General features: G+C 70.9%; 49 protein-coding genes and 1 pseudogene (2 of these 50 only partly in view). 28 read left to right on the forward strand and 22 right to left on the reverse strand.

The genetic code is table 11. The features are described 5' to 3' along the window. Positions 1 to 42, forward strand: the 3' end of a protein-coding gene (locus tag OG975_RS36655) for a hypothetical protein (protein ID WP_406333695.1). 498 nt of this gene lie to the left of the window's left edge; only the last 42 of its 540 coding nucleotides appear in the window; its start codon lies beyond the left edge, outside the window; its stop codon occupies positions 40 to 42. Positions 43 to 92: 50 nt separating this feature from the next. Here the strand turns inward: OG975_RS36655 and OG975_RS36660 are convergent, their stop codons facing one another. Together OG975_RS36660 and OG975_RS36665 are read right to left on the reverse strand one after the other, a co-directional pair. Continuing rightward, positions 93 to 497 carry a DUF6114 domain-containing protein gene (locus tag OG975_RS36660; RefSeq protein ID WP_327432585.1) on the reverse strand — a complete coding sequence of 135 codons (405 nt, stop codon included), beginning with the start codon at positions 495 to 497 and terminating at the stop codon, positions 93 to 95. Next, on the reverse strand, positions 497 to 1180 hold the full coding sequence (locus OG975_RS36665; RefSeq protein ID WP_406333696.1) for a DUF6230 family protein: 684 nt from the start codon (positions 1178 to 1180) through the stop codon (positions 497 to 499). Before OG975_RS36665 ends, OG975_RS36660 begins: the two co-directional genes overlap by 1 nt. A 622-nt stretch (positions 1181 to 1802) precedes the next feature. Between OG975_RS36665 and OG975_RS36670 the strand changes: the two genes are divergently transcribed. After that, positions 1803 to 2468, forward strand: a complete 666-nt coding sequence (locus tag OG975_RS36670; protein ID WP_406333698.1) for a Tat pathway signal sequence domain protein — start codon at positions 1803 to 1805, stop codon at positions 2466 to 2468. A gap of 45 nt (positions 2469 to 2513) precedes the next feature. On the opposite strand, the gene OG975_RS36675 is transcribed toward OG975_RS36670, so the two are convergent. Then, a complete protein-coding gene (locus tag OG975_RS36675; RefSeq protein ID WP_406333699.1) occupies positions 2514 to 3452 on the reverse strand; it encodes a lytic polysaccharide monooxygenase in 939 nt (312 codons plus the stop codon). Between the two features lie 457 nt (positions 3453 to 3909). Between OG975_RS36675 and OG975_RS36680 the strand changes: the two genes are divergently transcribed. Further along, positions 3910 to 5739, forward strand: a complete 1830-nt coding sequence (locus tag OG975_RS36680) for a S8 family peptidase (RefSeq protein WP_406333701.1) — start codon at positions 3910 to 3912, stop codon at positions 5737 to 5739. Positions 5740 to 5833: 94 nt separating this feature from the next. Then, positions 5834 to 7012 (forward strand): damage-control phosphatase ARMT1 family protein, encoded by a 1179-nt coding sequence (locus tag OG975_RS36685; protein ID WP_406333703.1) that lies wholly within the window; start codon positions 5834 to 5836, stop codon positions 7010 to 7012. A 13-nt stretch (positions 7013 to 7025) separates the two neighbouring features. Here the strand turns inward: OG975_RS36685 and OG975_RS36690 are convergent, their stop codons facing one another. Then, positions 7026 to 8294: a cytochrome P450 gene (locus OG975_RS36690; RefSeq protein WP_406333705.1), complete on the reverse strand. Its 1269-nt coding sequence runs from the start codon at positions 8292 to 8294 to the stop codon at positions 7026 to 7028. Continuing rightward, positions 8291 to 9082 carry an alpha/beta fold hydrolase gene (locus tag OG975_RS36695; protein WP_406333707.1) on the reverse strand — a complete coding sequence of 264 codons (792 nt, stop codon included), beginning with the start codon at positions 9080 to 9082 and terminating at the stop codon, positions 8291 to 8293. Before OG975_RS36695 ends, OG975_RS36690 begins: the two co-directional genes overlap by 4 nt. A gap of 397 nt (positions 9083 to 9479) precedes the next feature. Between OG975_RS36695 and cyc2 the strand changes: the two genes are divergently transcribed. Further along, complete coding sequence (gene cyc2 / locus OG975_RS36700) at positions 9480 to 11663, forward strand: germacradienol/geosmin synthase Cyc2 (protein WP_406333708.1); 2184 nt, start codon at positions 9480 to 9482, stop codon at positions 11661 to 11663. On the opposite strand, the gene OG975_RS36705 is transcribed toward cyc2, so the two are convergent. Then, on the reverse strand, positions 11626 to 13134 hold the full coding sequence (locus OG975_RS36705; protein ID WP_406333710.1) for a hypothetical protein: 1509 nt from the start codon (positions 13132 to 13134) through the stop codon (positions 11626 to 11628). The genes cyc2 and OG975_RS36705 overlap by 38 nt on opposite strands. 66 nt (positions 13135 to 13200) lie before the next feature. Further along, positions 13201 to 13974: a glutamine amidotransferase-related protein gene (locus OG975_RS36710; RefSeq protein ID WP_406333711.1), complete on the reverse strand. Its 774-nt coding sequence runs from the start codon at positions 13972 to 13974 to the stop codon at positions 13201 to 13203. 95 nt (positions 13975 to 14069) lie between these two features. On the opposite strand from OG975_RS36710, the gene OG975_RS36715 reads away from it, so the two are divergent. After that, a complete protein-coding gene (locus OG975_RS36715; protein ID WP_406336626.1) occupies positions 14070 to 14936 on the forward strand; it encodes a LysR family transcriptional regulator in 867 nt (288 codons plus the stop codon). A gap of 92 nt (positions 14937 to 15028) precedes the next feature. Further along, positions 15029 to 15643, forward strand: coding sequence for a PDZ domain-containing protein (locus tag OG975_RS36720; protein WP_406333713.1), 615 nt, complete (start codon positions 15029 to 15031; stop codon positions 15641 to 15643). Positions 15644 to 15717: 74 nt separating this feature from the next. Here the strand turns inward: OG975_RS36720 and OG975_RS36725 are convergent, their stop codons facing one another. Then, positions 15718 to 16470, reverse strand: a complete 753-nt coding sequence (locus OG975_RS36725; protein ID WP_406333714.1) for a metallophosphoesterase — start codon at positions 16468 to 16470, stop codon at positions 15718 to 15720. 126 nt (positions 16471 to 16596) lie between these two features. Between OG975_RS36725 and OG975_RS36730 the strand changes: the two genes are divergently transcribed. The 3 genes from OG975_RS36730 (at position 16597) to OG975_RS36740 (ending at position 19443) form a co-directional block, all read left to right on the forward strand. Further along, complete coding sequence (locus OG975_RS36730; protein WP_406333715.1) at positions 16597 to 17220, forward strand: LysE family translocator; 624 nt, start codon at positions 16597 to 16599, stop codon at positions 17218 to 17220. Positions 17221 to 17313: 93 nt separating this feature from the next. Next, a complete protein-coding gene (locus OG975_RS36735; RefSeq protein WP_406333717.1) occupies positions 17314 to 18435 on the forward strand; it encodes an aminopeptidase P family protein in 1122 nt (373 codons plus the stop codon). Between the two features lie 63 nt (positions 18436 to 18498). After that, a complete protein-coding gene (locus OG975_RS36740) occupies positions 18499 to 19443 on the forward strand; it encodes an aminoglycoside phosphotransferase family protein (protein ID WP_406333718.1) in 945 nt (314 codons plus the stop codon). Between the two features lie 28 nt (positions 19444 to 19471). On the opposite strand, the gene treZ is transcribed toward OG975_RS36740, so the two are convergent. Further along, entirely contained in the window at positions 19472 to 21217 is a 1746-nt protein-coding gene (treZ, locus tag OG975_RS36745; protein WP_406333720.1) for a malto-oligosyltrehalose trehalohydrolase, read from the reverse strand. Positions 21218 to 21410: 193 nt separating this feature from the next. Here treZ and OG975_RS36750 point away from each other — a divergent pair, with 193 nt between their 5' ends. The 3 genes from OG975_RS36750 (at position 21411) to OG975_RS36760 (ending at position 23916) form a co-directional block, all read left to right on the forward strand. Further along, on the forward strand, positions 21411 to 21962 hold the full coding sequence (locus tag OG975_RS36750; RefSeq protein ID WP_406333721.1) for an FHA domain-containing protein: 552 nt from the start codon (positions 21411 to 21413) through the stop codon (positions 21960 to 21962). Positions 21963 to 22147: 185 nt separating this feature from the next. Then, positions 22148 to 23473, forward strand: a complete 1326-nt coding sequence (locus OG975_RS36755) for a M14 family zinc carboxypeptidase (protein ID WP_406333722.1) — start codon at positions 22148 to 22150, stop codon at positions 23471 to 23473. A gap of 32 nt (positions 23474 to 23505) precedes the next feature. Next, positions 23506 to 23916 (forward strand): subtilase-type protease inhibitor, encoded by a 411-nt coding sequence (locus tag OG975_RS36760; protein ID WP_406333723.1) that lies wholly within the window; start codon positions 23506 to 23508, stop codon positions 23914 to 23916. Positions 23917 to 23937: 21 nt separating this feature from the next. On the opposite strand, the gene OG975_RS36765 is transcribed toward OG975_RS36760, so the two are convergent. Further along, on the reverse strand, positions 23938 to 25188 hold the full coding sequence (locus tag OG975_RS36765) for a M14 family zinc carboxypeptidase (RefSeq protein WP_406336628.1): 1251 nt from the start codon (positions 25186 to 25188) through the stop codon (positions 23938 to 23940). 622 nt (positions 25189 to 25810) lie between these two features. Between OG975_RS36765 and OG975_RS36770 the strand changes: the two genes are divergently transcribed. Then, positions 25811 to 26908 carry a cytochrome P450 gene (locus OG975_RS36770; protein ID WP_406333724.1) on the forward strand — a complete coding sequence of 366 codons (1098 nt, stop codon included), beginning with the start codon at positions 25811 to 25813 and terminating at the stop codon, positions 26906 to 26908. Here the strand turns inward: OG975_RS36770 and treY are convergent. Further along, the gene (treY, locus tag OG975_RS36775; protein ID WP_406333726.1) at positions 26868 to 29330 is read right to left on the reverse strand and encodes a malto-oligosyltrehalose synthase; all 2463 of its coding nucleotides are present in this window, start codon (positions 29328 to 29330) and stop codon (positions 26868 to 26870) included. The two genes, OG975_RS36770 and treY, sit on opposite strands and share 41 nt — an antisense overlap. An 81-nt stretch (positions 29331 to 29411) precedes the next feature. Between treY and OG975_RS36780 the strand changes: the two genes are divergently transcribed. Then, positions 29412 to 31004, forward strand: coding sequence for an MFS transporter (locus tag OG975_RS36780; RefSeq protein WP_406333727.1), 1593 nt, complete (start codon positions 29412 to 29414; stop codon positions 31002 to 31004). On the opposite strand, the gene glgX is transcribed toward OG975_RS36780, so the two are convergent. Further along, on the reverse strand, positions 31001 to 33109 hold the full coding sequence (glgX, locus tag OG975_RS36785) for a glycogen debranching protein GlgX (protein ID WP_406333728.1): 2109 nt from the start codon (positions 33107 to 33109) through the stop codon (positions 31001 to 31003). The two genes, OG975_RS36780 and glgX, sit on opposite strands and share 4 nt — an antisense overlap. Before the next feature lie 178 nt (positions 33110 to 33287). Here glgX and OG975_RS36790 point away from each other — a divergent pair, with 178 nt between their 5' ends. The 4 genes from OG975_RS36790 to OG975_RS36805 all read left to right on the forward strand — a co-directional run bounded on the left by OG975_RS36790 (position 33288) and on the right by OG975_RS36805 (position 37654). Continuing rightward, on the forward strand, positions 33288 to 34097 hold the full coding sequence (locus OG975_RS36790; protein WP_406333730.1) for a Tat pathway signal sequence domain protein: 810 nt from the start codon (positions 33288 to 33290) through the stop codon (positions 34095 to 34097). A 68-nt stretch (positions 34098 to 34165) separates the two neighbouring features. Continuing rightward, complete coding sequence (locus tag OG975_RS36795; protein WP_406333731.1) at positions 34166 to 35485, forward strand: copper amine oxidase; 1320 nt, start codon at positions 34166 to 34168, stop codon at positions 35483 to 35485. A gap of 102 nt (positions 35486 to 35587) precedes the next feature. Then, complete coding sequence (locus tag OG975_RS36800; protein WP_330310327.1) at positions 35588 to 36826, forward strand: SAV2148 family HEPN domain-containing protein; 1239 nt, start codon at positions 35588 to 35590, stop codon at positions 36824 to 36826. A gap of 105 nt (positions 36827 to 36931) precedes the next feature. Continuing rightward, positions 36932 to 37654, forward strand: a complete 723-nt coding sequence (locus OG975_RS36805; RefSeq protein WP_406333732.1) for a 3'-5' exonuclease — start codon at positions 36932 to 36934, stop codon at positions 37652 to 37654. Positions 37655 to 37765: 111 nt separating this feature from the next. On the opposite strand, the gene OG975_RS36810 is transcribed toward OG975_RS36805, so the two are convergent. Beyond that, positions 37766 to 38629: a phosphotransferase enzyme family protein gene (locus OG975_RS36810; RefSeq protein WP_406333734.1), complete on the reverse strand. Its 864-nt coding sequence runs from the start codon at positions 38627 to 38629 to the stop codon at positions 37766 to 37768. A 303-nt stretch (positions 38630 to 38932) separates the two neighbouring features. Between OG975_RS36810 and OG975_RS36815 the strand changes: the two are divergent. Further along, positions 38933 to 39175 (forward strand): annotated as a pseudogene (locus OG975_RS36815) (ABC transporter permease subunit); the annotation flags it as partial. Positions 39176 to 39564: 389 nt separating this feature from the next. Next, positions 39565 to 40521 carry a CDP-alcohol phosphatidyltransferase family protein gene (locus OG975_RS36820; RefSeq protein WP_406333736.1) on the forward strand — a complete coding sequence of 319 codons (957 nt, stop codon included), beginning with the start codon at positions 39565 to 39567 and terminating at the stop codon, positions 40519 to 40521. Positions 40522 to 40588: 67 nt separating this feature from the next. On the opposite strand, the gene OG975_RS36825 is transcribed toward OG975_RS36820, so the two are convergent. Continuing rightward, entirely contained in the window at positions 40589 to 42832 is a 2244-nt protein-coding gene (locus tag OG975_RS36825; protein WP_406333738.1) for an MMPL family transporter, read from the reverse strand. Positions 42833 to 43229: 397 nt separating this feature from the next. Here OG975_RS36825 and OG975_RS36830 point away from each other — a divergent pair, with 397 nt between their 5' ends. Both OG975_RS36830 and OG975_RS36835 read left to right on the forward strand, forming a co-directional pair. Further along, positions 43230 to 43778 carry a DUF1697 domain-containing protein gene (locus OG975_RS36830; RefSeq protein ID WP_406333740.1) on the forward strand — a complete coding sequence of 183 codons (549 nt, stop codon included), beginning with the start codon at positions 43230 to 43232 and terminating at the stop codon, positions 43776 to 43778. Then, a complete protein-coding gene (locus OG975_RS36835) occupies positions 43771 to 44145 on the forward strand; it encodes a DUF4440 domain-containing protein (RefSeq protein WP_406333741.1) in 375 nt (124 codons plus the stop codon). The genes OG975_RS36830 and OG975_RS36835 overlap by 8 nt, the downstream gene beginning before the upstream one ends. Here OG975_RS36835 and OG975_RS36840 read toward each other — a convergent pair. Both OG975_RS36840 and OG975_RS36845 read right to left on the reverse strand, forming a co-directional pair. Further along, complete coding sequence (locus OG975_RS36840; protein ID WP_406333743.1) at positions 44081 to 44980, reverse strand: transglutaminase-like domain-containing protein; 900 nt, start codon at positions 44978 to 44980, stop codon at positions 44081 to 44083. The genes OG975_RS36835 and OG975_RS36840 overlap by 65 nt on opposite strands. Positions 44981 to 45014: 34 nt before the next feature. Next, positions 45015 to 45455, reverse strand: a complete 441-nt coding sequence (locus OG975_RS36845; RefSeq protein WP_406333745.1) for a hypothetical protein — start codon at positions 45453 to 45455, stop codon at positions 45015 to 45017. 138 nt (positions 45456 to 45593) lie between these two features. Between OG975_RS36845 and OG975_RS36850 the strand changes: the two genes are divergently transcribed. The 4 genes from OG975_RS36850 to OG975_RS36865 all read left to right on the forward strand — a co-directional run bounded on the left by OG975_RS36850 (position 45594) and on the right by OG975_RS36865 (position 50741). Then, entirely contained in the window at positions 45594 to 46625 is a 1032-nt protein-coding gene (locus tag OG975_RS36850) for a ketopantoate reductase family protein (protein ID WP_406333747.1), read from the forward strand. A 52-nt stretch (positions 46626 to 46677) separates the two neighbouring features. Next, positions 46678 to 47289: a TIGR03086 family metal-binding protein gene (locus OG975_RS36855; protein ID WP_406333749.1), complete on the forward strand. Its 612-nt coding sequence runs from the start codon at positions 46678 to 46680 to the stop codon at positions 47287 to 47289. A 78-nt stretch (positions 47290 to 47367) separates the two neighbouring features. Continuing rightward, positions 47368 to 47985 (forward strand): DsbA family protein, encoded by a 618-nt coding sequence (locus OG975_RS36860; protein WP_406333751.1) that lies wholly within the window; start codon positions 47368 to 47370, stop codon positions 47983 to 47985. 155 nt (positions 47986 to 48140) lie between these two features. Then, positions 48141 to 50741, forward strand: a complete 2601-nt coding sequence (locus tag OG975_RS36865; protein WP_406333752.1) for a fibronectin type III domain-containing protein — start codon at positions 48141 to 48143, stop codon at positions 50739 to 50741. Between the two features lie 3 nt (positions 50742 to 50744). Here the strand turns inward: OG975_RS36865 and OG975_RS36870 are convergent, their stop codons facing one another. After that, positions 50745 to 52001 carry an MFS transporter gene (locus OG975_RS36870; protein ID WP_406333754.1) on the reverse strand — a complete coding sequence of 419 codons (1257 nt, stop codon included), beginning with the start codon at positions 51999 to 52001 and terminating at the stop codon, positions 50745 to 50747. A gap of 56 nt (positions 52002 to 52057) precedes the next feature. Between OG975_RS36870 and OG975_RS36875 the strand changes: the two genes are divergently transcribed. Further along, positions 52058 to 53038, forward strand: coding sequence for a helix-turn-helix domain-containing protein (locus OG975_RS36875; RefSeq protein ID WP_406333756.1), 981 nt, complete (start codon positions 52058 to 52060; stop codon positions 53036 to 53038). Between the two features lie 22 nt (positions 53039 to 53060). On the opposite strand, the gene OG975_RS36880 is transcribed toward OG975_RS36875, so the two are convergent. The 5 genes from OG975_RS36880 to OG975_RS36900 all read right to left on the reverse strand — a co-directional run. Then, positions 53061 to 53798, reverse strand: a complete 738-nt coding sequence (locus OG975_RS36880; RefSeq protein ID WP_406333757.1) for a sirohydrochlorin chelatase — start codon at positions 53796 to 53798, stop codon at positions 53061 to 53063. Positions 53799 to 53808: 10 nt separating this feature from the next. Beyond that, the gene (locus tag OG975_RS36885; protein WP_406333758.1) at positions 53809 to 54738 is read right to left on the reverse strand and encodes an ABC transporter permease; all 930 of its coding nucleotides are present in this window, start codon (positions 54736 to 54738) and stop codon (positions 53809 to 53811) included. Then, positions 54725 to 55543, reverse strand: a complete 819-nt coding sequence (locus OG975_RS36890) for an ABC transporter ATP-binding protein (RefSeq protein WP_406333759.1) — start codon at positions 55541 to 55543, stop codon at positions 54725 to 54727. Before OG975_RS36890 ends, OG975_RS36885 begins: the two co-directional genes overlap by 14 nt. Positions 55544 to 55555: 12 nt before the next feature. Next, positions 55556 to 56665, reverse strand: a complete 1110-nt coding sequence (locus OG975_RS36895) for an aliphatic sulfonate ABC transporter substrate-binding protein (protein WP_406336631.1) — start codon at positions 56663 to 56665, stop codon at positions 55556 to 55558. A gap of 232 nt (positions 56666 to 56897) precedes the next feature. After that, positions 56898 to 57361, reverse strand: partial view of a sulfate adenylyltransferase subunit 1 gene (locus OG975_RS36900; protein WP_406333761.1) — the 3' portion only. Its footprint extends 892 nt past the window's final position; 464 of the gene's 1356 nt are visible here — the last part of the coding sequence; the start codon falls outside the window, past its right edge; the stop codon is at positions 56898 to 56900.

Below are 57361 nucleotides of genomic sequence, written 5' to 3' on the forward strand. Positions count from 1 at the left end.
CCACCGCCCCCCGCGTATCCGCCGCGGCCACCTACGGAGTAGCCGCGAGGAGTTTTGAGGCGATGCCCGCCTTGAGCGGTAGGCAGGTCTCGCTACGCCGTTCGGCGCGGGCGCAACCGCAACCGCCGCCGGCGCGGTTCCTGGTCCGGGAGCCAGCCGAAGGTGAGGCAGCTGCCGATGGCTCCGAGCAGGAGGCCGATGAGGAAGCCGCCGAGGTTGGAGGTGAGCCAGGTACCGAGGGAGAGCAGGATGCCGAGGAGGGAGTAGAAGAGTCGCTGGGCCGGGTTGAAGAGGATCAGCAGTCCGCACAGGAGCATCAGGGTGGGGAGCAGATAGCCCGCCAGGCCCTGCATGCCGATGTGCATGACGACCTTCAGGGACGCCTTCTCGGTGAGGAGGATCTCCGCCCCGGCCAGAGTGAGCAGCAGCCCGCCCCAGAAGGGGCGGTGCGCGCGCCACTGCCGGAAACCGGATCGCAGGTTCCGGACGGAGGACATCAGCAACCCGAGTCGCTGAAGCGGAGCTTGAGACCGGGGAGCTTGAACACCGCTGCCGTGGTCGCGTAGTTGGTCTGCCGCAGGTTCCCGATGTGCACGGTGTCGGCCTGCTGGCTGAACACTCCCTTGGGGCCCTGGACTCCGGCCTTGTCGAGTGTGCTGGCGTCGTTGCCGATCTCGATGTTGCCGAAGGACGCGTCGCCCGACAGCTCCGTCGAGTCGGTGGTGAGGTGGCTCGCCTCCACCTTGTCCGCTCCACTGCCCGCCGTGATGAGCAGGTTCGTACCGCCCAGGTCGACGCTCTGGCACAGCTTGGTGAGCGTCGCGCTCTTGATCGCGGAGGTGACGATCAGGACCTGGCCGCCGGTGTCGCCGGCGTTCGGGCTGTCGTCCGCCATGTTGTCGAGGCCGCCGAACTGCTCGAAGCCCGTGCCGTTGAGCTCCGTTGCGGTGACCGTGAACGGCATGCCGGAGATGGCGAACTGGACGCCGAGCGCGCCCTGGGCGGTGAGGATCATCAATCCCGCGGCGATCGCGGTGGCGGGCACCGCCATCACGGCGGCGCGGCGCAGGCGAACCCGCCCGCGTCTGTCCGGACTGTCGGCGGCTGAACCGCTTTCTGTGTTCTCTGGGGTCTCGGGGCTGGAACCGTTGGACGCCGTGGCGTCCGAGGACGAGGCCATGTCTGCTCCCTGGGCATGTTCGATGCGGGTAGGGGTCCAGTGGCCCGTTGTCCTGGCGCGGACAGCGGCTGCCGCGCACGCCTCCTCGCCTCTCCCGGCTCGGGCAAGGGCTTTCTGGTTACGCAGCAGTAGCCGCCGAGGAAGTTACCCGGGGTTACATTCACGGGTCAAGGGACTTGTGGGAAAAGGGTGTTGGTTGTGTCGCACCTGTGAGTACGGCATGGCGACAGGGCCGCGTTGACCTTCAACTTCCTTGCTACGCCTTGACGTTGACCATTCATCAGGTCTACAACTCTCCCTTGTTTCCCATGGATCCGTGGCGCCGGATCCATTGCGCGACGCGCAGGTCACCTCCCGGCCCCCACCCCTTCCCGGGGCATGCCGTGACACGTCTGAACGCGCGGAGCGCCACCTCGTCCCACCCCCCACCCCGCGGCACCGGCACGGTCGCCTTCCCCCCTGGGCCGTGCCCGGTCGCCCGGCTGTCGCTGCCGGCCCGTGGCGCACGGAGAAGGCGCCACGGACCGGCAGCGGTCTCTCCGTTCACCCCCGCACACGCATGTCCCGCACGCACACCTGCGTCAAGGCACCCCACACCCCCCTTCGGAGAAGAGGCACCCCCATGCGTACTCGATCCCTCCTTGCCCTTGTCGGCGTCGTCGCGGCCCTCTCGGTGTCCGCGACCGTCCCCGCCTCCGCGGCCGACACCCCGGTGCTCACCACCGGCAGCGCCGGCGGAACCGCCGTGGCCACCGGTGACGTCCTCAGTGCCTCGCTGGCGAGCGGCACCGCGGCCACGCTCTACTCCAGCAGCACCGGCACGAGCGGCGTCTCCTGCTCCGCGTCGACCTTCACCGCCACCGTCACCGACAACCCGGCGGCCCCCGGTACGGCGACCGAGTCGCTCACCGGGCACACCTTCGACAGCAGTACTTGCACCAGCAACGTCGTCGGCGTGCTCGGCGTCACCAGCATCACGGTCGACAACCTGCCGTACACCACCACGGTGGCCTCCGACGGCACCGTCACCGTCACTCCGGCCGCCGGCTCCGTCATCCAGACCACGGTCAAGCTGCGCACCCTGCTGGGCAGCATCACCTGCGTCTACCAGGCGTCCAGCCTGTCCGGCACGGCGAGCAACACGGACAACAGCATCGCCTTCACCAACCAGCAGTTCGCGAAGACCTCCGGCTCGTCCCTGTGCTTCAGCAGCGGCTACTTCACCGCCAAGTACGCGCCCGTACAGGACACCAGCCAGTCCGGCAGCCCGTCGGTCTACGTCAACTGACCGATTCGAGGCCTGAGTTCAACTCGGCCTTCGGGCCCGGTCGATTCAGCGGCGGCGCCGGAGTGAGACGGCGGCGCCCGCGGTGAGAAGCAGCGCCGCGGTTCCCCCGGCGATGAGGGGGAGCGCGGCGCTGCTGCCGCCCGATGTGCTGTCGGCGGCCGGCGCCAGGTGATCCGGCGCGGTCGCCTCGGCCTGTGACGTGGTCGCCGGCGTCGGCGAGGCGGTCGTCGGTGACGGCGAAGCCTTCGTCGGCGTGGGCGTGGGTTCCTGCTCGGCCGGTGCCGTCGTCTCCTGGGCGCCCTCGGCGCTCGTCCCCGCCTGCCGTGTGGGCGTCGGCGTCGCGCGCCCGCCCGACATCACCACGTCCGAGCACGAGTAGTACGTATCCGTCGTGCTCGAGTTCTGCCAGATCGTGTAGAGCATCTGACGGCCGGTCCGGTCGGACGGCAGCGTGGCCTTGATGCGGTAGGCGCCGTTCACCAGAGCCGGGTCGGTGGCCGTGGCGAACGGCTGCGCCGGCAGGTCGGACCACTTCAGGGGCCGGGCCGGGTCGTAACCCGGCTTGGTCAGATACAGCTTGAAGGTCCCCGTGTGCGGAATCGTCGAGCTGTACGTGAGGGTGAAGGTGCCGCCGGGAGTGAGCCGGGTCGACGGCCAGTCCGCGCGGGCGAGGTCGAGGCCCTTGTAGGCGGCGAGGCCCCCGCTGCACAACTGCCCGTCGGGGATCACCTGGCGGTCCCTGCCGTTGACGCCGGCCACCCGGAGGTTGTCCCAGGCGGTGAAGGGCGCGCCGTTCGCGGCGATCGCCGCCTTGCAGGCCGCGGTCCGGATCAGGCTGCCGCCCTCGGGCGAGCACGCCGCCACCCGGCTGACCGGATACGTCGGCGCGCCGTGCGCCTGGGCGGGTCCCGCGGCCCAGGTCGCGAGGAGCAGCGGAGCCGCCACGGCGACAGCGGCCGCGGTGGCGGTGCGGTAGGCGGTCATCCGGTGGGTCTCCTCGGTACGTCGGCGAAGCGGATCGGGATTCCGCCGCCATGGCTGAGCGCCGTCAGGCGGAAGCCACCGCGCGCGGCATGGACGTACTCCTCGCCCGGGGCACCGTGAAGTACGGGTCCGCGCGGCCGTACGTTCAGAGCGGGGGCGCGGTGCCGTACGGCACCCCCGCGATAGGTGCGAAACGGAACCTTCCGGCGAACTGGCCGCATACGAGGGTCGGATACCAGCCAGATCGAGGGTTTCCCCTATATCTCTCTTACCTGCTCTTTGCCTATCGTTCGAGCACAGCCGACCCACAGGTAACCCCTCACCGGGTCGTACGCGCATGGCCGGCCACCGCGCCGCTTTCTGGTTCTGCACCCCCCGCCGCTTCGACGACGAAGCGAATCGACCGCTGCTCCGCATCGCACCGCGCTGCCCGGAGCCGGCCCCGAAAGGCAAGCCCTTGCGTCTCTCCCCCACCCGCGACGCCCGACGGAAGCTGATCTCCGTCGCCGCGATATCCGCCGCCCTGCTGGCCGGAATGACCACCACGGTGGCCGCTCAGACGTCCACGTCCCCCGCTGCCCCCACCTCCACCTCTACGGAGAAGGCGGACGTCACTCCCGCCGCGCAGGCCGCCGCCGCGCCCGCCGAGCGCCTGATCGTCGGCTACAAGTCCGGCGCCGCCGAGGCGAAGTCCAACAAGGCCGCCGACGCCGACGCCGTGGCGAAGGGCAAGAAGGCGGGCGAGGACCTCGACTTCCAGCGCCGTCTCGGCACCGGTGCCGCCCTGGTCGACCTCGGCGCCGAGCTCAAGAAGGCGGACGTCGCCGACGTCATTGCGCAGTACCAGGCCGACCCGCAGGTCGCGTACGTCGTCCCCGACCGGCTGAACAAGCCGCAGGCGGACCCGAACGACACCGAGTACAGCAAGCAGTGGGACCTGTTCGAGTCCACGGCGGGCATGCGCGTCCCGGGTGCCTGGTCCACCTCCACCGGCAGCGGCGTGACCGTCGCCGTCATCGACACCGGTTACGTGGCGCACTCCGACGTCGCCGCGAACATCGTCGGCGGCTACGACTTCATCTCCGACACGGCGGTCTCGGTCGACGGCGACGGACGCGACAGCAACCCGGCCGACCCGGGCGACTGGTACGCGACCGACGAGTGCGGCACCGGCACCGGCTCCAGCAGCTCCTCCTGGCACGGCACCCACGTCGCGGGCACCATCGCCGCCGTCACCAACAACAGCAAGGGCGTCGCGGGCATCGCGTACAACGCGAAGATCTCCCCGCTGCGCGTCCTCGGCAAGTGCGGTGGCTACGACTCCGACATCATCGACGCCATCACCTGGGCGTCCGGCGGCACGGTGTCCGGCGTCCCGGCCAACACCAACGTCGCCAAGGTCATCAACATGAGCCTCGGCGGCTCCGGTGCCTGCACCTCCGCCACCCAGACCGCCATCAACGGCGCCGTGAACCGCGGTACGACGGTCGTCGTCGCGGCGGGCAACGACAACGACAACGCCTCCAAGTACTCCCCGGCGAGCTGCAGCAACGTCATCACCGTCGCCGCGACCGGCCGCAGCGGCTCCCGGGCCTCGTACTCCAACTACGGCTCGATCGTGGACATCTCGGCCCCGGGCGGCGACATGAGCACCGCCACCGCCAACGGCATCTACTCCACGCTCAACTCCGGCACGAAGACCGCGTCCACGGAGTCGTACGCGTACTACCAGGGCACCAGCATGGCCACCCCGCACATCGTCGGCCTCGTGGCGCTGATGAAGTCGGCGAACCCGTCGCTGACCCCGGCGCAGATCGAGTCGGCCATCAAGACCAACGCCCGTGCCCTGCCCGGCACGTGCTCCGGCGGCTGCGGCGCCGGTCTCGCGGACGCGACCAAGACCGTCCAGGCGGTGGCGACGAGCGGCGGCTCCACCGGCGGCACCACCTTCTCCAGCACCGCGGCCGTCTCCATCCCGGACGCCGGCTCCGCCGTCGAGTCCCCGATCACGGTCAGCGGCCGCAGCGGCAACGCGCCCTCCACCCTCCAGGTCGGCGTCGACATCACCCACACCTACCGCGGTGACCTGGTGATCGACCTGGTCGCCCCGGACGGTTCGACCTACCGCCTGAAGTCCTCCAGCACCTCGGACTCCGCGGACAACGTCAGTGCCACGTACACGGTCGACGCCTCCAGCGAGACGGCGAACGGCACCTGGAAGCTCCGCGTCCAGGACACGGCCGCGCAGGACACCGGCACGATCAACAGCTGGAAGCTGACCTTCTGACCCAGCCGACCTGCTGAGCTCTACGGGGGGAGGGGCCGTCCGGCGCGGAATCGCGTCGGCCGGCCCCTTCTGCTCAGCCGGTACGGTGAGCCGCATGCCCGAGACCAGCGAGTCCAGTGAGACCGGCGACCCCAGCGTGATCCTCAGCAACACAGTGGGTTCGTTCCCCTGGAGCGTGCTGGCCGAGCGGCATCCGGCGCTCATCCGCAAGGTGCGGGACGCCTTCCCGTACGGCCCCGAACAGCACCGCGCGCTCGACGCCCTGCTGAAGAGCGGCTCCGAGGGCGTCATCGAACCCCTCGGAGCCGAAGCGGAGGACCGCGAGCAGTGGGAGACCTGGGGGCTGGAGTACTTCGGCCGCTCCTGGTTCGACGTGCCCTTCCTGTGGTCCGAGAGCTACTTCTACCGCCAACTCCTGGAAGCCGTAGGCTACTTCGCCCCGGGACCGTGGAAGGGCATCGACCCCTTTCGCCCCTTCAAACTCGCGGAGCTGGACACCCCCGAGGCGGACGAGGAACTCGCCGCACTCGACGAACTCGCCCTCCGGCCGGCCGAGGACCAGGAGGAGGCGCTGCTGCACGGCTCACTGTGGGGCAACCGTGCGGACCTCGGCTTCAGCCTGGCGGGCGGGGTGGGGGAGCAGGCCGACTTCCAACTCGTCGCGAACGACAGCGAGTTGCTCCGCTCGATGTTCGCCGGCGGCACCCTCTGCCTGGTCGCGGACAACGCGGGCCGGGAACTCATCCCCGACCTGCTCCTGATCGACCACCTGCTCCGCCACGGCCGCGTCGAGCGGGCCGTCCTTCACGTGAAGCCGTACCCGTACTACGTCTCGGACGCCACGACGGCGGACGTGATCGACGCGTTGCGCCGCCTGACCGCCGCGAAGGGAGCGGCAGGTGAGTCGGGCCACCGCCTCTGGTCGGCCATGGCCGACGGCCGTCTCGCGCTCCGGGCGCACCCCTTCTCCTGCGCCCCGCTGCCGTACGCCGACATGCCCGACGACCTGCGCCAGGAGTTCGCGGCGGCCGACGTGACCGTCATGAAGGGCGACCTGAACTACCGCCGCCTCATCGGCGATCGCCTCCGCCCCGCCACCACGCCGTTCGCGGTCCCCACCGCGTACTTCCCCGGCCCGGTGGCCGCCCTGCGCACCCTGAAGTCGGACGTGATCGTCGGCCTCGACACCCGCACCGAGGCCGCACTCGTCGCCGCCGAGGAACAGCGCTGGCGCACCAGCGGCACACACGCGCTGATCCAGGTCAGGACCTGAATACGGCGCGGTCTCAAGTCACCTGTAGCGGCAGTGACTTAAGGCCGTTGATGAAGTTCGAGACGAGACGGCGGGGAGGTCCGGCGGGCCGGAGGGACGGCAGGGCTCGCAAGGTCTCCTCGTACAGCACCCGGAGTTGCAGGCGGGCGAAGTGCGCGCCGAGGCACACGTGCGGGCCGTCGCCGAAGGAGACGTGCGGGTTCGGGCTCCGGGCCAGGTCGAGCCGGTGCGGGTCGGAGAAGACGCGTTCGTCGTGGTTGGCCGAGGCGTGGAAGACGACCACCTTGTCGCCCGCGCGGATACGCTGCCCGGCCAGCTCGGTGTCGACGGCCGCCGTACGGCGGAAGCTGAGGACAGGAGGATGCCATCGCAGCAACTCATCCACGGCTGTGCCGAGTTGGACGCGGCTCGCGCGTAGTTCCTCGTACGCGTCCGGATGCTCCGCCAGTGCCAGCAGGCCGCCGGGCGCCGCGCTGCGTACGGTGTCGTTGCCCGCGACCGTGAGCAGGAAGAAGAACATCTCCAGCTCGGCGGGGGCGAGTTCGGAGTCGGTGGCGAGGGTGGTCAGCACGTCGTCGCCGGGGTGGTTCCTCTTGTGGAGGGCCAGCTGCCGCGCGTACGCGAACATGTCCCGCAGCATCGCGGGGGAGCGCGGATTGACGGGCCGGCCACGTCCGTCGAGCACGGGTTCGCCCGCCTCGTCGGGGTCCTGGTAGCCGATGACGCGCTGCGTCCAGTGCAGCAGCAGCCCCCGGTCGCGCTCCGGCACGCCGAGCAGGTCGGCGAGGTTCAGCAGGGCGTAGTCGTCGGTGACGGTGGCGACAAGGTCGCAGGTGCCGTCGCCCGCGCGGGCCCTCTCCACCGCCCGCCCGAGCAGCGTACGGGCCCGCTCGCGCGCGACCGACTCGAAGTGGTCGACGCGCCGCGGCGTGAACGCCCGGCTGATCAGACGCCTCAACCGGCCGTGATCCGGAGGGTCCTGATTGAGCATCATGCGTCGGATGAACGGCAGATCGTCCGGGTCGGGATCGCGGATCTGGGTCGCTCCGAGATACGAGGAGTACGTGGCCGAGTCCTTCAGCACCCGGACCACGTCCGCGTGCCGGGTCACCGCCCAGAACCCGGGTCCCGCCGGCCAGCCGAGCACCTCGGGCTCGTGCTGCCAGGCGACCGGGTGATGGTCACGGAGCGTGCGGTACGCGGCGTGGGGGACCCCGTCGGCGTACCGCCGAGGATCGAAGACGTCCGGCACGGCCGGCGCGGTCTGCCGTGCGACGCTCACGCCCGCTCGCCCTGGTGCCCGCCGTCATTGCGGAGGAAGGCCTCCACGACGCGGATCAACTCCAGCGGGGTCTCGTCCATCGCGTAGTGGCCCGCCCCGAGCAGCTCGTGCACCTCGCCGCCCGGATACCAGCACTGCCAGGTCTCCCGCATCAGGCCCGCCGAGAGCGCGGGATCCAGCGTGCCCGTCACGGCCAGCGCGGGCACCCCGGCCCCCTCGACCTCGGCATGGAAGTCCTCCCCGGCCCAGGAGTCCAGCCAGGCACGGAACGCCTTCGCGTCGCTCAGGGCGATCGAGCGCGTGACCATCCGGTCGAGCCAGACCGCGGGACGGCGGTTGCCGGTCGTGAAGTCGATGATGGCGCGCCGGTTCTCCGGCTTGTGCGCGGCGTCGGCGAAGAGTTCCCACTGATCCGCGGGCATCGGCAGCCCCGACGCGGGCACCGGCGAGACGCCGACCAGACGGCGCAGCCGGTCCGGGGCGAGGGCCAGCAGGCGCTGGGCCACGGCACCGCCCATCGAGTGACCGATCACCGAGAACCGCTCCCAGCCGAGCCGGTCAGCCAGCTCGACGACATCGGCGGCGGCCTCGGCGGTCGTGTACGCGCCGACCGCGTCCTTCGCTTCCCCGTAGCCGCGCAGATCGACCAGCGCGTACTGGAACGTCTCGCGGTCGAGATCCGGCAGCACCGCCGCGAACGCGGACCGGTCGGCGAACCAGCCGTGCACGGCGAACACCTTGTGGGCGCCGTCGCCGTGCACTTCATGGGGGAGCACGAAGGAGGTCATGCGACCACGGTGACCGGGCGGGCGCGGGTCGGCAAGGGGGAGGACGACTGAGCAGCCCGCTTGTTCGCCCCCGCCGCCCCTACCCGTCCCATCCCTGGGGGCTGCGCCCCCAGACCCCCGCTAAAGATTGCGCAGTTCCCCGCGCCCCTAAAAGGGGCGCGGGGAACTGCGCAATCTTTTAGGCGCACGCCCACCCACCCGCGCCCGACATACAGGCCCGTCTTTTAGGGGCGCGGGGAACTGCGCGACCAGCCCCCACCCACCCGCAGCCAAAGAACCGGCGGCCGTTGCCCCTACACCCGGCCTTCGCGCGCGCCTTTCGCATCGATTCACGCGATGGTGTGATCATGTCCCGGCTCGCGGATGTCGCCGGAGGGCCCTGGGTAGGGCCCCGGCCATGACGCAGCCGTTCGAACTCCCGCACTTCTACATGCCGTATCCCGCGCGGCTGAACCCGCATCTCGACGAGGCGCGGGCCCATTCCGTCGAGTGGGCCCGCGGAATGGGCATGCTGGAGGGCTCCGGCATCTGGGAACAGTCCGACCTCGACGCGCACGACTACGGACTGCTGTGCGCGTACACGCACCCCGACTGCGACGGGCCCGCGCTCTCCCTCATCACCGACTGGTACGTGTGGGTCTTCTTCTTCGACGACCACTTCCTGGAGACCTTCAAACGCAGCCAGGACCGCGACGGCGGCAAGGCCTACCTGGAGCGGCTGCCCCTCTTCATGCCGCTGGACCTCTCGACTCCCGTGCCGGAGCCGGAGAATCCGGTCGAGGCGGGCCTCGCCGATCTGTGGGCTCGTACGGTGCCCTCGATGTCGATGGCGTGGCGCGAGCGGTTCGCCGTCTCCACCGAGCATCTGCTGAACGAGTCGCTGTGGGAGCTCTCCAACATCAACGAAGGGCGGATCGCCAACCCCGTCGAGTACATCGAGATGCGCCGCAAGGTGGGCGGCGCCCCCTGGTCCGCGGGACTCGTCGAGTACGCGACCTCCGAAGTGCCCGCCTCCGTCGCCGAAGCCAGGCCCTTGCGGGTGCTCATGGAAACCTTCTCCGACGGTGTGCACCTGCGCAACGACCTCTTCTCCTACCAGCGGGAGGTCGAGGACGAGGGCGAGCTCAGCAACGGCATCCTCGTCCTGGAGACCTTCTTCGGCTGCACCACCCAGGAGGCCGCCGAGACCGTCAACGACATCCTCACCTCGCGGCTCCACCAGTTCGAGCACACGGCCCTGACCGAAGTACCCGCGCTGGCCGTGGAGAAGGGCCTCACCCCGGACGAGGTCACCGCGGTCGCCGCGTACACCCGGGGCCTGCAGGACTGGCAGTCGGGCGGCCACGAGTGGCACCTGCGCTCCAGCCGCTATATGAACGAGGGAGCCCTGGAGGCGGAGCGGCCCTTCGGCGTCGCCGCGTTCGGCACGTCCGCCGTCGACATCGGTGCCCTGCTCTCGGCGGCCGGTGCGGAGCGGCTGCGTTCGTACACCCATGTTCCCTTCCAGAAGGTCGGCCCCTCTCGACTCCCCGACTTCTACATGCCGTTCGAGGTGACGCTCAGCCCGCATCTGCCGGGCGCCCGCGACCGTCTCACCGGCTGGATGCACGCCATGGGCATGCTCCAGGAGGGCGTCTGGGACGAGGACAAACTCGCCGCCTACGACCTTCCGTTGTGCGCGGCGGGCATCCACCCGGACGCGACGCCGGAGGACCTCGACGTCAGCTCCCAGTGGCTGGCCTGGGGCACCTACGGCGACGACTACTACCCGCTCGTCTTCGGCAACCGTCGCGACCTGGCCGCCGCCAGGCTGGTCACCGCGCGCCTCTCTTCCTGTATGCCCATCGACGGCGAGGAGGTCCCCGTCGCGGTCAACGGCATGGAGCGCGGCCTCATCGACCTCTGGCAGCGCACGGCCGCGGGGATGACCCCGGACGAGCGACGACAGTTCCGGGCCGCGGTCGATGTGATGACGGAGAGCTGGCTGTGGGAGCTGTCCAACCAGATCCAGCACCGCATCCCCGACCCCGTCGACTACCTGGAGATGCGCCGCGCCACGTTCGGCTCCGAGCTCACCATGAGCCTGTGCCGTCTGAGCCACGGCCGAAAGGTTCCGCCCGAGGTCTACCGCAGCGGCCCCGTCCGCTCGCTGGAGAACGCGGCGATGGACTACGCGATGCTCATGAACGACGTCTTCTCGTACCAGAAGGAGATCGAATACGAGGGCGAGGTCCACAACGGCATCCTCGTCGTGCAGAACTTCTTCGGCTGCGACTACCCGACCGCGCTCGGCATCATCCACGACCTGATGACCCAGCGCATGCAGCAGTTCCAGCACGTCGCCGCCCATGAACTGCCCATCCTGTACGAGGACTTCAAGCTCTCGCAGGAGGTGCGCGGGATCATGGAGGGCTATGTCGTGGAGCTGCAGAACTGGCTGGCCGGAATCCTGAAGTGGCACCAGGACTGCCATCGCTACGGCGCGGCGGACCTGGCCAGGCGCGCCCACGGATTCGTACCGGACAGGGTGCCCGCGCTGCCGTTCAGCCGGCCGGGGACTCCGGTATCGGCCGCTGTCTGACGCTCGCCCGGGCCGCTTCGGAGAGCTCCGCGAGGATCTCCGCGGCGGCCCGGGTGACCTCGCGGACGTCCTCGGCGAGCGTCGTGTCGGCCGTGGCGTCGGCCGTGGCGGCGCGGGCCACTTCGTGGTGCTCCTCGACGATGCGCGCGCCGAGTTGCGTGCCCCGCCAGTGCGGCAGGGTGTCGTCCCAGGGCTTCGCCAGCGCGTCGCGCAGGCTCTTCAACGCGCGGACCGCCGCCGGGAATTCGCCCGCCTCCCGCTCCATCCGGGAGAGCGTCAGGAGAGCCGAGACCCTGTCGTCGCATCTGCTCCGGAGCGGTACGTGGAGACGGTAGGCGCGCAGTGCCTGGAAGGTGTCGCCGAGCTCGGTGAACTCGTAGGCCAGCGACCGCAGTTCGAACTTGTCCGTCCTGGCCGGCCTGTTGCCGAAGGCCCGCAGGTCGATCTCGTCCAGTCCGCGGATCAGCACGGCGCGGGCCACCTCGGTCATGCCCTGCTCCCGGGCGAGGCCGGTCCAGGTGGACAGCGGCTCGTCCGAAGGGTCGGTGCCGAAGAGCGAGTCGTCGAGCCCCAGAGCCCACTCCCGCAGTTCTTCCCCGCCCGCCCCCGGCTCCGGCATGCCGCCGAGACCGCACCAGGTGTCGTACGTCGTCTCGCGGACCTCGTACAGCAGCGGCAGGTCCTCGGCCAGGCCGTGCAGACCCACCAGGACGGCGGCGAGCCGCAGTTCGTCGGTCATCGACGCCTCCGCCTCGTGCTTCAGCAGGTGGCGCAGCAGCCCCAGGTCGGTGTCCCGGCGGTCGTACTGGGCGGCGCGCAGGGCGAGCGCGCGGCGCCCCCGGTCCCGGGCCACCTCGTCCCACGACGAACCTTCTCGCAGCAGCGCCAGATCGGCACGGCCCGGTTGAAGAACCGTCTCCCACAGCGGCGGGCGGGGGTGCCGGTCGAGGAGGGCGTAGGCCCCGCCCTCCTCCGCGTTGAGCAGCAGGAACTCGGGCTCGGTGCGCATCAGCGCGGCGTGCAGCCTGCCGATCAGCTCCACGGGCGTGCGCGCGGGCAGGCCCAGTGCAGCCCGGAGTTCGTCCCGCTCGGCGTCGATCCCGTAGTACTCCCGGATCTCCTCCTCCGTCTCGGCGATCTCCGCGAGGATCTTCTCCTCGCCGTCGCTCGGCGCGAGCCCCAGGCAGTCGTGCCAGCCGGGCAGCCCGACCAGGATCTCCAGCGCCTCGTCGACACTGTCCCCGATGATCCCGGCCGAGCCCTCGGAATCGGCGTACAGCACGGAACCGTCCGCGCACACGAAATACGTACCGCCCGTGTCGTCCCCCGCTATCGGCTTCAGCGGGCCGTCCGAGGCCAGCCTGACGTCCTCGACGTGGTCCGCGCGGTCCAGGTCGAAGTTGAAGGGGAACGCGGCCAGTTCGGCCAGGTGAGGGTTCTCCTGGAGCAGCCGCAGGGCGTGATCGGTCATGTCACAGAAAGTAACAGCCGCCACTGACAACGGCGGAGTTCGCGCCCGGACGCGGCTGTCGCGAGGTCACACCGGCAGGCTCTGTCGCGCACCGGCCGCGTGGGCCACGGCGGCCCGGGCCAGCGCCCGCACGATCGGATGCGGACGTGAGCCGTCCCCGGACAGCTCCGGCTGGAAGAGGGTGGCCAAGTAGAAGGGATGGCCGGGAAGTTCGGCGATCCGCACGTGCCCGTCCTCGTCGTGCCCGCTGAAGCGCAGCCCGTGCGCGCGCAGGGTGTCGAGGTGGCGGGAGGGCCCGTACGCGCAGAAGTAGCGCTCGACCGTCCGCTCGGAGCCGATCACCGACTGGGCGAGCGAGCCCGGTTCGACGACGACCGTGGCCTCGTGGCCCACGAGGGAGCAGGTGAGCGGCTCGATGAGGAGGTCGTCGGCGTCGGGGTCGTTCTCGGCGTGCGCGACCTTCGTGAGACCGCACACGTTGCGGGCGTATTCGAGGAGCGCGTGCTGGAAGCCGCCGCACGTGCCGAGGAACGGGATGCCGTCCTCGCGTGCGGTGCGGGCCGCCGTGAGCACTCCCGCCTCACTGCGGTACGGGCTGCCGGGCAGCACCCATACGGCGTCGAAGCCGCGTACCGCCTCCTCGTCCTCGGCGTCCTCGGACGGGATCCAGTAGGCGTCCAGGACGATTCGGTCGCGGGTGGCGAGCGCGTCGAGCAGAAGCGGGATGCGGGTGTGCGAGACGACGTTCGGGGAGCGGTCGCCGACCAGGGCGATCCGGGCGGTCCGCGCCGAGCCGGCGGTGACGTCGTTCATGGAGGCGTTCGCGGTGTTCGTGGTCATGCCGTTCATCCTGGGCGCGCCCCGTAGTTCACGTCCAACGATGATTTCTGCACCCTCGATAAGCAACGCTGATGACGTGCGGCATCCTGGAGCGCATGGACCCGCATCTCCTGCGTACGTACGTCACCGTGGCGCGGCTCGCGTCCTTCTCGGAGGCCGCGCGCGAGCTCGGCTACACCCAGTCCGCCGTGTCCCAGCACATCGCCGCGCTGGAGCAGGACCTCGGCACGCCTCTGCTCACCCGCCGCCCCGTCACACCGACCGCGGCGGGCGAGCGGCTCCTCGAACACGCGGGACCGCTGCTGCTGCGCCTGGACGCGGCCCGCGCCGATGTCGCCCGGATGGCGGCGGCACCCGAGCACGGGCTGACGCTCGCCGTCGCGCCGACCGCGCTCGGACCGCGTACTCTCGCGGCGCTCCCCGCCGCCGGCGTGACCCTGCGCGTGCTGGCCCGCGACGAGATCCCCGCGGCGGTCGCCACCGGAACCGCGGACCTGGGCCTCGTCGACGGTCTCGCCGCGCCCAGCGACCCCCTCCGGCTGCCCGACGTGGCGCCGCTGACCACGCACGGCGCGGGCGAGGAGCCGGTCTGCGTACTGCTGCCGCGGGCCCATCCGCTCGCCCGGCGCACGGGACTTCGCCTCGGCGACCTGGTCGACGCCCGCTGGCTGGACGCGCCCGGCGCGGGCCTGCCGCTGGCCCACCTCCGTGCCGCGAACGGCGGCGGCGGCTTCCGCCCGGCCCTGCGCTACGAGGGCACCGACCTCCGCACCCTCACCGCGCTGGCCGCCGCGGGACACGGTCTGACCCTGCTGCCGCGTACGGCGGCCGACGGCGTGCCCGGAGCGGTGGCCGTCCCGCTCGTGGCGCCACGTGTCGTGCACCGCGTCGAGCTGGTGCACGGCGCATCGCTGCGGGGAGCGGCGGCGACGATGGCGGACAGACTTCTCGAACGCGCTTGACAGTCTCACTCGTTCGTGAATCGTCGCGCGCCGGGGCGCCGGGTAGAGCAAGAGCCGAAGGCGGTCCGTAGAGCATCTGCCGGAGGCGACCCATGGAACAGACCGCGTTGCGTCCCAAGCCGATGCCCGGTCAGGAGCCGGACGGCGGCGTCCGTCCGTCCGGCAACCCCCGGCGCCCGCATGCCGCACGCAGACGCGGCAAACGGTTGATGACTCTGCTGTTCAGCCTCTTCGTCGGGACGGTGCTGGTCCTGTCGGGCGTCGGACTCGGCACCGTGGGCGCCACCGTGATCGGCATGAGCAAGCTGGCGGACCTTCAGAAACAGGCCGCGGAGCAAGGAGCGGCGGGGAAACCGGGGCGGACCTCCGGCGCGCCCCAGGCCGGTGACTCCAAGTCGGCGCCCGGCGCGGGCGGTCCGACCCCCTCGGAGGAGCCCGTGCGGGCAACCCTCGGGGTCGAGGCCGTCGATGCCGTCAAGGACGCGGGCGCACTCGTCGTCGGTGTCCACGTGCCCGGCGCGGGCTACATCGCGGGCCTGGTCCGCGGCGATGTCCTGATCGCCTTCGGCGGGAGCCGGATCGCATCGGCCGCCGACCTGGCGGGGGCGGTCGCCGCCGCGCGTCCCGGACGCGCCGTCACCCTCACCGTGCGGCACGCGAACGGCGGTCGTCAGCAACTGTCCGCGGTCCCCGGAGTCGTGACCTGAGAGAGGGCGGCTTCCTTGCTCGCGGGAGTTCCCCACGCTCGGAAGCCCCTTCTAGAGGCCGTTCCGCCGCCCCTTCAGGCGACCCTGAAGTGGCTCGTCAACCGTCGCTCGTCGTCCAGCACATGGAACGCGAACCCAGGAGGAGCATCCCGGTCCGCGGCACCCTCGCCCTCCCAGGGCAGCCGCAGCGTCCACGTCACACCGGGGCCGACGACGAGCGGCCGTCCGGCGAAGGTGGTCGCCGCGGGCGTGTGCGCGTGGCCGGTGATGAGCCCGGCAACCTCCGGCCTGCGCTCCAACAGCGCGGCCAGGGAACGCGGTTGGCCCAGCTGGTACGCGTCCGGCAGCGGGTGGTGCAGCACGACCGGCGGGTGGTGGAAGGCGAGCAGCGCCGGAAGGCCGCCGTCCAGTTCGTCGAGCGTCGCCTCGATCCAGGCGTATGTCTCCTTGTCGAACTCCCCCTCGTCCCGGCCCGGAATGCTCGAGTCGCACATCAGCACGGCCGCCTCGTCGAAGACATGGACGCTGTTGACCGGCCCCTCGGCCGCGGGGTGTCCGAGCAGCGCCTTGCGGTAGGGCGCGCGGCTGTCGTGGTTGCCCGGACAGGTGAGTACGGGGAAGGGCGCCCCGCCGTCGCGCAGCCCGAGCATGCGGGCCGCCTCCTCGTACTCCGCCTCCGCGCCGTGATCCGCGATGTCCCCGGTCACCAGCAGCGCGTCCACCTTCCCGGGCAGCTCCCACAGCCGGTCGCGCACGCGCTCGGCCCGCTCCGTGGCCCGCGCGGTCCCGTCCAGATGAAGGTCGCTGATGTGCGCCAGTACGAGCATGCTCATCCCCTCGTTGCCCTAATGGAACATGCTTATCCAAGCATTAGTGTTAACGGTAAGGCAACACTCAACCGTTAGATCGGAAAAGGGGTTGGCGCACGAAAGGCGGCACGCCACGATGGCCGCATGCTGAGCACCCTTCTCGCCTTCCTCGGCGCCTGCACCCTGATCGCGGCCTCGCCCGGCCCGAGCACCGTGCTGATCATCAAGCAGTCGCTGCGCAGTCGGCGGTCCGGCTTTCTGACCGTGCTCGGCAACGAGACCGGCGTCTTCATCTGGGGCGTCGTCGCCGCGTTCGGCTTCACCGCACTGCTCGCCGCCTCCGAGATGGCGTACGACGTCATGCGGATCGTGGGCGCCGTCGTACTCGTCGGCTTCGGCGTCCAGACGCTCCGGCAGGCACGCCGCTCCCACGGGGCCGTGGACGGAGGTGGCTGGGAGGGCGCGGAGAAGAGCGGCTGGGCCTCCTATCGGGGCGGGCTGCTCCTCAACCTCGCCAACCCCAAGGCGGCCATCTTCGCGATGTCCTTCCTGCCGCAGTTCGTGCCGGAGGGTGCCCCGCAGCTGCCCGCCATGGTCGGCCTCGCCGCGCTCTGGGCGGTCTACGAGGTCGGCTACTACGGCCTGTACGTGTGGTTCGTCGGCCGCATGAAGGCCGTACTGTCCCGGACCGGTGTCCGCCGACGACTGGAGCAGGTCTCCGGAGGCGTACTGCTCCTCCTGGGCGCCCGCCTCGCCCTGGAGAGCTGACGCGGCGGAGGCAACCGGCTCGCGCGTGCCTCACCGGAAGGGCAGGATGCTGCCCGTAGCCCCCTGGGGAACTCCGGACAGACGGAGGCATGCATGACCGGCACGCCCGCGCCCTTCACGGCCGGTGACTACGAGGCCCGTATGCGGCGCGCGGCCGAGGCCGCCGCGGACGCCGGGCTCGACGGCGTCCTGGTCGCGCCCGGGCCCGACCTGGTGTGGCTGACGGGCTATCGGCCCGTGGAGACCGAGCGGCTCACCCTGCTGGTGCTGAGGGCCGGACAGGACCCTGTCCTCGTCGTGCCCACCCTGGAGGCCCCCGACGCGGCCAAGGCGGTCGGCGCGCCCGCGCTGACGCTGCGCGACTGGACGGACGGCAAGGACCCGTACGAGGCGGCCGCGTCCCTTCTCGACCGCGCGGGCCGCTTCGGAGTCAGCGACAACGCCTGGGCCCTGCACCTGCTCGGCATCCAGAAGCGGCTGCCGGACACCCGCTACACCGCCCTCACCGAGGCCCTGCCCATGCTGCGGGCCGTGAAGGACGCGGCGGAACTGGAGCGGTTGGCGGCCGCCGGGGCGGCCGCGGACGCAACGTTCGAGGAGATCCGGAAGGTTCCCTTCGCCGGCCGCAAAGAGACCGACGTGGCCGCCGACGTCGCCGGTCTGCTGCGGCGGTTCGGGCACTCCCAGGTCGACTTCACCATCGTCGCCTCGGGCCCCAACGGCGCCAACCCGCACCACGAGGCCGACGAGCGTGTCATCGAGCGCGGCGACATGGTCGTCCTGGACTTCGGCGGCCTCAAGGAGGGCTACGGCTCCGACACCTCCCGCACGGTCCACGTCGGCGAACCCGACGACGAGGAGCGCAAGGTGCACGACATCGTGCGCGCCGCCCAGGAGGCCGGCTTCCGTGCGGTGCGGCCCGGTGCCACCTGCCAGGACGTCGACCGCGCGGCCCGAGCGGTCATCACCGACGCCGGGTACGGCGACTACTTCATCCACCGCACCGGGCACGGCATCGGCGTCACCACCCACGAACCGCCGTACATGATCGAGGGCGAACGACAGCCCCTCGTCCCCGGAATGTGCTTCTCCGTGGAGCCCGGCATCTATCTGCCCGGCCGCTTCGGGGTGCGCATCGAGGACATCGTGACGGTGACCGAGGACGGCGGACGCCGCCTCAACACCACCTCCCGCGAGCTGGTGATCGTCGACTGACGTGCACGACCCGACCGTGCGGCAGCAGCTCCGCCCACGCCCCCGAACGACAAGGGCGCGACCATGACCCAGGCACCGACACCGACCGCGGACACCGTCCGCCGACTGGTCCGTTCGCTGCTCGCCGACGCCGCCGCGGCGGGCGGGGGACCCGACGTGCGTCCCGTCCACGAGGGCGGCGAGCACTCCACCTGGTGGGTCGGCACGCGCCATGTGCTGCGGCTCGCCCAGGACCGGGAGGCCTCCGTACGCCAGCGCCGCGAACTGCGCCTGCGCGACCTGGTCCGCCCGCACATCGGGATCGCGGTCCCGGTGAGCGTCGCGCAGGGCGAATGGGCGAGCGGACTGAGCTGCACCCTCGACAAAAGACTGCCCGGCGCCTCCGGCGAGGAGCAGGCCGTCTCGGCCGTCGGCGAGGCCGACCTCGCGGGACTGCTCACCGGACTGCGCGAAGTGCCCGTACGCCAGGCCGAGTCGCTCGGCGTCCCGCGCGCCGCGCCGCGCTCCCTGGAGGAGCTGCGGACGGCCGCCGCACACGCCGCCGAGGAGCTCGCCGCCGCCGACGAGTTCGACCCCGCGCGCCTCACCCAGCTGACCGCGCCCGCCGCCGTCCAGCTCGCCGCACAGCCCGGCGCCGCGGTGCTCGTGCACCACGGCCTCAAGGGCGAACACCTCGTGGTCAGCGCCGACGGGCGGGTGCGCGGCGTCCTCGACTGGACCGGCACGGTGATCGGCGACCCCGCCGAGGACATCGCCGGGCTCGCGATCGCCGTCGGCGCCCCCGCGGCCGTACGCGCCGCCACGCTCGCCGGGTACAGCGCCCGTCCCTGTCTGCGCGGCCTGTGGCTGTCCCGCTGCGACACGGTGATCCGCCTCGCCGACCGCCTTCAGGGCCGCGACGACAGCCCCGTTCCGCTGCTGGAGACACAACTGCGCCGCGCCTGGGAGGCGATCCTGCTGGAGCGGGTCACCGACCTGCGGGACGGCGGGCTGGACGAGGCGCCGTAAACGCTTGCGTAAGCGTTTACGCGAACGCCTACGCCTGGGTCAGCACCACACACGACTCGCCCGGCACGTTCAACACCCCGTCCGCGCCCGGCGTTTCGACCGGCTCCCAGGCGGCCAGCACGCGTGCGTGGCGGATGCCGAGGGGGATCGCCGCGTTCGCCTTGGAGAGGTTGACGGCCACCCGGACGTCACCGCGCCGGAGGGCCAGCCAGCGGGCCTGCGCGTCGTGGGCGACCCTGACCGCCGCGAGATCGGGGTCCGAGAGGTCGGCCTGGCGGTGGCGCAGGGCGATCAGGTCGCGGTACCAGGCCAGCACGCGCGCGTGGAGTGCCTTTTCGGGTTCCGACCAGTCGAGACAGGAGCGGTCCCGGGTCGCCGGGTCCTGCGGGTCGGGGACGTCCTCCTCGGCCCAGCCGTGCGCCGCGAACTCCCGGCGCCTGCCCCGCCGTACGGCCTCCGCGAGTTCGGGATCGGTGTGGTCGGTGAAGAACTGCCAGGGCGTGCCCGCGGCCCACTCCTCACCCATGAACAGCATCGGCGTGAAGGGCGCGGTGAGCGTGAGCGCGGCGGCGCAGGCCAGCAGCCCGGGGGAGAGGGAGGCCGAGAGCCGGTCGCCCTGGGCGCGGTTGCCGATCTGGTCGTGGGTCTGGGCGTAGCCGAGCAGGCGGTGCGCCGACACGCGCGTGCGGTCGAGCGGCCGTCCATGACGTCGCCCACGGAAGCCGGAGTACGTGCCGTCGTGGAAGAAGCCGGACGTCAGCGTTTTCGCGAGCGCCGCGAACGGGGCCCGTGCGAAGTCCGCGTAGTAGCCCTGCGCCTCGCCGGTCAGCGCGGCGTGCAGGGCGTGGTGGAAGTCGTCGTTCCACTGGGCGTGCAGCCCGAGACCGCCCTCCTCGCGGGGCGTGATGAGCCGAGGGTCGTTCAGATCCGATTCGGCGATCAGGAACAGGGGCCGGTCGAGATCGTCGGCGAGCGTGTCCACGGCCGTCGACAGCTCCTCCAGGAAGTGCACCGCGCGTGTGTCGCGCAGCGCGTGCACCGCGTCCAGGCGCAGCCCGTCGATGCGGTAGTCGCGCAGCCACGCCAGTGCGCTGCCGACGAGATAGGCGCGCACCTCGTCCGAACCGGGCGCGTCCAGGTTCACGGCGGAGCCCCAGGGCGTCTGATGGGTGTCCGTGAAGTACGGCCCGAACGCGGGCAGATGGTTGCCGGACGGCCCGAGGTGGTTGTGCACGACGTCGAGGACGACGCCCAGACCGAGCCCGTGCGCCCGGTCGACAAAGCGCTTCAGCGCTTCGGGGCCCCCGTACGGCTCGTGCACCGCCCACAGCGACACACCCTCGTACCCCCATCCGTGCCGCCCAGGGAACGGGCACAGCGGCATCAACTCGACGTGTGTGACGCCCAGTTCCGCGAGATGGCCGAGCCGCTCGGCGGCCGCGTCCAGCGTGCCCTCGGGTGTGTACGTCCCCACGTGCAGCTCGTACAGGACCGCGCCGGGCAGCGGGCGCCCCGCCCATTCGGTGCGCCAGGCATGGCGCGTCTGGTCGGCCACCGCGCTCAGCCCGTCGGGGCCGTCCGGCTGCCGCCGTGAACGGGGATCGGGCAGCACGGGCCCGTCGTCCAGCGCGAACCCGTACCGCGTCCCGTCCTGCGCGTCCGCGTCGCCCGTCCACCACCCGGCTCGCTCCGGATCGCGCTCCAACGCGCGCGTGGTGCCCGCGCAATGGAGCGTCACCCGGTCGGCCCGCGGTGCCCACACATCGAACCGCACAGACGGTTCCCCCTTGTCAGCTCACCGTGACGTAGCCCGTCCATGGTGCTTCACGGGAGATCAATTCGCTTTCGAATCCACCCTTTTGCCGCGTGTTTGCCGCGCGTTTGCCGGTAGGGGCGGTCCGATCGGCCGCAGTGGCCGTTTCCATGTTTTCTGGACACCCCGCTCTCGCTGCCCGACAATCACGAGCGTGACGTCGTCTTTCGAGTTCCACACGTACCCCGCGCGGCTGTCCGACGCGGAGCGCGACCGGGCGCTCAAGTCGCTCCGTGACGGCGTCGCCCTCGGCCGCCTCTCGCACGACACGTTCATTCGCCGCATGGAACTGGCGCTCGCCGCCCGCAGGCCGGACGAACTCGCCGTGCTCACCGCCGACCTGCCCACCGAGGGCCGCTGGTCGAAGCTGGTGTTCGGCACCGTGGAGGCGGTCTCCGGCTTCACCGTACGGCTGCGCAGGGCCTGGCAGGCCGAGCGGCTCCCGAAGCTTCAGCTGCCCCACCCGGGCAGCCCGTACCCCCTGCGCATCGGCCGCGACCCCGCCAGCGGACTGCGGCTCAACCACGAGACGGTGTCCCGGGTGCACGCCGAGCTCAGCCGGCAGGGCGGACGGTGGATGCTGCGCGACCTCGGCTCGACCAATGGCACCACGGTCAACGGACGGCGTGTCATCGGCGCCGCCGTCGTCAAGGACGGCGACCAGATCGGCTTCGGGCGGATGATGTTCCGCCTCGCGTCCGACTGAGCCACGGTCCCACCGACCTTTGGCCTGGGTTTCACACACCGACGTCGTCAACATCCCTTACGTTCCGTGGTGTTGACGTACCCCAAGAGCCGTGACTGACTGTGCGTACACCATGCACATCAGGTGAACCGACGGCACCACATAGGTGGAGGTGTGCCCTGCCGCCACTCCTCCGCTACCCGACTGTGGACGAACTGGGAGCCCGTGCGGCCGCGCTCGTCGCCCGCCGTCCGCGGGACGCCCGGCTGCGCCGCGTCGGCACCTCACGGGCGGGCACGCCGCTTTTGCTCCTGTCCGTCGGACACGGCAGCCGCCAGACCCTCGTCGTCGCCGGACCGCACGCCAACGAACCCGTCGGCGGCGCCACGGCCCTGCGCCTCGCCGAACGGGCGCTCGCCGACCCCCGGTTGACCGAGGGGGCGGACGCCACCTGGAACCTGCTGCTCTGCCTCGACCCCGACGCCGCCCGCCGCAACGAGGCCTGGCTGTCGGGCCCGTACACCCTCGGCCACTACTTCCGGCACTTCTTCCGGCCCGGCTTCCTGGAACAGCCCGAATGGCTGCCCGAGGGCGCGGACGGCGCCGTACTGCCCGAGACCCGCGCCCTCCTCGACCTCCAGGACGAACTGCGGCCCTTCCTGCAGTGCTCCCTGCACGGTGTCGACGTCGGTGGTGCCTTCGTCGAGCTGACCCGCGAGCTGCCCGGGCTCGCCCAGCGCGTCGCGCACACCGCCGCGCGCCTCGGCATCCCGCGCGAACTCGGCCCGTACGACACCTTGTACTGGCCGATGCTCGGGCCCGCCGTCTACCGCATCCCGCCGCCCCTCAGGGGAGACCTGGCCGCCGCCATCACGGAGGCCGCGGTCGAGTCCACCTGGTTCCACCCGCACCCCTACGGCACGGTGACGGCCGTCGTCGAGGCCCCCATGTGGGGTGTCGCGGCCGTGGAGGACCCCGCGCGGCCCGCCGACGCCGACGCGATGCTGCGCACCGTCAGCCGTACGCTGCGCCACGACACACGGCTCCTGGAGGGCATCCTCGCGTGCGTGCGGCCCGGCCTCGGCACCTCCCCGGACGTGGCCTGCCTCCTCGCTCCCGTCGACGACTATTTACTGGTCGGCCCCGGGCTCGCCGACTCCTGGGACCCCGACACATACGACGCCGACGCGCGCCCCCTGCCCCCGCTCGACACGGCCCGCCTGACGGCGCTGCGCCTCGCGGGACGCCGGGTCGCGCTGCGCACGGCCGGGCTGCTGCACCAGCTCGTGACCGGCTCCGGGCACGACCCGCACGGCGTGCTGCCGGAGCTCGACCGGCTCATCGACGAGTGGTGCGCCGACTACCGCGACGGCTGCGGGGCGCGCTGGATCCCGGTCGCCCGCCAGGTCGAGTACCAGGCGCGCGTGGTGCTCGCCGCGTTCGAGCTCGCCGGGCGGCACGCGCCCATGCGCTCCCGTTCGGGTGAGTCCGGGTGGGGTTCGGAGGCCGCGGTGCCGATGCATCAGGAATGACGAACGCACCCGGATCGACGAACGCACCCGGAATGACGAAGACCCTTCGAGCGCTACGTGCCGGTCTGCTGGCCTCGGTCGCGCTCCTCACGACGGGTGCGGCCCCGGCCCACGCGGCGGCCCAGGAGTCGATCCCCGGCAACGGGCTCTACCTCACCGTCACCCACGGCGACGCCCGGTCCAGCGACACCCGCGGCACCCTGCTGCTCTGCGACCCGCCCCAGGGACACGCGCACGCGGAGGAGGCCTGCGAGGAATTCCGTGCCGCCGGGGGCGACATCGACCGGATCCCACCCAGGGCAGACGTCCTGTGCCCCATGATCTACGCCCCGGTGACCGCCTCGGCGCAGGGCGTATGGGACGGCCGCCGTGTCGAGTACACCCACACGTTCTCGAACTCCTGCGTGATGGGAGCCGAGACGGGGGCGGTGTTCGCGCTGTAGGGCTGAGGCTCGGGACAGCCCTCACGCCGCGTTGTCGCGCGCGTGCCGGGCCGCCGCCACCACCGTGCGGGCCTGGTGCTCGACCTGGTGCTCCAGCGGCACCCAGCGGGCGCGGAACCGTTCCGCGAAGGCCTCGCTCCAGACGGCCACGAGGCGTTCGAGACGCGCCGCCTCGCGGTCGTCGGCCTCCTGAAGGACACGCAGCAGCATCGCGGCGGCCCGCAGCGGGAGCCGGCGGCCGAACGCGTCGACACTGCCGACGTACGCCATCGTCGTGTCCGGAGGCGGTGTCTGGACCCAGTCGTCGGCGAGGCCGGGCACCAGTGCCAGCGCCCACTTGGCGGCCCGCAGGAGCGGCCCGTCGGGGCCCGGCAGCCTCGGCAGCGCCTCCGCGAGCACCGCCTCCACCTGGAGCGCGTCACGCAGCAGTCGGCGCGCCAGGCGCCGCATCGCCGCCGTCGGGGCGGGGTGCGGCGCCGGATCGTCCACCAGGTCGCTGGCCCACATCGGCACCTCGACGACGGCGGTCAGACCGCCGTACCGGTGGGCGTGGTACCAGGTGCTGTGCCGCGCGTCGTCGGGCATGCTCGGGTACGCCGTGTCCGAGCCGGGCGCCGGCATGACATGCACCCCGGGTCCGGAGGCGGGCCAGCCCGCGGCGTCCGACGCGGCCGTCTCCACCGGGATGTGCAACTCCGCTGCGGACTTGGCGAACGGCTCGGCGAGCCCCGGGATGTCCTTGGTCAGCTGCACCCAGCTGCCGCCCAGATCGGTTCCGTGCAGCGTCACCTGGAGGTAGGGCCGCAGTTCGTCGATGACCCGGGTCAGGGCGCGGGTCTCCGGCGGCAGCCGGTCGGGGGGCAGGACGGACGGCGACCACTCGGGCTGCTCGGGCCCGGCCGGACGGAAGAAACCCAGGTGGTAGTCGAGCAGGGTGCGCGGCGCCGGCGTCACATGGAGGCTCGCCCCGTCGGGGTCGGCGCAGAGCAGGAAATGCCAGGAGGTCCCGTCCCGCAACTCCCGCTCGTGCAGCGCACGTTCGGCCAGGGCCAGCAGGGTCGAACCGCCCGTCGGTTCGTTCGCATGGGCGCCCGCCACGACGAGGACCGCGCGCCGCGCGTGGCCGACGGACAGCAGGTGAAGGGGTCTGCCCGCGCGTGAGACGCCCACTTGTCGTAGGACGCACAGGCCGGGTCGGTGAGCCGCCAACGCCCGGGCGGACGAGACGATTTCGGTCACACTGGGGTAGCGCAACTCCGGCAGGAGACTCACCCCCGACTTGTCCGCCCTGCGTCGCTTTTGGCAGTACTCCACGGACTGAGTGAACTGTCAAGGAGATGACGGGGCGGCTCCAGGGGGCGCCATGTGGCATTTACCGCTGGCAGGGGGGTGTGCACCGTCAGAGGGGGGAGCCTCCGTCGGCTGCGCGGGGGATGCGCCACGGGCCGCGCAGCCGACCGGCGCGCGTCGTCCAGGACCTCGGCGTCGAGCAGCTGGGCGCCCGTCCGCACGTTTCATGGCTCTACGGAGAGGGGCTCTACGGAGAGGGGCTCTACGGAGACGGGCCTTACGGAGTGGCGTCCCACGGAGTGGCGCCCGTTTCACCCGTTCGGGTGTACGGGGACTGCGGGCCGGAGGCCGCGGTGGTCGGCTGGGAACAACCGCGCGCGGGTCCTGCGCGCACATCCGAGGTGGGAGGCCGGCGGTGCTGTGTCCTCACGGCCTTCCCGGCGAAGGCGCGCCCGCTGCCACGCCGACGGGACCGCAGCCCGTACGGCTGCTGGCGGCACCCCCAGGGACCGGAACACGGAGCCCGTCCGAGCCGCCGAGCCCGCTCCCCCCGGAGACCCCCTTCACGCCGCTGAGCCGGTTCGAGCCCCCGAGCGCGTGCCCCGTGAGCCCGTCGGTGCCACCGAGCCTGCTCGCGCCCGGAACCGAGCGTGACCCGTACCCGCTGTACCGGACCCTCCGCGAACGCCACCCGCTCGTGTACGACGAGCCGTTCGGTGCCTGGCTGGTCAGCAGGTACGCCGATGTGCGCGCCGCGCTCGCGGACCCGCGGCTCGTCGCTCCACCTCCCGGGCGCACCCTGACCCACCTGGAGGGTGGCACGCACAGCGCGCACCGCGCCCTCGTCTCCCCGGCGTTCCGCGGGCGCGCGCTGGCCGCCCTGACCGCCGGTGTCGCACGCACGGCGTACGTCCTCGCCCGCCGCCTCGCCGCCCGCCGGGAGGCCGATCTCGTCGCCGAGTTCTGCCACTGGCTGCCCACCGCGGCGGTCGTGGCCGCGCTCGGGCTGCCCTACGAGGACACCGCGCGCGTGCAGGCGTGGTGCCGTACGGGCCTCGACCACCTGGGCGGCCACCACCCCGAACTCGACGCCTTCCTGCGCCCGTACATCGCCCGCCGCCGCGCCCACCCCGGCGCCGATCTGCTGTCCGCGCTGTGCACGGCCCGGGCGGACGGGCGCCCGCTGTCCGACGAGGCCGTGGCGGGGCTGGCCGGGACGCTGCTGGGCGCGGGCGGCGAGGCGACCGCACGGGCGCTGGCGTCGTTCCTCGCCAATCTGCTCGACCACCCGGGCCAGTTGGGGGTGATCCGTGCCCGTCCCGCGCTGACGGCCGGTGCCTGGGCCGAGTCGCTGCGCCGCGATCCGCCACTGCACGTCGTGGCGCGCCAGGCCGTCGAACCGGTGGGTCCGATTCCCGAGGGCGCCACCGTGGCGTGTCTGCTGGGCGCCGCGGGCCGTGACCCGGCACGGTTCGCCGACCCGGACCGCTACGACGCCTTCCGCGCCGACCCGGGAGAGCTCGCGTACGGCTGCGGACGGCACTTCTGCCCGGGCGCCCCGCTCGCCCGGCTCGCGGCGGAACACGGTCTGCACGCCCTGCTGACCGCCCTGCCCGACCTCCGCTGGTCCCCTGGTTTCCGGCCCGCTCCGGAGGGCCTGGTCAGCCGCTCGCCCCGGACCCTGCTGGTGCGCCTGCGCTGACCCGCTCCAGCAGCACCACGGGCAACCGCTCGAAAAGCTCCTCCACGCGTGCGTGCCCGGTGAACTCCCGCTCTGGGGAAAGCACATCGATCCAGCGCCCCTCGGGGAGCACGAGACGGGTGTCGCGCCAGCCGCCGGCGTCGGCCAGCCGCAGCGACATCCGCGTGACGGCCGTGACCACCTCTCCTGAGCGGACGAATGCCACACAGTGCGTGGCACCCAGGCCCATTGCCGACAGCGGCGCGTACGTCGCCGAATCGCCGAAGACGGCCGGGCGCCGCCCGCGCAGTCGCAACGCGGCCGTGGTCAGCGCCGCCTTCTCCGAAGGGTGCCCTCGCGGCTCCTGGTGCTGCTGGGTCTCCTGTGACTCCTGCGGCTCCTGAGGCGCGAACGGCTGCCGGTTGTCCGGGTCCACCAGCGCGAGGTACTCGCCCTCCGTGCCCTGGTAGACGTCAGGCACCCCGGGCATCGTCAGATGGACCAGAGCGGCCCCTAGGACGTTCGCCCGCACATGAGGCGCCAGGAAGGCCCGGAAGTCGGTCACGCGCCGTCCAGGCGCCCCGCACGGACCTTCGGCGACGAACGCCGTGACCGTGTCCTCGTAGGCGGGATTCCGCTCGGTCCACGCGGTGTGCAGTCCAGCCTCCCTGACGTGCTTCAACAGGGCTCCCTGGACACGCTCCTCGGAGGCCGGGCCGAGTCCGAATACCGTCTGCCACGCGGCCCACGCCAGCTGCGGGTCGGGCACACCCGTGCCGTCGCGCGTCACCTCCGCCAGGACGTCGGCCCATCGCTCGGGGCACTGGGTGAGCACCGAGAGGGCCGCGCGTACGTCGGCGCTGCGTTTCGTGTCGTGCGTCGACAGGACGGTCCCGGTGGCGGGCCAGTCGCGCTGCACGCGCGCGCAGTAGGCGTGGAAGTCCTCCGGGGACACGGCCGGACCGCCCGGGGCGCCGCCCACCTCGTTCGCCGACAGGAGGGGCACATAGCGGTAGAACGCCGTGTCCTCCACGGACTTGGCCCGCAGCGCGGACGAGGTCTGCGCGAACCGGGCCCGGAACTCAGCGTGTCCGGGCCCGTCACCGGCCCTCCCGGTCACCAGGTCCCGTACGACATCCACGGCGTGCGCCTCCTCGGGCACCGTGAAGACCGCCCGGGCCTCGTCGGCGGCCTCCTCGGTCACCACCAGGGAGGCGTCGGTGGACGGGTAGGGCCGGTACACCTCAAGACGTACGAGGAGTTCCCGCAGCGCGGTGCCCAGGGCCCATGGGGCGTGATCGCGCGACTCCGGGTCAGCGGACGTGGCGCACAGCTCGCTCACCTCGCGCGTGAGGCGGTCGATCTCCGTGGCCAGCTCGTGCGTGACCACCTTGTACGCCGCCCTGCGCACCGTCGACCCCCAGTGGCCGCCCCGGTCGGCCTGCGGGGCCGCGAACCGCCGGTACTGGCCGAGGAGTTCGCCCGCGCCCGCCGGGTCCGTGAACAGGCCGTCGATGTGCCGCAGCGCGTCGTAGCCGGTGGTGCCCGCGACGGGCCACGCGGCCGGCAGCGGCTCGCCGTCCGCGAGGATCTTCTCGACCACCGTCCAGCGGCCTCCGGTCGCTTCGTGCAGGCGGCGCAGATAGGCGTCCGGGTCCGCGAGACCGTCCGGGTGGTCGATGCGCAGCCCCTCGACCACGCCGTCGTCGAGCAGCTCCAGGATCTTCGCGTGGGTCGCCGTGAACACCTCCGGGTCCTCGACGCGCACTCCGATGAGCTCCGAGATGCTGAAGAACCGGCGGTAGTTGAGCTCGGTGCGGGCCAGCCGCCACCACGCCGGGCGGTACCACTGCGCGTCGAGGAGCTGCGGCAGCGGCAGCTTCGCGGTGCCCTCGCGCAGCGGGAACACGTGGTCGTAGTAGCGCAGTATGTCGCCGTCGACCTTCAAGTCGTCGATTTCCGCGCCGAGCCGATCCCCGAGCACCGGCAGCAGCAGTCGGCCGCCCTGGGCGTCCCAGTCGATGTCGAACCATCGCGCGTAGGGCGACTCGGGGCCCTCGCGCAGCACCTCCCACAGGGGTCGGTTGTGGCGCGGGGCCATGGCCATGTGGTTCGGCACGATGTCCACGACGAGGCCCAGGCCGTGCTCCCGCGCGGTGCGCGCCAGGGAGCGCAGCCCCTCCTCGCCGCCCAGTTCGGCCCGCACGCGCGCGTGGTCCACCACGTCATAGCCGTGCGTGGAGCCCGGGACGGCCTCCAGGACGGGCGACAGGTGCAGATGCGAGACGCCGAGCGAGGCCAGATACGGCACGGCCGCCTCGGCGGCCCCGAAGGGGAACTCCGGCTGCAGCTGCAGCCGGTACGTGGCGGTCGGCACGGCGGGAACCACCGGGCCGGGGACCACCGAGTCCGGAATCACCGGGTCGGGACGCTCAGGTGTCATGCGAACCTACGTACCCGCCCCACCGTCTTTCGTGTCATCGACGCATGCATACGGGCACGCGCGCGTGGCTAACGTCGAACGATGGGGAGCGCGGGGCGGGGCGACAGACAGGGTGTCAATCGGGGCGCGCACGGCGCGAACAGCGCCCAGGAGGCGCACGAAGACGCGCACACCGTAATCGACGCGCCCCTCAGCGTCGGCGATACGCCCCTCGGCACCGACGACACGCCGGCCGCGACCGACGGCGTGAACGGAACACTCGGAGCGCGTCGCGGCGCGAACACGCCCCCGGCCCCGTCGTCTCCCGGTGCGCACAGCACCCTCGGCACCTACCGCCGCGTCGTCGCTCTCACCGGCGCCGCACTCCCCGTCGTCTCCTTCCTCGCACGGCTGCCCACCGCCACGATCCAGTTCGGCAGCGTGCTGCTCGTCGCGCGGACGAGTGGCTCGCTGGGCACGGCGGGCCTGGTCGGTGGCGCGCTCGCCGTCGGACAGGTCGTCTGCGGGCCGCTCGTGGGCCGCCTCGCGGACCGGCATGGCCAGCGCACCGTCGTCCTCGTCTTCTCCTTCGCCAACGCCCTCGCGATCGCCGCCCTGGTGACGGGCGCGCTCACCCATCTGGCCCCGGCGCCCCTCGCCCTGCTCGGCGCCCTCGCCGGAGCGAGCGTGCCGCTCATCGGTCCGCTGGCCCGTGCCCGCGTGGTCGCCCTGGCCCGCGGTACCGGCACCGGCGACCGCACGGTGAGTACCGCCCTCTCCTTCGAAAGCACCCTGGACGAGATCTCCTTCGTGCTGGGCCCGGCGCTCGTGGGGCTCGCGGCGGTGCTCGCGCACCCGGCGTACGCGCTGGGCGCCGCGGCGCTCCTGGTGGCCGTGTGCGGAACGGGCTTCGCGTTGCACCCCACGGCCACTGCCGTGAGCCCCGCGCGCACGGCTCGCAAGCGGGCGCACGTGCATGCCGCACGCCCCCGCATCGCCCTCCGCGCCCTTCCCCGCGCCGCCCTCCCCGCCCCTCCCCGCATCCCGCGCTCCGTCCACGCCCTGCGCGCCGCCCTCGCGCTCCAAGGCGCCATGTTCGGCGCCTGCCAGGCCGGAATCACCGCGCTCACCGAGCGGCTGGGAGCGGCGGACCAGGCCGGGCTCGTGTACGCCGCGATGGGGGTCATGAGCGCCGTCGCGGGGCTCTCGATGGCCGCCGTGCCCGCACGCGTCGGGCTCCGAGCGCGCTGGCGTGCGGCCACCGCGGCGGCCCTCGTCCTGTCACTGCCGCTGCTCTGGACGGACAGCCTGTGGAGTCTGTACGCCGTCGTCACCGTCCTCGGTGTCGCGTACGCCCCGCACCTGATCACCGTGTTCGGGCTCACCGAGCGTGCCGTGCCGCCGACGCGGCTGGCCGAGGCGATGGCCTTCGCGACGAGTGCGATCGTCGGAGGCCAGGCCCTCGCCGTGGCCGTCACCGGACGCCTGGCGGAGGCCTACGGCCCCGGCGCGGCGTTCGCGGTGGGGAGCGCGGTCGCCGCGCTGGCCTGCGCCATCGCGCTGACGGCGCGCCCGACGACGTACACCGAAACCGAAAAGACCCTCCACGCGCGCGTGCACACCGAGCCGGAGCCGGAGACGGAGACGGAGGACGATTCCCACGCGCGCGTGCCCCAAGAAAACACGTCCCCCTAGGCAGGCCGCTGCAGCACCGTCATGCTCCGGTCGATCAGCGTCAGCCGGTCGCCGGCCTCGACCTTGGCGCCCGTCCCCGGAGCCACTCCCTCCGGGCGGGCCGTGTCGACGACGACCTGCCACTGCCGGCCGTGGTCGACCGGTACCAGGAACTCCAGCGGCTTCGGTGAGGCGTTGAACATCAGGAGGAAGGAGTCGTCGGCGATGCGCTCCCCGCGCGGGCCCGGCTCGGAGATCGCGTTGCCGTTGAGGAAGACGGACAGCGCCCGCGCCTGCGCGGAGCCCCAGTCGCGCTGGGTCATCTCCTTGCCCTCCGGGGTGAACCAGGCGATGTCGGACAGCTCGTCGTGGGTGCCCTGCACCGGCCGTCCGTGGAAGAAGCGGCGCCGTCGGAAGACCGGATGGTCGCGCCGCAGCCACACCATCGCGCGCGTGAAGTCCAGCAGCTCGCAGTCGCCCTCCGGCCACGGCACCCAGGCCAGCTCGCTGTCCTGGCAGTACGCGTTGTTGTTGCCGCCCTGGGTGCGCGCGAACTCGTCGCCGTGGCTGAGCATCGGCACGCCCTGCGAGAGCATCAGCGTCGCGATGAAGTTGCGCATCTGGCGCGCCCGCAGCGCCAGTACGGTCTCGTCGTCGGTGTCGCCCTCGTCGCCGCAGTTCCAGGACCGGTTGTGGCTCTCGCCGTCGCGGTTGTCCTCGCCGTTGGCCTGGTTGTGTTTGTTGTTGTACGCGACGAGGTCGTGCAGGGTGAAGCCGTCGTGGCAGGTCACGAAGTTGATGGACGCCAGGGGGCGGCGGCCGTCGTCCTGGTAGAGGTCCGAGGAGCCGGTCAGCCGGGACGCGAACTCCGCCAGCGTGCGCGGCTCGCCCCGCCACATGTCCCGTACGGTGTCGCGGTACTTGCCGTTCCACTCGGTCCACAGCGGTGGGAAATTGCCCACCTGGTAGCCGCCCTCGCCGACGTCCCAGGGCTCGGCGATCAGCTTCACCTGGGAGACCACCGGGTCCTGCTGCACCAGGTCGAAGAAGGACGACAGCCGGTCCACCTCGTGGAACTGGCGGGCGAGGGTGGCGGCCAGATCGAAGCGGAAGCCGTCGACGTGCATTTCGGTGACCCAGTAGCGCAGCGAGTCCATGATCAGCTGGAGCACGTGCGGGGAGCGCATCAGGAGGGAGTTGCCGGTCCCCGTGGTGTCCATGTAGTAGCGCGGGTCGTCCGCGAGACGGTAGTACGAGGCGTTGTCGAGGCCCCTGAAGGACAGCGTCGGGCCCAGGTGGTTGCCCTCGGCCGTGTGGTTGTAGACGACGTCCAGGATGACCTCGATGCCGGCCTCGTGCAGTGCCCGGACCGCCGACTTGAACTCCAGGACCTGCTGCCCGCGGTCGCCCCAGGAGGCGTACGCGTTGTGCGGGGCGAAGAAGCCGATCGTGTTGTAGCCCCAATAGTTGCTGAGGTCCATCTCCACCAGACGGTGGTCGTGCACGAACTGGTGTACGGGCATCAGCTCCAGTGCCGTGACGCCCAGTTCCGTCAGGTGTTCGATAATCGCCGGGTGTGCCAGCGCCGCGTAGGTGCCGCGCAGCTCGTCGGGCAGCGCCGGATGCTGCATCGTGAGGCCCTTCACATGGGCCTCGTAGATCACCGTGTGGTGGTACTCGGTGCGCGGGCGCCGGTCGTCGCCCCAGTCGAAGTACGGGTTGACCACGACCGCCGACATGGTGTGCGGCGCCGAGTCCAGGTCATTGCGCTTGTCGGGGGCTCCGAAGGGATAGCCGTAGACCTCCTCGCCCCATTTGACCGAGCCGCTGATGGCGCGCGCGTACGGATCGAGGAGCAGTTTCGCGGAGTTGGTGCGCTGCCCGCGCTCGGGCGCGTACCGCCCGTGCACCCGGAAGCCGTACCGCTGTCCGGGCATGATCCCCGGCAGATACGCGTGCCGGACGAACGCGTCGGTCTCGCGCAACTCCACCGCCGTCTCCGAGCCGTCGTCGTGCAGCAGACACAGCTCGATACGGTCGGCGGCCTCCGAGAAGACCGCGAAATTGGTACCGGCACCGTCGTACGTGGCACCGAGTGGATATGCCTCTCCAGGCCAGACCTGCATGGATACGACTCTTCCAGTAGTGCCGTGCCCCTGGGGGCGACTCCGAGCCGAGTCTCCCCGAAAGTGATGGAACCTCCTATGACTTACGTCCCTCTTACCCGATGACCAGGCATACGCCGTATGCCGAACCAGTGGGGCTCAAGCGACTCCTGATGACATAGGGGGAGTAGGGGGAAATGTGCGCAAGATAGTGCACCGCCATCTGGGCAAGGTGGTGGCAGGTGCGGCCATCGCGGTGGCCGGGACGGCCGTGATGGTCGGAATCACCCTGCCGGGCACGGCGGGGGCCGACGACTCGGGCGGGACCAAGGGCGGCACCGGGACCTCGCAGCAGGCCGGACAGCAGGGGCAGGCCGCGGCGCAGCCGGGTGTCGTCGAGCAGGCGCCGGCCGAGGGCCAGAAGGGCAAGGGCCGTGACCCGCTGACCGACGACGAGATGAAGCGGGTCGAACAGATCGCGCGGAACCAGCAGTCGTTCAGCGCCAGTGAGAACGTCGAGGGCAAGCGCGGTCCGCAGCGCGTCAGCGTCAATCTCGCCGAACCCGACACGAACGAACTGGACGACCCGAACGCGCCCAGGCGTGCCGACGTGTCCTTCTACGACTACAAGAACGACACGCTCGTCACCAAGACCGTCAACCTCGACACCGGGAAGGTCGAGCAGACGGGCACCCAGCGGGACGTCCAGCCGCCCATCAGCCGCGACGAGATGACCGAGGCCGCGAAGCTGCTGATCGCCGACCCGCTCGGCGCGGGCCTGAAGGCGGACTTCAAGGACGCCACCGGCAAGGAACTGACCTCGCCCGACCAGCTGATGCTCAACAGCATGGTCTACCGGGCGACGTCGGGCGCCCAGCCCGCCGTTCTCGACGCATGCGGCAAGCACCGCTGCGTACGGCTCTTCCCGAAGGTCAAGAACGGGCCCTGGATCGACAGCCGTGACCTGGTGATCGACCTGAGCGCCCGCAAGGTCGGAAAGCTCGGCTGAGCGCCGCTTCGCCGACCTTCCGTCTGACCTCCCACCCTTTCCTGCTTTCCGCAAGGAGTCACTTCTTCATGCGCGTCAACAGAAACAGCCGTGCCCGCAGCCGGACGGCGGTGGGCCTCTCTGCGCTCGCCCTCGCCGCCGGGGCGACGACGGCCGCGGGACCGGCCGTCGCCCAGCCCAAGACCGCCTCCGCGGCGGCCGCCGACTGCAGCGCGGCGTACAAGATCGAGCAGAAGCTCTCCACCGGCACCACCTGGCGGATGTGCTGGCACTACGAGAGCGAGGCCGGGCTCGTCCTGGAGAACATCTCCTACCAGCCCCCCGGCGAGGCCCAGCCGATCAAGGTCCTCGCCAGCGCGAAGCTCGCCCAGATCGACGTCCCCTACGACGACGGCTCGGTCGAGTACAGCGACCTCACGGGCGCCGGCTTCGGCCAGGGCCTGATGGACATGGCGCCTGGCGAGTGCCCCGGCGGCACCATCAAGACCGTCAAGGTCCCCGATGCCTGGGACCCGCAGCACGCCAACGTCAACGGCCTGTGCACCACGACCCGTTCGCGCGGCCACGCCTACCGCATGCAGGCCGACACGGGGAACAAGGTCTTCCAGAAGCAGGGCAAGGACCTGATGATCTACACGGTCAACAAGGTCGGCTGGTACGAGTACATCACCGAGTGGCGCTTCCAGGACGACGGCACCCTCAACATGAACGTCGGCGCCACCGGCAGCCTCTCGCCCGGTGACTACGACGCGGGCGACGGCCGCGGCTGGCCCATAGGCAAGGGCGCCAAGGCCTACGCCACCAGCCACAGCCACAACGTCTTCTGGCGGCTCAACTTCGGCCTCGACGGCTCCTCCAAGGCCAAGGTCGAGCAGTACGACTCCGCGGTCAGCCCTCCCGCGCAGGGCGCCGAGGCCCCGAGCAAGAAGACCACGCTCACGAAGATCACCAAGGAACTCGCGGGCGACGCGAAGAACTCGCGGTGGTGGCGCCTCGTCAGCAACACCGGCAAGAACAAGGACGAGCACGCGCGTTCGTACGAGATCGTCCCGGGCGCGACCACCAAGTACCTCGGCCGTGCCTTCACCAAGCACGACATCTACTTCACCGAGTACAACAAGTGCGAGCAGTTCGCCAGCGACAACCTGCGCAACTGCGGTGCCGGACACGGCAAGTCGGTCGACAAGTGGGTCGGCGGGCAGACGCTCACGCACCCCGTGGTCTGGGTGAACGTGGGCTTCCACCACATCGCGCGCGACGAGGACCAGCAGCCCATGCCGGTCCACTGGCAGGGCTTCTCCATCGCCCCGCGTGACGTCACCGCTATGAATCCGCTCACTCCGCCGGAGCTGGCGGACCAGAACGGGCATGTGGAAAACGGTAGTTGAGAAACGACCTGTCCATCGGGCTGCACCGCCCACCGCTCCCGGAGTACCCTTCCTTGATCGTTGAGTAGGGGAGAGCTCGGGGGAGCGGAAGGCGGTGCGCGGGTGGGCTCGGGAGGGCTGGAGTTGCCTCCTGGTGACGAGGGTCACGAGGGGAACTCCACAGATGTCCCACCCGGCGCGGTGTCCCTGGCGCGGCCGATGGAAATGGGATCCATTGGACCGGAGTTGGACTGGGGTGCCGACGCCTGGCGCGAGGTGCGTACGCGCGCTCAGCGAGCCGGGCGCGCCTACATCTGGCTGAACCTGGTCGAACAGCGGCTGCGCGCGGTCGTGGCCGCTGTTCTCCGTCCCATCTACGAACCCGTCCACGGCGACGAGTGGGTGGTCGCCGCCGCCGGGCCCGCCGGGCAGGAGTGGGTGCAGCGCGCGGTCGCCGTACGCGAAGTCAGCCGCCGCAAGGGGTACTTGCTCGACCCCGCCGACGACAACGTGCTCAGCTTCCTCACGCTGCCGCAGCTGCGCGAGCTGATGGTGCAGCACTGGCCGTGCTTCGAGCCCTACTTCGACGAGCGCCGCGACGTCGAACTCGCCCTGGACGAGCTGGAAGTCACCCGGAACGTGGTCTCCCGCAACCGGGCCCTGTCCGAGGCGGTGCTGGGCCAGGCGGAGCGGGCCGCGGCGAAACTCCTGGAGATACTCGGCGCCGGCAGCGATGTGCCCTCCGCGCGACGGCTGCCCGTCGACGCCGTGGAGGACCTGGTCGGCGACCGGTACGCGGACGTCGTCGGCGTGCACTCGGACCGCGTGCGGCTGCTGCGCCAGTTCCCCGCCGAGGACCTCTTCGGCGGCGCCCGCCGCCTCGACGCCATCGGTATCGGCCTGAACCTGCTGGTGCAGAACTTCTCCGGACGGCGGCTCGTACGCCTCGCCGAGTCCGGCTGCCGGGTACGGCTGCTGTTCCTGAACCCCGCCTCCAGCGCGGTCAAGCGGCGCGAGCGGGAACTCGGCATCAAGCGCGGGGAGTTGAGCCGCGCCGTCGAGATGAACATCCTGCACATGCGCCGGGTGCGGTCCAAACTGCGTGACCCGGGCGCCTTCGAGATCCAGGTCTTCGACGAGACGCCCCGCTTCACCGCCTACCTCGTGGACGGCGACGGCTCGGACGGTGTCGCGGTCGTGCAGTCGTATCTGCGCCGCACGCGCGGCATGGAGGCGCCGGTGCTCGTCCTGCGCGGCGGCGGCCGAGTGGTCAAACCGGGTGATACGGACGAAGAGGGACTTTTCCCGACCTATCGCGAGGAGTTCGAGGTGGCTTGGGCGGATTCGCGTCCTGTGTCCTGAGCCCCCCGGCTCTTCCGGAAGCGGAACGCGGTCCTCGGATTGTCAGTGGCTCATGGGATCGTGGAGACCACTGGGGGAAAGCACCACGAAGAAGGGGGGCCGCCCATGGGCTGGCACCGGGAGCTGCTGATCGGCTTCGACCTGGAGACGACCGGGACCGATCCGCGCGAGGCGCGCATCGTCACGGGTGCCGTGATCGAGGTCAGGGGCGGAGAGCCGATAGGGCACCGCGAATGGCTGGCCGATCCGGGCGTGGAGATTCCGGTGGACGCGGTGGCCGTGCACGGGATCACCAATGAGCGGGCGGCCGCCGAGGGCAGGCCCGCCGACCAGGTCGCCGACGCGATCGCGGAGGTCCTCGTCGGGTACTGGAAGACGGGCGTTCCGGTCGTCGCCTACAACGCGGCCTTCGATCTGACCCTGCTCTCCGCCGAACTGCGGAGGTACGGACTGCCGTCGCTGCGCGAGCGGCTCGGCGGCATCGACCCCGCCCCGGTCATCGACCCCTACACGATCGACCGCTCCGTGGACCGCTATCGCCGGGGCAAGCGCAACCTCGAAGCGGTCTGCACGGAGTACGGGGTGGCGCTGGAGTCCGCCCACGACGCCTCGGCCGACGCGCTCGCCGCGGCCCGGCTCGCCTGCGCGATAGCCGGCCGCCACCCGAAGGTCGCGGCTCTCGGCCCGGCGGAGCTGCACCGCCGCCAGATCGAGTGGTACGCCGAGTGGGCCGCCGACTTCCAGAGCTTCCTGCGCCGCAAGGGGGACGCGGAGGCGGTGGTGGACGGGACCTGGCCGCTGAGGGACCTGGCGGACGAGAAGGTCTGACCGGCCTTCCGGTTCAGAAGACCAGGGCCCGGCGCAGGCTCGACAGGGGTCGGTGCAGGGCCGGTAGGGACCGGCGCAGGGTCGACGGGGGCCGACGGGGCCGGCGCACGGTCAGAAGGAATACCAGCGCACCGTCTCGTCCTCGTCCCGCAGCGACGCCACCCGGCGTTCGAACTCGGCGAGGGCCTTGGGATTGGTCGGCGCGTGCTGGGCGACCCAGGCGCAGCTGGCGGTCTCGCGCGCTTCCCGCAGCACGGAGCAGCCCTCCCACTCGCGGACATCCCAGCCGTATGCCTCGGTGAAGGATTCGTACGCCTCGGCCGGGAGCCCGTAGCGGTCGCGGGACAGGGCCATGACCACCAGGTCGTGCTCGCGCAGGTCGGCGGAGAAGGTCTCCAGGTCGACCAGGACCGGGCCGTCGGGGCCGACATGGACATTGCGGGGCAGCGCGTCGCCGTGGATCGGGCCCCGCGGCAGATGCGGGGTGAGCGCGGCGGCGGCATCCGCGAAGCCGTCGCGCCTGGCCCGCAGATACGCCGCGTCCGCGGGGTCGATCGCGTCGCCCGCCAGGCGCAGCCAGCGCTCCACACCGCCCAGCAGCTCGCGGGGCGGCAGGGCGAACGAGGGGGAGGGCAGTGCGTGCACCACCCGTAGCAGTTCGGCCAAATCCCGCGGCTCCGCTGGGCGTACGGAGTCGGGCAGCCGGTGCCACACCGTCACCGGGTGACCCTCCACCAGCAGCGCCTTGGCCTCGGCGGCGCGCACCGCGGAGACGCCCGCGTCGGCGAGCCAGGCCGCGATGTCCAGTTCCCGCCGCGCACGGTCGAGGAGTTCGGCGTCGCGCCCCACCTTGACCACCAGGTCACCGGCGGCGAACACCGCGTTCTCGCCCAGGGCGAGGAGCGTTGCGTCCCGTACCGACCCCGGCAGCACACCCGCCATGGCCAGTACGTCCCGCGCCCGTGCCTCGTCCATCCTTCGCCTCCGTGTCCTCGCTCGCGCAGCACTCGTGCGGGTCCCGCGCAGTCCTCGCGTACGGCGTCGTGTTCACGCCATCCGTTGGCCAGTCTCGCATTCCCACAGGTCGGACGGCATGCGCGGTGCCGTGATGGCTTACACCGCCTTCACGACCATGACGGGGCCGCTCGGGCGGTCAGACCGTCACGAACCGCCCAAAGGCGCCGATTCCATGACATTGGCGACCGTGACGAGGCGGTCCGTGAATCAGGCGCCCGACCGGAGCGGGGAGCGCCGTCTCGTCGGCCACGGGCCTGGTTTGAGGTGGAGGAGGCGGCCGCGGTGGACGGCGTGGGCCGGGTGCGGACGCTGGTCTCGATCACGGCGCCGCTGCTCGTGCCGGGCATCGTGGCGACGGCACTGTTCGCGTTCATCAGCGCGTGGAACGAGTTCTTCTTCGCGCTCGTGCTGCTCAAGACCCCAGAGAAACCGACGCTGCCGGTCATCCTGACGCACTTCATCGGAGCCGAGGGCGTCGCGGAACTCGGGCCGCTGGCCGGGGCGGTGAAGAGCCGATACGGACGCGATGGATCGTCGTCGGCCTGGCCGAGCTGAGAAAGCGGCTGGTCAAGGACGGGATCTGGTGCTGACCCGCTGTCAGCGCTGAGGGACGCATGACCGTTCGAGGCGGAGAACCGTGACTGTCAGCGAGTCCGCGGTTCCTCTCGCGCAAGGGTTGTACGCGGGCGGTGAAGCTCTGGCGCACTTTGGATAACGGTCGGGTCATTCGGTAACGCTCGGATAACGCCGGAACTGCTCGGAAAGGCCATGGACTTGGTCGAGGAGTTGGACCGATACCCCCTCGTGAAGGTTGCACGGGCAGGATCTTGTTTGTTTGGTAAGAAGATTCCTAGCGTGAGGTTAATTCCAGCCGAACGCCAGGAAGTTGACTCATGCCATCCATACGCCGAGATCTCCCGCCCCTCGCCGAGGTGCGCCGCATCACGCAGAAGAAGCGCGACGCGTGGTGGACCGTGCTGCTCGTCGACCCGATCGCGACGCCGCTGGTACGACTGGTCGCACGGCGGACCAGGATCACGCCGAACCAGATCACCTGGGCGGCGCTGCTGCTGGGGCTGGTCTCCGCGGCCTTCTTCGCGATGGGTGACTGGCGCTGGCTGATCGCAGGGGCGTTGGTGTACCACCTGAGCTTCACGCTGGACTGCATGGACGGCAAGGTCGCCCGGCTCACCGGGCAGGGCTCGGTGTTCGGCGCCTGGCTGGACTACATCTTCGACCGGGTGCGGGTGATGGTCTGTGCGGTCGCGCTGATGGCCGGGCAGTACCACCGCACGGACGACACCCGTTACATCTGGCTGGCCGCCGCGGTCGTCTTCCTCGACAGCCTGCGCTATCTCAACTCGCTCGAGATCTTCAAGACCCGCCACACCATGCGCAAGCAGATCAAGGCCCGACTGCGGGAGGCCCGGCGTGCCGAGAACGCCGACGGCGTCGCCTTCATGGAGGACCTGCTGCGCACCAACCCCGAGGCGGACATCGACCAGGACCTGCGCGCCGCGGCCTCCGAGGGCACGGCGGGGCTGCCGCAGGCCCAGGTCATCGATCTCCAGCAGGAGTTCCGCCGTCGCTTTCCCGTCTATCTCCGCGTACGGTCCTTCCTGCTGCGTCATCGCATCCGCCCCCACCTGATCAGCGGCATCGAGTTCCAGATGGGCGTGTTCATCGTCGGCCCTCTCCTCGACTCGGTGATCGAGGCGACGCTCGTCTCCGGCGCGCTGCTCCTCGTCTTCGAACTCGCCATCATCTACAAGCTGTTGCTGTCGACCCGCGACTTCACCCGCACCATCGACTCCTTCGAGCGCGACACGGCGGTCACCAAGGCGGCCTGAGCGCCTGCGGACAGCGACATGGCCGGGGCGAGCCGCCCCGGCCACGTACCTGTTCTTCAGCGAGCGGTCACACACCGACCCTCTCGCCCTCCACCGCCGGCGGCGGGGACACGGCCTCCGGTGCCTCGTCGTGCGTGAGGTCCGGCAGCCGGTTCAGCCACTTCGGCAGATACCAGTTGCGCTCGCCGAGCAGCGCCATCACGGCGGGCAGCAGCACACCCCGGATGATCGTCGCGTCGATGAGTACCGCGGCGGCCAGGCCCACACCCATCTGCTTCATGGACTGCATGGACAGCGTGCCGAAGATCGCGAAGACGGCGACCATGATGATCGCGGCGCTGGTGACGACACCGGCCGTGGTGACCACTCCGTGCCGGATCGCCTCCTTGGTGGAGCGGCCCCGCAGCCGCGCCTCACGGATCCGCGAGACCACGAACACGTGGTAGTCCATCGAGAGCCCGAAGAGGATCACGAAGAGGAACAGCGGCAGCCAGGTGACGATGGCACCCACGCCCTCCGCGCCCACCAGCGAGGCACCCCAGCCGTGCTGGAAGACGGCGACGAGGATGCCGTAGGCGGCGCCCACCGACAGCAGGTTGAGGGCGATCGAGGTGATCGCGACCGTCAGCGAGCGGAACGACAGGAGCATCAGCAGGAAGGCGAAGACCACGACGAACGCGAAGACCGGCACGACGGACCCGATCAACTGGTCGTTGAAGTCGTGCGAACCCGCGACCTGTCCGGTGATCGGCGCCTGGACCCCGTCGACCTTGCCGAGCGTGGCGGGCCGCACCTCGTCGCGCAGCTTCTCCAGGCTCGCTCCGGCCTTGTCCTGGTCGGAACCGCCTACCAGCGGCACGTACACGAAGGCGACGTTCTGCGCGTCGTGCAGCTTGATCTCCACCGGGCCGCGCGAGGCACCCGAACTGACGGCCCGGGCCTTGAAGTCGGCCAGCGCGTCCCGGACCTCCGGCGCGTTGATGTCCTTCGCCGTGACGACCACCTCGGCCGGATCGGAACCGCCGGGGAAGGAGGCGTTGACCCGGTTGTACGTGCCCACGATCGGCAGCGAGTTGCCGAACTCCTGGTCCAGCGTGAGGTTCTGCGTCTTCATGCCGACCGCGGGCGCCGCGACCGCGAGCAGCGCGCCCGCCGCGAGGACGACGGACAGCGCGGGCTTGGCCAGCACGCCCCGCAGTACGGCCGTCCAGAGCCGGCTCTCCCCGTTGCCCTTGCGCCGACGCCGCCGCAGGAACGGAATGCGCCCCTTCTCGACCCGCTCGCCCAGCAGGGACAGCAGCGCCGGCAGCACCGTGACCGACCCGACCATGGCGACCGCCACGACCATCAGCGAGGCCAGGCCCATCGCCTCGAACCCGGCGAGCCCGGTGAAGAGCATGCCCGCCATCGCCACGCACACGGTGACACCGGAGACGATGATCGCGCGGCCACTGGTCGCGGCGGCGATCCGCAGCGCGGCATCGGCGTCCCGCCCGGCCTCGCGCTCCTCGCGCTCACGGCGCAGATAGAACAGGCAGTAGTCGACACCGACGGCCAGACCGACCAGCAGCATCACGGAGTTGGCACTGTCGCTCATCGGCTGCAGATGGCTGACGATGCCCATCAGACCCATCGTCGCCATGATCGCGGTGATCGCGAGGGCCACCGGGAGCAGCGCCGCCACCAGCGCGCCGAAGGCGATCAGCAGAATGCCGAAGGCCACCGGAACCGCGGAGTACTCGGCCTTCTTGAAGTCGTCGCCGAACGCGTCGGAGAAGGTCTTCTGCATGCTGGCGCCGCCGATCTCCTCGATCCGCAGCTCCGAGTGGTCCTTCTGGACGTCCTTGACGGCGTTCAGCACCGGCTCGACGCGGTCGCCCGCGGTCTCCGCGTCGCCGCGCAGGTCGAACTGCACGAGCGCGCTGCGGCCGTCCTTCGAGATCGTCTTCGTGTCGTACGGCGATGTCACGTCCGTGACCTTGCCGGTGCCCTCGACCCCCTTGACCACGGCGGCGACGGCGTCCCGGAACTCGGCGTCCGTGGCCTTGGTGTTCGCGTCCTTCGTCTGGATCAGGACGGTCTCACTGGCCGGCTCCGTGATGTCGGCGTCCTTGATGATCTGGGCGGCGGTGTGCGTCTCGCCCTTGAGCTGGTCGTTCTCCTTGAGGTCGACGCGGCCCGCCGCCGAGCCGAGCCCCGTGGCCAGGACGACGAACAGCACCCAGATTCCGACGGCCGCCCATCGGTGCCGGGCGCTCCAGCCGCCGGCCCGGGCGGCGATGCCCCGCACCCGTATTTCTCCGTTCGCCATGACGGGCTAGCCCCCTTTTGTGCGGTGACAGCCCCCTGCCGTCACCTTTCGTTATGAAGGTATGGCCCGGATAAGAAGCTCTCGTCGTGCTGCCTGGTGAACCCCCGAGGCCGTGAGTCGTCCGCTGGGACCCCGGGGTCTCCGCACTGGGGAGGATGGAAGCCCCTTACACGTAACGGGACTTCTCGGGGATGTGGATCAGGGGTGTCCGTTCTGTCGGGCAGAGCCCGCTTTGTTATTTCGAAAGGTTGTTGATTAAGTCACAGCTTCATGTAGGTGTTGATCTGCGCGGACCGATCGGCCAGGGTTTCGTGCCAACCCGCCGGTAACTTCCGGTGCGGGCGGCGGCCTTCGTGCCCACCCCCACGGGGCACGAAGGCCGCTCTAAGGTGTGCGGATGACGACGACGTACGCGGCGCTGTTGCGCGGGATCAACGTGGGCGGCAGCAAGAAGGTGCCGATGGCCGAGCTGCGCACCCTGATGGAGGGGCTCGGGTACGGCGGCGTAGGCACGTATCTCCAAAGCGGCAACGCCGTCTTCACCAGCGACCGCGGCGACGAGGACTCGCTCGCCGCGGAGCTCGCGCAGGCCATCGAGAAGCACTTCGGTTTCACCGTCGCCGTGCTGGTGCGCGACCACGCCTATCTGAAGGCCGTACGCGAGGCGTGCCCGTTCCCGGCCGCCGAACTGGAGGCCAAACAGCTGCACGCCACGTACTTCTCGGGCCCCGTCGACGCAGAGCGCTTCGCCTCGATCGACCAGGCGGCCTTCCTCCCCGAGGAGTTCCGCCTCGGCGACCGCGTTCTGTACCTGTACGCCCCCGAAGGCCTCGGCCGGTCCAAACTGGCCGAGAACCTGTCGAAGCCCAAGCTTCTCAAGGGCATCGTCGCCACCAGCCGCAACTGGAACACCGTCGTCAAACTGGAGGAACTGACCCGTGCCTGAGCGCGAGGCCGCCGTCGAAACCGCCATCGAGGGCGAACTGCGCCTGCTGGACCCGGAGATCCGCCGCTCGCCCGAACTGGTCGGTGCGCTGCTGCACCCCGACTTCCACGAGATCGGCGCGTCGGGGCGGATCTGGGACCGCGCCTCGATCATCGCCTCCCTGGCCGCGGACGACGACTCCGGGGGCCGTCCCATCGCCACCGCGCACATGAAGGGCGTACGGCTCGCCCCCGACCTCATTCACCTCACCTTCGACACCGACGACAACGGCCGCCGGGCGCATCGGAGTTCACTTTGGCGGCTCACCGGACAGGGGTGGCAGCTGTACTTCCACCAGGGGACGTTGTACGGCTCCGGCGCAGCGTGACGTTTCGTACGCCGCCGTCGGCCGTGTACGAGCGGATCTCGTCCGGCACGGTGAGGCGCGGGTCCTGGTAGAGGCGTCGGAGCTCGTCGTCCGTACGGGCCCCGGCGACCGCGTCGGTCAGGGCGATGTCGTCGTCGGTGAGGGCGGCGTCGTCGAGGATCTCGGGGCCCCAGCCGTCCCAGGGGAGCACCTCGACGCCGTTGAGGGCGGCCAGATCGTGGCCGACGCTGGCACGGACGTACCACAGGCCCCTGATGTGCTTCAGCCAGCTGACCCCGAAGGTCGCCGGGTCGGCCCGCCCGGCCCGGCACTCCCGCCACGCCTGCCCGGCCACGACGAAATGGTCCCTCGGGACGTCCAGCGGATCGAAGGACACGTCGTACGGGCCATACGCGATCTGCGCGTCCACGAGCCGCCAACTGCCGTCCGGCAGTCGGTACTCGGTGACCCAGTGGTCCTCGTGGAAGCCCTCGGTGAAGTAGGTGGCGAAGCCGCAGCGCAGCCGGGCGGGTGTGCCCGTCGCCCGCAGCAGCGAGCACAGCAGCAGGGAGAAGTCGCGGCAGGTTCCGACGAACCGCTCGGCCGGCTCCCGCCGTTCGGTCAGCGGCCGGTTGGATCGCTCCCGCAGGCTGCGCAGCACTTCCGTCACGTACCGCGACTCGGCGTCCTCCGCCAGCCACCGCTCGGGGATGGCGTGCCCGAAGAGTTCACCCTCGCCCCGATGGATGATCACATCCCGTACGAGACGGGCGAGTTGACCGGGTTCCCGGGGAAGCCCGCCGACATCGAGGTCACCGGGATCACTGAACACGCTCTGGGTCAGGTAGAAGTCCATGCCGAGGACCCTCGGGTCTGCCCCAGGGGCAAGGTCAAGCCGGCGTTTCCAGTGGGGACTCTTCTGCCCGTCGTGCCCGTCCTGTCTGTCGTACGCTGGTGACGCGGTATCCGACGACGAACAGCACACCCGCCGTGCTGAACACCGTCACCAGGATGTAGACAGGAAAGATGTCGTCGCCCTGCGGGTAGTGCTCCTCGCACAGCCGGACGACCTCGGGGTGCGTACGGGCTGCCTCCAGGCACACCTTCTGCCCCGGCTCGGCACGGCTGAGGTCGGTGTCGAGCTTCCGCACCGTGGTGTGGCGGTGTCCGTCCACCGTGTACGCGATCTGCTCCCTGCGGTACTTGGTGGTCGGCTCGATGACCCGGGAGACCACCCCGGTGACCCGCACCGGGTCGTCGTCGATCAGCTCCGCCCGATGCCACTGAAGCGTCGCCGAGCACGCACCGAACCCGGTGAGCACCAGGAACAACGCCCCGAACAGCCAGGTCAGTTTGCGTATGGCGGGCAGCGTCGCACGTGCCGTTGTGGAGGGCCAGGGACGTACGGGAGCGCAGTGATTGCGGGATTGTGAGTGGCCGCTACAGCCATCTGTGCGAGTCTCGTGGGTATGCGCTACATCATCATCGGAGCAGGAGCGGTCGGCGGCGCCATCGGTGGCCGGCTGGCCGAGGCGGGGCACGAAGTGGTCCTGGTCGCGCGGGGCGCGCACTACGAGGCGCTGCGCGCGGACGGGCTGCGGTTCCTGACCCCCGAGGGGACGCACACGCGCCGGCTGCCCACGGTCGACGGGCCGCGGGCGCTGGGGGAGTTGGACGCGGACGACGTGCTGGTGCTCGCCGTGAAGACGCAGGACAGCGAGGCGGCTCTGGAGGCATGGGGGCCGAGCCCGGTCGCGGGCGGCGGTACGGCGGCCGAGCGGCTGCCGCTGGTGTGCGCGCAGAACGGTGTGGAGAGCCAGCGCCTCGCGCTGCGCCGCTTCCGCAGGGTGTACGGCGTCTGCGTCTGGCTGCCCGCGACCTTCGTCGAACCCGGCGTCGTGTCGGCGGCCGGCACCCCGCTCACCGGGATCCTGCACATCGGCCGCCATCCGCACGGCACGGACGAGACGGCCCGCCGTATCGCCGCCGACCTGGAGAAGTCCCGCTTCGAGGCGCCGGTCGTGCCCGATGTGGCCCGGTGGCAGTACGCCAAACTCCTCGGCAATCTCGCGAACTCGATCGAGGCGGTCACCGGGGTGCTCACCAGCGACGAGGGCCTCGCGCTCTTCGGGCGCGTCCGCGCGGAGGGCGAGGCGGTGCTGGACGCCGCCGGCATCGCGTACGCCGGTGAGGAGGAGCAGAAGAAGGCCCGTGGCGGCAAGATCCGGTTCGAGCCCTTCGACGGCTCCGAGCGCACCGCCGGCTCCTCCTGGCAGTCCCTCAACCGGGGTACCGGCACGATCGAGGCCGACTACCTCAATGGCGAGATCGCGCTCCTGGGCCGCCTGCACGGCGTACCGACTCCGCTGAACGACCTGCTCCAGCGGCTCGCGAACGCGTTCGCGCGCGAGCGCAGGGAGGCGGGGTCGATGACGGTGGCGGAGCTGGTGCGGCTGGCCGACGAGGCGGTGGCGGCCGCCGCCGAATCGACCGGTTCGTAGGCTGTCGCGTTTCTTCAAGAGGGCCGCGCCCGGTGTCCCTAGCGTGGAACGCATGAACAACGCGTACAAGAACGTGCACCCGTACATGGTGGAATGCGCCGCCGAGGCCGCCCGCGTAGCCCGCGGTGTCACGGCGGCGCGGCTGGCGGATCCCGGTCCCACGCACTGCCCGGACTGGGACGTCCGCACCCTGGTGAACCACTGGGTCCTCTACACCTCGCACGGCATGGAGCACCGGGCGCTGCGCAAGCAGCTCTCCGAGGAGCTGACCGGGCGGGACTTCACGGCCGACCCCGGCTGGGCGCGGGCCTACGCCGACCAACTCGACCGCGCTGTCGCCGCCTGGGACGACCCGGCCGTGTGGGAGGGCGAGGTCGATCTGGGGATGGCGAAGATGCCCGCCGCCGAACTCGCCCCGATGATCGTCAAGGAGATGGCGGTGCACGGCTGGGACGTAGCCACCGCCACCGGCCAGGAGTTCCGGATCTCGGACGGCGCGGCCCGGCTCGTCCTGGACGTGGTGGACACGCATGGCGCGCTCTACCGGCAGTACGACGGCTTCGCCGACCCGGTGGACGTGCCCGACGACGCCCCCGTCTTCGAGCGCGCCCTCGCCCACAGCGGCCGGGACCCGCGCTTGGCCCGGATCGAATCGGACCAGTGATTCCGGTCGAATTGGACCAGTGATTCCGGGTCGAATTGGACCGTGTTTCTATGCCATTGGGTGACTAGCCTCGACGGCATGACGACCACAGCGCCCACCCGGGTCGATTTCTACTTCGACCCCGCCTGCCCCTTCGCCTGGATCACCTCCCGCTGGATGCTGGAGGTCGAGCGTGAGCGGTCGCTCGACCTGCGCTTCCACGCGATGAGCCTCTACCTGCACAACATCGGCAATGAACTCCCTGCGTGGTACCGGGAGTTGGTCGACAAGTCCATGGGCCCCGTCCGGGTCGCGGTGGCCGCGGCCGAGCAGCACGGCGAGAAGGTGCTGCGCGACCTCTACACGGCCTTCGGCACCCGCATCCACGAGCGCGAGGCCGCGGACTTCGACGCCGTGGTCGCCGACTCCCTCGCCGAGCTCGGACTGCCGGCCGAGCTGGCCGAAGCGGCCCACGACCCCGCGTACGACGAGGCGGTGCGCCGCAGCCATGACGCGGGCAAGGAGCGCGACTCCGACGCCTATGTGGGGACGCCGACCATCCATGTCGACGGAACGGTGTGGTTCGGCCCGGTGCTGCGCGCCATTCCCCGCGGGGAGAAGGCGGCGGAGCTCTTCGACAGCTTCCGTGTCCTCGCCGCGCACCCGGACTTGTTCGAGCTCAAGCGGACCCGGACGGGAGGGCTGCGCTTCGACTGAACAGCGGTCAGAGCGCTGAACGCAGCTCGGATGAATCTCGGTCTCATGGAAGGGAGTTGCGTGATTCTTTGCCGCCTTCATTGACGGTGGCACGCCATAGATCCTACCTTTCTCGGCGTTGGGTACGGCTGATCCCACGGGAGGGGAACATGCCCATGCGCCGAAGAGTCGCCCTGGTCACTCTGATCTCCACGCTCCTGTCCCTCGGAATTCCAGGCGCCGTCTCCTCCGCAGAGGCCGCCACCTCCGACCTCTACGTCTCCCCGGCCGGGGACGACCACGCGAACGGCACCGCCCGCCACCCCGTACGCACCCTGGAACGCGCCCGCGACCTGGCCCGCGCCCGTGTCGCGGACCTGAGCGGCGACCTGACGGTCCACCTCGCGTCGGGCACGTACCGCCGCACGAAGCCGCTCGTCCTGGACGCCCGCGACTCGGGAACCGGCGGCCACAAGGTGATCTGGCAGGGAACGGGAGAATCGGTCATCAGTGGCGGCCGCCAGGTCTCCGGATGGCGCAAGGTCCCGGACAGACCCGGCCTCTGGTCCGCACCCGCCCCCCAAGGCCTCACCGACACACGGCAGTTGTACGTCGACGGGGTGCGCGCCCAGCGGGCCCGCGGCGCCGTTCCCGTCGGCCTCACCCAGACCGCCACCGGCTACACGGCGTCCGCCGACACGCTCGCGCACTGGAAGCACCCCTCCGACGCCGAGTTCGTGTACACCAGCGGCGAGGCCCTGTGGAACATCGAGCGCAACGGGCTCGGCCAGTGGACGGAGCCCCGGTGCCGTATCGCCGCCGCCGAGGGCACCACCATCACGATGGTCCAGCCGTGCTGGGACAACTCCAACAAGCGGGTGGAGTTCCCCGACATCCCCGGCCGCACCGTCAGCATGGTCGGCCCCGGCCATCTCACCAACAGCGGCAGGGCGACGTATATCGAGAACGCCTACGAACTCCTCGACCAGCCCGGCGAGTGGTACCTCGACCGGGCCTCGCGGACCGTGTACTACCTGCCCCGCGAGGGCGAGAACCTCGCCCGGGCCGATGTCGAGGCCGCGCAGGCCGAGAAGCTGATCGACGGACAGGGGACGGCCGGAGCCCCCGTCCACGACATCGCCTTCCGAGGTGTGCAGTTCAGCTATGCCACCTGGCTCACCCCGTCCCGCCCCGAGGGGTTCTCCGAGATCCAGGCGGGTTACACCATCACCGGCGAGCGGGGCTGGGCGACACAGGGGCTGTGCCAGTACGTCGAGGGCGGCACCTGCCCGTTCGCCTCATGGACCAAGATGCCGGGCAATGTCTCCGTCACCTACGGGCAGCGCATCGAATTCGCCGACGACGTCTTCGCCCATCTCGGCGCGTCCGGACTGGAGTTGGGTACAGGATCGAAGGACTCGACGGTCAACGGAACCGTCTTCACCGACATCTCCGGCAACGGCCTGGAGATCGGGGGAGTGGACGGACAGACCCCCGCCTCCGGGGTGCGGGTGACGGACAATCACCTCTACGGCCTGCCCCGTGAGTTCCACGGCGGCGTCGCGATCCTCAACGGCCACACCCAGCACACCACCATCGCCCACAACCAGATCGACCACGTCGGCTACAGCGCGATTTCGATGGGCTGGGGCGGCTGGCCCGACAAGATCGGCGACCCGGCGACCCCGAACCCCAGTCATGACAACACGGTCCGCGACAACCTGATCTTCGACTACATGCAGATGCTCGACGACGGCGGCGGCATCTACACCCAGGGCCTGACCGGCAGCTCGATGGCCGACGGCGAGAAGGTCACCGGCAACGTCATCCACGACCAGTGGGGCCTCGGCAAGAGCGTCTACACCGACAACGGCTGCACCTACGAGACGGTCGAGGGCAACGTCCTCTACAACGCGTCGTACGCCAACGTCGCCTCCCGGCACACCGACTACCGCGACGCCCTCGGCAACAACGACCCGACCCTGGTCAAGGGCAACTGGTGGGAGGAGGGTACGTCCGACGGCGACAACAAGGGCCTGGTCACGAGCGGCAACACCATCATGGCCTCGCCGTCCGACGTACCGTCAGCGATCCTCGACAACGCGGGACTTGAACCCGCCTACCAAGGCCTGCTCGACCGTCCTGTCGGCGCTCCCTCGGCACCCGAGCCGCCCTCCCGCGTCGGCACGAGCACGGCCGGGGCGGACGCGCTGTACGTCACCTTCAACCCGAGCTTCGCGGACGGCGGTTCACCGGTGACCGGGTACACGGCGCGGGCGTACGACGCGTCGGGCCGGCAGGTCGGCGAACAGGCTGTCGCGGCAGCCGAGTTCAAGCGCAAAGCCCTCGTCCGGATCGGTGGACTCCCGTCGTCCGGCGGCCCGTTCACGGTCACCGTCACCGCGGGCAACGCCCACGGTGCGAGCGCTCCGTCCCTGGCCTCGCTCCCGCTGAGCCCGACGAACGCGACCGTGCTGCCCGGCGCACCCACAAGTCCCAAGCTGCGTACGGCGTCCACCGCCGCCACCGTGGCGTGGACTCCGCCCACCGCGACGGGCGACGCCAAGGTCATCGGCTACCGCGTCACCGTCTCCGACGGCCGCGAACCGATCGCCGTCAGCGGCCGGGACGCGCTGGTGACCCAGCCTTCCGCGAAGGGAATGTTCCGGGTGATCGGCGGACTGGAGCCGGGCACCTCGTACACCGTCACGATCGCGGCCGTGACGGCGGCGGGCACCGGGCCCGCGGCCACCGTCACGGCAACCACCCGACCGTAACGGTCAGTTGGGCTCGCCCCGCCAGGTGTCCCGCCGTGCCCAGCGCGCGGCGGGACGCACCGCGAGCCCGGCGACCGCGAAGAGGACGGCGAGCAGGGCCCAGCCCGCCGTACCGTGCCGGATCGCGGTGACCGTGATCAGCGCCGGGCCCACCATCATGCCCGCGGACATGCCCGAGCCGAACACGCCCTGGTACACACCGTGGGCGCGGGCGTCGGCGAGTTCGTAGCCGAGGGTCCAGCCGCCGGCGGCCGACAGCACCTCGGCGAAGACCTGGATCACCGCGCCGACCGTCAGCGCGACCACCGCCCACACGGGAGAGAGGCCCGCCGACAGCGCGTACACCGCACAGGCCGCCGCGAGCAGCAGCCCCGCCCAGCCCATCGCCCGTACGGCACTGGGTACTTGGGAGGTGCGACGGGCCACCCGCACCTGAAGCAGCGCGACCAGGACGCAGTTCACGATCATCAGCAGCGCCGCCGTCCAGCGCGGTGCCTCGGTCCGTTCCACGATCCACAGCGGCAGACCGACCTCGGACAGCGTGTACTGCACCACCAGGAGGGCGTTGAGCACGGTCACCGTCAGATAGGGCAGATCGCGCACGGCACGCCAGCGGTCCTCGGCGGCGGCCTGGGAGACGGCGGGACTTTCCTCGGCCTCTGCGGCCGACGGCAGCGTCCGCAGCATCAGCGCGGGTGCCGCGAAGGTCAGCGCGTTCAGCAGGATGACGACGACGTACGCCGCACGGGTGTCGAGTTGCAGCGCCACCGCGCCGCACGCGCCGCCCACGGCCATCGCCACGTTGACGATCATCCGGAGATAGCCGCGGGCCTCGACCCGGCCCGCGGCGGGCAGCACGTCCGCGTACACCGCGCCCATGACACCCCGACTCGCCATGAACAGCGCGGTCACGCAGATCACGGCGACCAGGAAGCCCGCGTACGAGGTGACCAGGGCGTACGCGGCCGTGGCCAGACCGCAGCCGGCCCACAGCAGTCCGCACACCCGGCGGGCGCCCCAGCGGTCCGCCGCCCGCCCCGCCGGAATCCCCGCCGCCACGCCGGCCAGCCCCGCCACCGTCATCCCGAGGCCCACCGACGTCGCGTCGAGCCCGACGATCCGTGTGAAGTACAGGACGCCCAGCGGGAAGAACAGCCCATTGCCGAAGGCGTTGAAGAGCGTGATCACGGACAGTCGGCGCAATACGGGCTCGACGGGCAACAGCCCGCCCGCCCGCGTGAGCTGGTCGGTAGCGGTCATGTTCACACCCAACCCGGCATCCACTCGCCGGCGACAATCATTTAGCGTGACGCTCAATGATTGAGTTCCGTTTCGGTGTCGGCGACCTCGCGACCACCTCCTTCGCCTACTCCCCGCTCCAGGAGGCGGTGTTCTCGCTGCGCTCGTGGGCCGACCCGCAGCGCTTCCCGTACCAGGCGCCCTGGTTGCGGCGGCTGCGCCCGGCGTACGAACGGCAGGACACCGAGATCCTCGGCGCGCTGCTCACCGTGAGCAGCTGGGTCCCCGACTTCCTGACGCCGCGTCCCACCCGGGCCCGGCCCGCCTTCGCCGAGGAGCTGCGTGCCCTGCGCGCGACGCCCGCCGGGCGGCTCGGGGTCGACTTCGCGGAGGCCTTCGCGTACGAACCCGCCGTCCCGGAGGTCATCGTGCGGGGCCTCGCCGATCCGCCCGCACTGCTGGAGCGGATCGCCGACTGCCTGGACGGCTACTGGCACGAGTGTCTGGCCCCCGACTGGTGGCCCCGGGCCCAGTCGATCCTGGAGGCCGACCTCACCCACCACGCGAAGGTCCTCGCGGAACAGGGCGCGGCCGTGCTCTTCCCGAGCCTCGACCGTCGTCTCACCTGGACCGGGGACGGCGTCCGGCTGATCCACCCCACCGACCGCAACTGGCCCGATGGCGGCATCCGGATCGCGGGCCGCGGCATGGTGCTGACCCCGACGATGTTCGCCCGGGGCGCGGCCACCTGGGTCGATCACGGACTGCCGCCCGTGCTGTCGTACCCCGCCCGCGGCCGCGCCACCGTCTCCGAGACGCCGCCTCCGGTCACCGACCGTGCCCTCGTACGGCTTCTCGGCCGCCCCCGCGCCCGCCTGCTGCTCCTGCTCGCCGAGCCCGCGTCCACCACCGAGCTCGCCCACCGCCTCGACGTCACGCCGGGCGCGGTCAGCCAGCATCTCGCCGTGCTCTACGACGCGGGGCTCCTCAGCCGCACCCGCAGCGGCCGGATCGTGCGGTACGCGCGCACGGCACTCGGCGACCAGCTGTGCCGTTAGCCCCTGTCGAGGACAGGGGCTGCTAGGCGCCGACCGCCGCCAGCGCCGGCATCCGTGCCTCGTCGTAGCGTTCCAGCAGCACCCGGGCCACCTCCGGCGCCGGGCCCAGCACATCGGCCAGTACGTCCGCCTCGGCGGCGCCCCGTGCGATGCGGTCGGGCAGGCGGCCGGGGGCCAGGACGTAGGGGGCGACCGCGACCCGCTCGCAGCCGAGCGCCCGCAGTTCGCGCACCGCGTCCTCGGTGCGCGGAAGGGATGCGGAGGCGAACGCAGGCCGCACGGCGCACCAACCGGTGTGCCGCCACTCCCGCGCGATTTCAGCGATCACTGCGATCGCCTCCGGGTCCGTGGACCCCGCCGAGGCCAGCACGACCCCGGTCGAGGACTTGTCGGCGGGGGTCAGCCCCGCCTCGTACAGACGACGTTCGAGCGTGGCCGTCAGGAGCGGGGAGGGGCCGAGCACCTCCGCCTGACGGATGCGCAGCCGCGACGGTGCCTCCCGCAGCACCGCCGGGATGTCCGCCTTCGCGTGGAAGGCGCGCGTGAGGAGCAGGGGCAGCGCCACCACGTCACGTACGCCCTCTGCCGCCAGGGACTCCAACACCCCCTGCACCGAGGGGATGTTGAAGTCCAGGAAGCCGGTCTCCACCCGCAGGCCGGGGCGCTGGGCCCTGATCCGCCGGATGAGGGCATGCACCGTGGCGGCGTGCCGCGGGTCGCGGCTGCCGTGGGCGATGACCAGGAGGACCGGCTGGTTCATGACGGGCGGCTCAGCTCTTCACCAGGAGACCGCGGCTGCGCAGCACCCACCGCTCCACCGGGCTGAAGATCAGCAGGTCGATGGCGATACCGACGAACAGGATGAGGAAGATGGCGAGGAAGACCATCGACATGGAGCTGGCGTTGCGGCCGTTCTCCAGCAGCTGGCCCAGGCCCACGCCCAGGTCGGGCGAGGAGGCGATGATCTCCGCCGCCATCAGCGAACGCCAGGAGAACGCCCAGCCCTGCTTCAGGCCCGCCAGGTAACCGGGCAGCGCGGCCGGCATGAGGATGTGCCAGGTGCCCTTCAGGCCCGTCGCGCCCATCGTGCGGCCGGCGCGCAGGAACAGCGGCGGCACCTGGTCGACGCCCGACACCAGGCCGTTGGCGATCGACGGGACGGCGCCGAGCAGGATCACCGCGTACATCATCGAGTTGTTCAGACCCAGCCAGATCACGGCCGGCGGCACCCACGCCACCGAGGGCAGGGACTGCAGGCCCGACAGGACCGGGCCGATCGCGGCGCGGATGAACCGCACGCGCGCCACCACCAGACCCAGCGGGGTGCCGATCGCCAGGGCGAACAGGAAGCCGAGCAGACCGCGCGAGACGCTGGTCCAGATGTATTCGAGCAGCGTGCCCTGCAGCCAGGCGTTCTTGACCTCGCCCCACACGTCCGAGGGAGTGGGCAGCTTGGTCGGGTCGGTGACGATGTCGAACGAGATCAGCGACTGCCAGACCACGAGCACCACCGCGAACGCGATGAGCGGCGGCAGCACCTTCTGCTTGAAGGTCAGCCCGAAGGACCGGCCGCTGGAGAGACCGGTGACGCCGACGTCGAGGGCGTCGAGCCCCGCCTCCAGACCGGCCAGCTGGTAATTGTCCTTGCCGGGGCTGTCGTTGACGGCAGTGTCCGTCCGCTTCGTCTCAGTGCTGGCCATGGCGGCGGATCTCCCCACGAAGTTCTTCGGTGATCTCGATGGACAGTTCCGCCACGGGCGCGTCCTCGATGCGCCGCGGCTGCGGAATGTCCACCGTCCATTCGCGGGCGATCCGCCCGGGACGGGAGGACAGCAGGATCACGCGCTCCGCGAGCCGTACCGCCTCGCGCACGTTGTGCGTGACGAAGAGGACGGACAGACCCGTCTCGCTCCAGATCCGGGTCAGCTCGTCGTGCAGCATGTCCCGCGTGATCGCGTCCAGCGCCGCGAACGGCTCGTCCATCAGCAGGATCTGGCTGTCCTGAGCGAGCGCGCGGGCCATCGCCACACGCTGGCGCATACCGCCGGACAGCTCGTGCACCCGCTTGCCGTACGCGCCCTTCAGCCGTACGAGTTCGAGCAGCTCCTCGGTCCTGTCGCGCCGCTCGTTCTTCGGAACTCCCCTGAGCCTGAGGGCGAGTTCGATGTTCTTGCCCGCGGTCAGCCACGGGAACAGGGCGTGCTCCTGGAACATCAGAGCCGGGCGCCCGTTGGTCGTGATGCTGCCGACGGAGGGCTCGTCGAGCCCCGCCACCAGATTCAGCAGCGTCGACTTGCCGCAGCCCGAGGCCCCCAGGAGGGTGACGAACTCACCCGGCGCGACATCGAGGCTGATGTCGTCGAGGACGAGCTGCTGCCCGCCCGGCCCGGCGAAGGACTTCGAGACGTGCTCGATCCGGGCGGCGTACTCGACCGCTTCGGCGCTGTCGGCGTCCTTGGCGAGGGTCGTGGTCGTGGCCATGGTCGTCACCTCCTGGGAACTCATCGGGATCCGGGCTTACTTGACGCCGAGACCGGCGTCGTCGACCGTGCTCTCGCCGTCGGCCTTCAGGACCTTGTTCAGCAGCGTGAGGTCGTAGATTCCGCTCAGGTCGGGCTTCTCCAGCAGACCCGCCTTCACCGCGTGCTCCGCCTCGGTGCTGAGGGTGGAGGCCAGCGGGTCATTGGTGATCTGGATGGACTTCCAGGCCGGGTCGAGCACGTCGGCCGGCAGGGCCTTGCCCGAGTCCGCCTCCAGCTGCTTGTTCGCCGCAGCCTTCGCCTCGTCCGGGTTGGCGCTGATCCACTTGTTGGTCTCGACCGACGCCTTCAGGACCGCCTCGACGGCCTTCGGGTGCTCCTTGAGGAACTTCTGCGACACGATGATGTTCGTGATCACGAACTTCTTGTCGGGCCACAGCGTCGACTCGTCGAGCAGCACCTTGCCGCCCTCGGCGACCAGCTTGGACGCGGTCGGCTCCGGCACCCAGGCGCCGTCGATGGAGCCGGACTTGTAGGCGTCCGGGGTGATCTTGTTGTCCGTACGGACGACCGAGACATCACCCTTGCCGCTGTTCGCGTCGACGTTCCAGCCCTGGTCCGCGATCCAGTTGAGGAACGCCACGTCCTGCGTGTTGCCCAGCTGGGGGGTGGCGATCTTCTTGCCCTTGACGTCCTTCAGGGACTTGATCTTCTTCGGGTTGACCACGAGCTTCACGCCACCGGACGCCGAACCGCCGATGATGCGCAGGTTCGTGCCCTTGGACTTGGTGAAGCCGTTGATCGCCGGGGAGGGGCCGATCCAGCCGATGTCGATGGAGCCCGAGTTCAGCGCCTCGATCTCGGAGGGACCGGCGTTGAACGTCTGGTACTTCGCCTCGGTGGCGCCGAGCTCCTTCTGGAAGTAGCCCTTCTGGTTGGCCACCAGCGCGGTCGCGTGCGTCAGGTTTCCGAAGTAGCCGATCTTCACGGAGTCGAGACCGTCGATCTTCTCGGACCCGGCGGCGACCTTCGCCTTGGTGTCGTCCTTCGCCTCGGAGCCGTAGCTGCAGGCGGCGAGAGCGAGAAGGGGGAGCGTGACGGCGGCGGCGATGCCGCGGCTGAGCAGTTTGGAGCGCTTGGAGCGGATGGCAGGCACGGGAGGTGTTCCTCTCGTTGGCCCGGCGGTCACGACCTCAAGTCGTGGCCGGGAAGTCGGCAGGTCTTCGTTTTCGCAGGCGGTGGGGGGTGAGGGCGCGCAGGCAGTGCGCGTACGTCATCGCGCACATCGCGCCACTCCGCCCTGCCCGCTGCCGAGGGCGCCGCTGCCGACGCGGCCGCCCTCCTTCGCGAACGTGGAGTAGATGTCGACTGGGTTCATGTCAGAAGTCCCAACCGTCGTCGTCGGCCTCGTCCTTGACCGGCTGCGGCGCGGCGAACGACTCGCCGACCATGCCCGCGGTCAGGGTGGTGCCGTCCGCCGGGTCGATCAGGATGAACGCGCCGGTGCGGCGGGAATCGGCGTACGAGTCGAGCGGCAGCGGCTCGGCGGTACGGATCACGACGCGGCCGATGTCGTTGGCGACCAGCTGCCCGGGGTGCGGGTGCAGCGACAGGTCGTCCAGCGTCAGCCGGGACGGGATGTCCTTGACGATCGCCTTGACCGTGCGGGTGCCGTGCTTGAGCAGCACGCGGTGGCCGACGGTGAGCGGCTGGTCGGCGACGTGGCAGACGGTCGCCTCGACATCCTGGGTGGTCGCGGGCGCGTCCTTGCTCGGCACGATCAAGTCGCCGCGCGAGATGTCGATGTCGTCCTCCAGCAGGAGGGTCACCGACTGCGGGGTCC

The sequence above is a fragment of the Streptomyces sp. NBC_00203 genome, from assembly GCF_045206325.1.
GTDB classification, from domain to species: Bacteria; Actinomycetota; Actinomycetes; order Streptomycetales; family Streptomycetaceae; genus Streptomyces; species Streptomyces lutosisoli.

Excerpts from the sequence above, each read along its gene's own strand:
- OG975_RS36660 (WP_327432585.1), bottom strand. The coding sequence starts at position 497 with ATGTCCTCCGTCCGGAACCTGCGATCCGGTTTCCGGCAGTGGCGCGCG.
- OG975_RS36665 (WP_406333696.1), bottom strand. The coding sequence starts at position 1,180 with ATGGCCTCGTCCTCGGACGCCACGGCGTCCAACGGTTCCAGCCCCGAG.
- OG975_RS36670 (WP_406333698.1), top strand. The coding sequence starts at position 1,803 with ATGCGTACTCGATCCCTCCTTGCCCTTGTCGGCGTCGTCGCGGCCCTC.
- OG975_RS36675 (WP_406333699.1), bottom strand. The coding sequence starts at position 3,452 with ATGACCGCCTACCGCACCGCCACCGCGGCCGCTGTCGCCGTGGCGGCT.
- OG975_RS36685 (WP_406333703.1), top strand. The coding sequence starts at position 5,834 with ATGCCCGAGACCAGCGAGTCCAGTGAGACCGGCGACCCCAGCGTGATC.
- OG975_RS36695 (WP_406333707.1), bottom strand. The coding sequence starts at position 9,082 with ATGACCTCCTTCGTGCTCCCCCATGAAGTGCACGGCGACGGCGCCCAC.
- cyc2 (WP_406333708.1), top strand. The coding sequence starts at position 9,480 with ATGACGCAGCCGTTCGAACTCCCGCACTTCTACATGCCGTATCCCGCG.
- OG975_RS36705 (WP_406333710.1), bottom strand. The coding sequence starts at position 13,134 with ATGACCGATCACGCCCTGCGGCTGCTCCAGGAGAACCCTCACCTGGCC.
- OG975_RS36710 (WP_406333711.1), bottom strand. The coding sequence starts at position 13,974 with ATGACCACGAACACCGCGAACGCCTCCATGAACGACGTCACCGCCGGC.
- OG975_RS36715 (WP_406336626.1), top strand. The coding sequence starts at position 14,070 with ATGGACCCGCATCTCCTGCGTACGTACGTCACCGTGGCGCGGCTCGCG.
- OG975_RS36720 (WP_406333713.1), top strand. The coding sequence starts at position 15,029 with ATGGAACAGACCGCGTTGCGTCCCAAGCCGATGCCCGGTCAGGAGCCG.
- OG975_RS36725 (WP_406333714.1), bottom strand. The coding sequence starts at position 16,470 with ATGCTCGTACTGGCGCACATCAGCGACCTTCATCTGGACGGGACCGCG.
- OG975_RS36730 (WP_406333715.1), top strand. The coding sequence starts at position 16,597 with ATGCTGAGCACCCTTCTCGCCTTCCTCGGCGCCTGCACCCTGATCGCG.
- OG975_RS36735 (WP_406333717.1), top strand. The coding sequence starts at position 17,314 with ATGACCGGCACGCCCGCGCCCTTCACGGCCGGTGACTACGAGGCCCGT.
- OG975_RS36740 (WP_406333718.1), top strand. The coding sequence starts at position 18,499 with ATGACCCAGGCACCGACACCGACCGCGGACACCGTCCGCCGACTGGTC.
- OG975_RS36760 (WP_406333723.1), top strand. The coding sequence starts at position 23,506 with ATGACGAAGACCCTTCGAGCGCTACGTGCCGGTCTGCTGGCCTCGGTC.
- treY (WP_406333726.1), bottom strand. The coding sequence starts at position 29,330 with ATGACACCTGAGCGTCCCGACCCGGTGATTCCGGACTCGGTGGTCCCC.
- OG975_RS36780 (WP_406333727.1), top strand. The coding sequence starts at position 29,412 with ATGGGGAGCGCGGGGCGGGGCGACAGACAGGGTGTCAATCGGGGCGCG.
- glgX (WP_406333728.1), bottom strand. The coding sequence starts at position 33,109 with ATGCAGGTCTGGCCTGGAGAGGCATATCCACTCGGTGCCACGTACGAC.
- OG975_RS36795 (WP_406333731.1), top strand. The coding sequence starts at position 34,166 with ATGCGCGTCAACAGAAACAGCCGTGCCCGCAGCCGGACGGCGGTGGGC.
- OG975_RS36805 (WP_406333732.1), top strand. The coding sequence starts at position 36,932 with ATGGGCTGGCACCGGGAGCTGCTGATCGGCTTCGACCTGGAGACGACC.
- OG975_RS36810 (WP_406333734.1), bottom strand. The coding sequence starts at position 38,629 with ATGGACGAGGCACGGGCGCGGGACGTACTGGCCATGGCGGGTGTGCTG.
- OG975_RS36820 (WP_406333736.1), top strand. The coding sequence starts at position 39,565 with ATGCCATCCATACGCCGAGATCTCCCGCCCCTCGCCGAGGTGCGCCGC.
- OG975_RS36825 (WP_406333738.1), bottom strand. The coding sequence starts at position 42,832 with ATGGCGAACGGAGAAATACGGGTGCGGGGCATCGCCGCCCGGGCCGGC.
- OG975_RS36830 (WP_406333740.1), top strand. The coding sequence starts at position 43,230 with ATGACGACGACGTACGCGGCGCTGTTGCGCGGGATCAACGTGGGCGGC.
- OG975_RS36840 (WP_406333743.1), bottom strand. The coding sequence starts at position 44,980 with ATGGACTTCTACCTGACCCAGAGCGTGTTCAGTGATCCCGGTGACCTC.
- OG975_RS36850 (WP_406333747.1), top strand. The coding sequence starts at position 45,594 with ATGCGCTACATCATCATCGGAGCAGGAGCGGTCGGCGGCGCCATCGGT.
- OG975_RS36855 (WP_406333749.1), top strand. The coding sequence starts at position 46,678 with ATGAACAACGCGTACAAGAACGTGCACCCGTACATGGTGGAATGCGCC.
- OG975_RS36860 (WP_406333751.1), top strand. The coding sequence starts at position 47,368 with ATGACGACCACAGCGCCCACCCGGGTCGATTTCTACTTCGACCCCGCC.
- OG975_RS36865 (WP_406333752.1), top strand. The coding sequence starts at position 48,141 with ATGCGCCGAAGAGTCGCCCTGGTCACTCTGATCTCCACGCTCCTGTCC.
- OG975_RS36870 (WP_406333754.1), bottom strand. The coding sequence starts at position 52,001 with ATGACCGCTACCGACCAGCTCACGCGGGCGGGCGGGCTGTTGCCCGTC.
- OG975_RS36875 (WP_406333756.1), top strand. The coding sequence starts at position 52,058 with ATGATTGAGTTCCGTTTCGGTGTCGGCGACCTCGCGACCACCTCCTTC.
- OG975_RS36880 (WP_406333757.1), bottom strand. The coding sequence starts at position 53,798 with ATGAACCAGCCGGTCCTCCTGGTCATCGCCCACGGCAGCCGCGACCCG.
- OG975_RS36885 (WP_406333758.1), bottom strand. The coding sequence starts at position 54,738 with ATGGCCAGCACTGAGACGAAGCGGACGGACACTGCCGTCAACGACAGC.
- OG975_RS36890 (WP_406333759.1), bottom strand. The coding sequence starts at position 55,543 with ATGAGTTCCCAGGAGGTGACGACCATGGCCACGACCACGACCCTCGCC.